The organism is Butyrivibrio sp. FCS006, from assembly GCF_000424525.1.
Lineage (GTDB): Bacteria > Bacillota > Clostridia > Lachnospirales > Lachnospiraceae > Butyrivibrio.
This window is the reverse complement of sequence record NZ_KE384203.1, coordinates 680,234-737,904: the sequence shown is the minus strand read 5'-3', so window position 1 is coordinate 737,904 and position 57,671 is coordinate 680,234. Positions and strand designations below refer to the sequence as shown.

The following is a 57,671-nucleotide window of genomic DNA, read 5'->3' as shown; positions in this document are numbered from 1 at the left end:
TAGGGGTTGAATTGGAGGCTGACATGGAAGAAATTTTTGATATAACTGATGATAACGGAGTTCCTACAGGCGAGACAGTGACCAGGTCAAAGGCTCATGAAGAAGGAATTCCTCATAGAACTGCACACATTTGGATTGTAAGAAAAGAAGGGGATTCTTATCAGGTTCTTCTCCAGAAAAGAAGCGCTGAGAAAGAGTCTTTTCCCGGTATGTACGACACTTCGTCTGCAGGCCATATCCAGGCAGGAGATGAGCCTCTTGAGTCTGCAAGGCGTGAGCTCTTTGAAGAACTTGGCATAAAGGCGGAAGACGGTGATCTGACATTTGCGGGAAGATTTCATATAAAGTACGCCATGCCATTTCACGGGAAGATTTTTAATGACAATGAAGTGGCATTTGTTTATGTCTACGAAAAGCCTGTGGATGCTGAGCGCCTGGTGCTTCAGGAAGAAGAGGTGGAAGAAGTAAAGTGGTTTGACATAGACGAAGTTGTCCGCGGGTGTGAGCACCGCGACGGTACTTTCTGTGTGCCAACGGAGGGGCTTGATATCGTGCTGGAATACCTGGGACTTAAGAGTGGGTTTAAGGTTGACAGGCAGAGAGTCAAGGAGCAGTTTGCCTCTTATACAAGAAACTACGATCCGACTGATTCCAAGATTGCGCTGAAGATTGCGCATACTTACAGAGTTGCTGACAACTGCGAACAGATCGCAAGGTCAATTGGCCTTTCTGATGAGGATGTGGAGTTTGCCTGGCTTTCGGGGATGCTTCACGATATCGGAAGATTCGAGCAGGTGAAGAGGTACAACACCTTCATTGATTCTCAGTCCGTTGATCACGCTGAGTTCGGTGCGGACCTTCTTTTTGGAGGCGATAAGCTGATTTTTAGTTATGTTGATGACAGGTCCAGAGATGGTCAGCTCGAGACCGTAATAAGACAGCACAATAAGTACAGGATTGATGAGAAAGTTTCGGGAAAGACCCTTGTCTTTTGCAATATACTCCGTGACGCGGATAAGGTCGATATCCTTCGGGTAAACGTAGAGACCCCGATGGAGGAAATCTACAACGTCACTGAGGACGAGCTTCTGACCTCCGGGGTCTCTGATATTGTCATGGAACATGTGAGAGAACATCACGCAATTCCAAGAGATATTATGGTTTCTCCTGCGGAGCACCTTATCGGACACATCGCCCTTACCTTTGAACTGGTCTACCCAAAGAGCTGGGCGCTTGCCAAAGAGCAGGGCTACCTTAACAAAATGTTCGACTTCCCAACCCGGAACGATAGCACCAAAGCCGCCCTCATTGAAACCCGCCACGAACTCGAGCACCTCAGCGTATGAGTCACCGGGGACGTTTCACTTTGTCTCATTTTGAGTCACCGGGGACGTTTCACTTTGACTCATTTTGAGTCACCGGGGACGTTTCATTTTGTCTCATTTTGAGTCAATGGGGACGGTTCTCTTTGACTCCCTGGATGGTGTTAGTACTTGAAGGAGAATTCGTAGGTCTCGTTGGTGTTAACGACTGCTCCGTCAGATACTGATGCGTAGAAGGATGCGCCAAGTGCGAAGCAGTCGATTCTTCCTTCTACTGATCCGTCATCGCTTACAAAAGAGATGTACTCTGACTCGGGGGCGTCTTCTGTTGATCCATATCCGATAAGCTCTTTTGAATTATCAAAGTGGATCTTGATAGCGTAGGAGCCACCTTCCATGCCTTCTGTGATGAGAATATAGCTATCACCTGCGTAGTCGCCGTAGTATCCACAAGGTGAGTTGTCGGGGAATGAGAAAGCAACATCTCCGGTTACATCCGCAAGAGTGCTGGCAAGGACGTAGGCTTCTCTCTTAAAGCGCATGGCTTCATTGTAGGAATACATTGTAGGATAGATGCTTCCGCCTTCGTATACATAGGTCATCTTCTCTGCCATGGAAGGCACGTATTTGAGCCAATTTTCATATTCTGAATAGATGCTGTTATAGTTCTCGCTGTCTTTTTCTTTGAGTCTGTCGAGAAGACTTGTAACTTCATCTTCCCATACCAGTGTTTCCCACTGGCAAAGGCAGTTCATCTCTGCCTGATCTGATGCGTTCGCTGTCATATCCGCATATTTGTCATAAAGTTTGTTTACGGCTACGAGTTCATCTGTAAGTGAATCTGACGCAAGAGCTGCGATCTCGGATTTGATCTGCTCGGTGTAGTCGTCGGTCTCTGCTGAAGTCTGGTTTGCGCTATCTGCGCCATCTGTGTTGCCTGCAGTGTTTGCGTCTACGTTTCCGGCTGCGTCTGCATTGGCGTTCTGGCCTGATGCGTCGCCTGCTTCCTGATTTGATCCTTCGTTCTGATCAATCTTCTCAAAAACGCTACTGCTTTCATCCGGAGCAGAAGCATCTTTTCCGCATCCGCTCATGACAAGAGTCATGGCGATAAGTGCCAGTATCAGTTTCCTTTTCATAATATTTCCTCCTCGCATAAAGCTCTTTTACAAAAAAATACTTAAAAAAGGGTAGCACGTATAATGATTTAGTGCAAATTTGGGGAGTCAATGTGGACGGTTCTGTTTGACTCCTTTTTGATCCCTGGGGACGGAGTCAAGGGCTCATTTTTTGGTCCCCGGGGACGGGGGTTAGGGACCATTTTCGGAAGAGTGGGCCGATTTTGCATCACAAGGCCCCGATCTTTTGGGCGTTGGTTGGAAACGTAATTTCGACCACCCCACAACTTCCTCCCATACAAAAAATAGTTGGAATTTGCAAAAAAGATTTTCCTGCTTTCATAAACAATTACATCACATGGCATCCGTAGGCCAAGTGTTGTGATGTAGGATGAGCGTTAGGAATCATATTATTTTGATCCATGGCTTGGAAAAGAGCTTGTAATTTCCAACTAATTTTTATATAGAGAATTCTTGTGATGCATTTCAAAAATCGATTCAAACCATGAAACCAATATTTCCTTTTTGTGATGTAGTTTGGCCGGCATTTACTATAAAGTGACCACTGGATTAGTCCCTAAGGACCGAAAAGCAAGTCAAAAGAACCGTCCCCCTGACTCAAAAGGAGTCAAAGAGAAACGTCCCCGGTGACTCAAAATGAGACAAACTGAAACGTCCCCGGTGACTCATTTGCTTAAATGGGGGAAATGAGATTAAATGGAAGTAACACTGTAAACTGTAAACAGTCAGTAGGATTACCGAATAAAAGTGGAGCGATCATGAAAAATAAGAAATTGAAATATATCATAAGTACCCTATTACTCACAACCATAATAGGGTGTGGAAGTAATACAACCGCGAATACAGAAGCAGATCCTGGACAAGAGAAACCCAATGCGGAGGCCACAACAGAGACCGAACCCGGCGCCACCCAAGATGCAGACTCCGCCCAAGACGCAGCCGTAGCCCAAGACATAGCCCCCACCAATCCCATCTCCGACGAAGACTTCTACGCAGAAATCCTGGACTTGAACTACTATGTCCTTCTTGACCAGGAGGTGTACGACAACTTTTACCTGCCGTATTCCATGCTGACCTACGCCTATTCCGTGGACGGCTACGACAAAGAAAAAGCCCTTGATTACTCAGGCTATGGCTTTGAGGACCTGGACGGCGACGGTATGAACGAGCTGATCATCGGCAACATCTCCGATGACCCCAAGCTCGATAAGATGATCTACACAATATGCACCAGGCATAACAATGTGCCCTATGGCGTGGTTGCCAGCACTGATTACACTAATTACTACCTGTGCTCCGGCAAGTTCATCGGCTATGAGCAGCACGGCTCCAAGTGGTACAACGAGGCAGGACTCTATGAGTTCACATCAGATGATCTCGGAACGACGCTGATTACCGGCGTTAAATCTGGTAGGGCTGACGATGACAGCATAACCTGGACGAAAACGGATGTCTCCGGAAATGAGTTCAAGATCACAGAGGACGAGGCACAGAAGGCCATGGAAGAGTACAGAGGCAGGAGAATTGCTCCGACGCTGACTGCTTTTTCAAATTACAAGCCACAAAACCCTGAAGATTACTACGACGGCGCAGCGCATTCCACCTTCGGAAAAGGTTACGATTCCTGGAATGAGGGCTTCCTGGCTTACCTTGAGGAGCGCATGCCTGAGGACCTCATGGATATGTCTTTTGCCCTTATATATGTCGATGACGACGATGTGCCAGAGCTCGTGATTGATTCAGGGTTTGAGGCCGGTGGCTGCCAGATCCTGTCCTTCTATGACGGAACCGTAAGAGAACTGCAGACCGCTAGGCTCTACTTTACATATATTGAAAAGAGTGGGCTCCTCAATAACTCTGAAGGCCACATGGGCTACTACTACGACTATGTCTACAAGCTTGATAAGGGGCTTTGGAAGCTGGTGCTAAGCGGCGATTACTATGAGCTTGATGAGAACGCCACCGAAGAGGATCAGATGTACAACGAAGAGACAGGCAGATTCAGGACGCTTCACTATGCCATCGACGGTGAGGAGACTGACGAGGAGACCTACATGGCACGGCTCAGGGAAGTTTATGATCTTGATAAGGCAAAAGACCCTTCGAGCTACCTCCGCATTGATGACCTGAAATCATATCTTTCCACCGGCAAGTACGTCTCCGATGGCCACAGATACGAGCTTGTGATCGAGGACTGCACCTGGGAAGAGGCAGCCAAAAAGTGCGAGGAAAAAGGCGGCTATCTCGCCTGCCTTACTACCGATGAGGAATTTGAGATAATTGACGATCTTATCAGATCAGAAGATAAGCTGAACAATGTCTTTTACATAGGTGCAAACCGTATAGACAGCTTCTCATGGCATTGGACGGAAAAGGGTCTTACCCAAAACGAGTGCGTTGGCAACGGCTATTGGAAACACTGGCTTGACGGAATGCCGAGCTATTCGGATAAGCTTCCGGACGGTACTGAGATTGACGAGGAATATGCGGAATATTTCTACAGAAAGTCCGAGGACAAGTTCTATATGAACGACATTCCAAACGACGTTATCGGAAACTACCCCAGCTACAAAGGCCGCATGGGCTACATTTGCGAGTACAACTAAACTCAAGTCAGACTTGAATTAATTATTGAAACTTAAACCCCTGCTCTATAGAATATAAGTGGAATCTGAAATACCATAAAGGCATCAAAGAAAACGGAGGATGCAAATGAGTATCGGTTCAAATATCAAGGCGTTTAGAGAGGAAAGAAAGCTTACGCAGGAACAGGTTGCGGAGGCTTTGGGAATTTCTTTTCAGGCTGTTTCTTCCTGGGAAAGAGATGAGTACAACCCGGACACGGACAAGCTGATAAGGCTCGCGGAGGTGCTTGGCGTGTCGGTTTCAGCCCTGGTGGAGGAGAAGCAGAAATTCTTCAAGACCAAGGAAACCATTTATGACTGGGAGCACATGAAGACCTACGTCAAGACCACCGCCAGAAATCTTAAGCTCCCCAATACGCTAAAGGCCGTGGACTTCGCAGTCAAGGCCCATGAGGGGCAGAACAGAAAGCGCTCAACGACGCCGTACATCTATCACCCGCTGAACCTGGCCTGTCATGCGCTGTCCATGGATATTCATGAAGATGAAATTATTGCTGCATGTCTTTTGCACGATGTTGTTGAAGACTGCAAGATCGGCGTGAATGACCTCCCGGTGAATGAGGAGACAAAAGAGCTTGTAAGGCTCCTTACCTGTGAAAAGACAAATGACGAGAACCGCCACGAGATCATCAGCAGGTACTATAAAGAGATCATGACAAACCCCAAGGCAGCTCTGATCAAGTGCATGGACAGGTGCAACAACCTGACAACCATGTCCTGGGGCCTCTCCCGCGAGAGGATCTACAGGATGATAAAAGAGACTGATGAGTTCTACCCGGGGCTTCTGCAGGTAATAAAGGATACCACCGAGTACAACAACGCAGCATGGCTCCTCAAGTACCAGATCGAGAGCATGCTGGATATATATAAGAGACTTTTGTGAAAAATCACTCATGTTTCAATCTTAAGAAAATCTTAAAGATTTCCTTTTGCTTTTGTGCTATCATCTTCTTGGAATTTGGGATATCAGGCATTGATCATCAATGCCAATCCCACACCAATTCTGAATTCTTAGGCATTTCGCCAGAAATTCATGTTGCAGGGCACAGACCCTAATTTTATAATAAAGGAGATGAAATATTGCTAGAAACAGAAAAGGGAACTATTAACAACAAACACAAGGACAGACTCTTCAACTACATTTTTGGCAGGGAAGAGAATAGAAAGTGGACACTTCAGCTATACAACGCTGTGAACGGATCCCATTATGAGGATGCTTCTGCTATAGAGTTTAATACTCTTGAAGATGTGCTATATATAGGAATGAGAAATGATACATCATTTCTTGTTTCAGATGTTATGAGCGTTTATGAGCATCAGAGCAGTTATAACCCCAATATGCCACTTAGGATGATGCAATACGTTGGAAACTTGTACTCGAAATATTTGGCACGAAACAAGCTTAATAAGTATGGATCATCTTTAATCAAATTACCAACGCCTAAATTGGTTGTGTTCTATAATGGAAGAACCGACGTTGATGATGAAGTCATTCTTAAATTAACTGATTCTTTTGATGAGAATAGTCGTGCATTATCTGACATTGAAGTAAAGGTCAGAATGCTCAATATCAACTATGGACGTAATGCAGACCTGCTTAGAGCATGTAAGCCATTGGAAGAATATTCATGGTTTATAAACAGGATTAATGAGATTCTGTTTGATCAGGATCCAAAGGATATTGTTATTGCAACTAAAACAGCAATTGATGAGATACCAATGGACTTTGAAATCAGATCTTTCCTGATTTCGCATAAAGCGGAGGTAACAGGCATGCTGGACACTGAATATAATGAGGCGGAGATAAAAGAATTATTCGTTGAGGAAGGACTCCAAAAAGGCATTATTGGATGCGTAGAACTGCTTCGCTCGTTAGGATTGGATGATGTAGTTATAGCTGAAAAAATTATCCAACAATACTCTCTTACTAAGGAAGAAGCAGCAAAATACTTGAATTAGTTAATCTCAAAGGGGAGATAGCAATAGGCTATTTCCCTATTGTTAAATATGGAGTCAAAGAAGGAACATTGATTATGAATTCAATTTTGATAAAAGACACAACCAGAGAAGAAAGAGAGCGCATCGTTGCTGAGTCCATCGGCAACATCAGCGGATCCTGCGATGGATGCATGTCCGGGCTTGCGGATATGTACCAGGACTACATTGACGGCAAAAAAGAGATCCGCGAGATCAACATGGAGTTCAGGGCGCACTATGAATCCGGTGTTGACGGCCCCGAGAAGGCAGATTGCGGATATAAATTATGAGGAGCCGGAAGCAGTGGAAAGCCGGCACAAAGAGCCTTATTCTGGAAAAGACAGGTGGACTCTGCGCACGCTGTGGCAAGCCGGTAACTCCCGATAAAGTGACAATCGATCACTTCGTCCCGAAGTACCATGGCGGAGGCGATGACGACAGAAACCTCCTTCCTTTGTGCAAGAACTGCAATAAACAAAAGGGCTCCAGAGTGGTGACGACAGAGGAGTACTACCCATACTTAAAAGACACTTACCGCCTTAAGGCCGATGAATACAAGAACGAATGGGAACGGGGGATTTAAGGGGCATGAGCATATTTGATCTGTTTAAGAAAAAGAAAATTGCCGTATCCGAAGTAAATGCGCAGGAAGAATTGTCAAAACCGGCAGCCGGAAAGTCCGGCAAGTCCAAGCGCAAGACCCTGCCCAAAGACCTTGAGGAGTACATTACGGATGACGAAGCGGTAAAAGCGGTTTTTGAAAAGTGCGACATCAATGCCTACGGTACTTATAACAAGGGAAATATTTTCTCGTATCTGATCTCTGAAGATATGATCAAATGGTGCATAGAGCAGGGGGCTGATATCAACTACATCGACCGGTTTGGGAGTACACCCTTGATGCACCATCTGAGTTACGGCAACAAAGAACATGAAAAAGAGGCGCTCCTTCTTATTGCGAATGGTGCAGACATACACTACACGGCTAAGATGCATAAGGAGAGTGCGATTTTCAAGGCGGTACAATCCAAAAGAATTGAAGCTGTTGAAACGCTGATCGCAGCAGGTGCAGATCTTTATCAGAAGAACTTGTATGATCATACTCCTCTTGAAAATGCATTTTGTAATGCAAGGCCAATAGATATACCGGAGCTGGTGCCGGTAACTGAGCTTCTGCTCGGGAAAGGCGTGCCGGTCACTGAAACTCTTAAAGCCGAATATATAAAAGCAGCCAAGGATGCAGAGTTCAGAAGGAGTAGTATAAACCCGGATTTTGTGCCGGAGCTTGATGCCGCAATGGACAGACTGTATGAACTTCTGGATGTGGAGCGCGTCCCAAGAAGGCAGCAGTACGACGGCAAGAGTGAGATACGCCCCAAATCCGACACCTGGCAGAAGCAGCACGCCGAGCTTTGGGAACTTCTTGTTCCGGGAAGCGGCCATGCATCAACTGTCCAGGGCGAAGTCATTAGGATATCGGGGAAGGTGTGCTACGAGATTCTTGATAATGGCTGCATGAACTGGGACTCAGACTATCAGAAGCTTGTAAAAGCTTTCGTCAAATATCTCGATATGGGGCAGAAGCTTTCGGACGAAGAGCGTGCAGAGATAGCCGAGATCACAAAGGGCATTAAGGACAGAGATGAAAAAGACCTGAACAGACTTACGGAGCTTGGCGTAAAATGGGTGACTTTAAACCCTATGCCGATAGCGCTTGAAAGTGTAGAATACAAGAGATAAGCAAACATGAACAGGAAGATAGTAAACGTAGTCGCAGCCGTGATTTGCGACGATTACCATAAAAAGACCAGAATATTCGCAACGCAGCGCGGATACGGAGAATACAAGGACGGATGGGAATTTCCCGGAGGCAAGATCGAGGCGGGCGAGACCCCGGAGGATGCCCTAAAAAGGGAGATAAGAGAGGAGCTGGGGGCTGAGATTGAAGTCCACGACCTCATCGACGTCATAGATTATGACTACGATACCTTTCACCTTCACATGAACTGCTACTGGGCGACCCTCGCAGGAGGCGAGCTTAAGCTCCTTGAGCACGAGGCGGCCAAATGGCTCGGCAGTGCAGATCTTGAGAGCGTTGAGTGGCTCCCGGCAGACCTTTCGCTCCTTCCAAAGCTCTCAGCCGCCATGCAGACGAGCTGACACAACCTGGCAGACGAGCTGACGCGACTTGGCAAAAGAGCTGACACAACAATCTAAACAGGAGAAGAATCATGGAATTAGTAGTTGGGAGACCAAAGAGCCCTGAAGGCAGGCTCGAGAGAGAACTCAGGGTTTACGACATGCTTGATAAGCTCGGGATCGAGTACGAGAGAGTCGATCACGAAGCAGCAATGACAATGGAAGCCTGCGAGGCCATAGATGTAGCCCTTGGAACACTTATGTGCAAGAATCTCTTTTTGTGCAATAGGCAGAAGACCGCATTTTACCTGCTTCTGATGCCCGGGAACAAGAAGTTCAAGACAAAAGAGCTATCGAACCAGATAAACTCAGCCAGACTCTCTTTTGCGGAAGCAGAAGATATGCTGAAATATCTGGACATAGAGCCCGGAGCGGTAAGCGTCATGGGGCTTATGAACGACAAGGACCACGCAGTCAGACTCCTTGTGGATGAGGACGTCAAGGCCGGCGCATTCATAGGGTGCCACCCTTGCGTAAACACTTCGAGCCTCAAGATAAAGACCTCTGATATTTTTGATAAGTTCTTGCCTGCAACAGGGCATGTAGCTGAGATTGTTCACCTGGTTGGAGAGGATTAAAACATGAGCATCGCTGATAAATTAGAGATCCTTTTAAGCAAAGCCAACGAAAACCCGGAGCTTAAGCAAAAGCTCCTTGATACCAGAAACGCCAAAGACCAGCTCTCTGAGTTCTGCAAGATCGCGCAGGAGAGCGGCGTTGACATCACGGTCATGGACATCGTCAATCAGGGCGAGGAGTTCTATGCCGAGATTAAGCGCAGCACCAACGGAGGCGGTGAGAACTCACCGGACCTTGAATTCCAGAACGACGAATACTCGATCTTCATGATGAGACTTGGTGGCTGACCATGTGCGGACGGTACTTTTTTGGCGACAGAACTGCAGATGAAGTGGAAAAAGAGCTCGGACTTCGGCCCGGGGCTATCAGTCCGCGCCCGGGTGATGCGACTCCCGGGATGATTCTGCCCGGAATCGTAAGACGCCGAAATGGCGCGCAAAACCATAACAACGAGCCTCAGGCCACAGACGTCCAAGACCTCTTCTGGGGCCTTACTTCCCGTGACAACAAGCTCATCATCAACGCCAGAGCCGAATCCGTCTGTGACAAGCCCATGTTCTCGGATAGTTTCTCAAACAGAAGATGCCTTCTCCTGGCAGCAGGCTTCTACGAATGGGACAAGGCAAAGACTAAATTCATCTTCAAAAGACCTGACGGAAAGCCCATGTATCTGGCAGGTTTCTATGATCTTAATGAAGGCAAAGACTCTTTTGTCATATTAACGACATCCCCCAACAGCTCCATGGAGCCTGTCCACGACAGGATGCCCGTGATGATCGAAGCTGCAAGCGCGCAGGACTACCTGCAGGATACGTCAGCAGCCATGGACATGTTAAAAGAGCCCATGCCTGAGCTTGAGCGCAGCACAGACTACGAGCAGCAAAGTCTTTTCTGATACTTCTGATACACCAATCCATTGCTAAAAGGGCTAAATGACTGCTATAATCGTTAGTGACTGCTAACAAAATGTCACAAGATAAGTGCGGACAAAAATCCGCCGGAGGAATTTACATGTTATCAAATGTACTGGTTATAGTGATTTTAGCTGTGGTACTCTTTATAGCTTTGCGAGGCAGTATCAAGCACCTCAAAGGAGAAGGCGGATGCTGCGGAGGCGGCGATTCTGTCAAAAAAGAGCCTGACAAAAAGCTTACAGGCCCCATAATAAAAACGACGATATTCAAGATAGACGGAATGCATTGCGAGAATTGTTCAAACAGAGTAAAGCGCACCATCAACAGATTAGACGGCGTTTCAGCCAAGGTTAATCTCAGGAAGAAAGAGGCAGTTGTCCGCTATGAGAAAGACATCGCCGATGACGTTATCACAAAAGAGATCGAGGACCTTGGTTATAAGGTGACTGAGTGTTATGGTAAAGTGTAAGAGCGTGGAGTTTACCATTCCTTCCGTAGAAGGCGATGATATAGCCAAGAATTTTGGACCCTGGGGACGGAGTCAGTGGCTCATTATCAGATAATTAACAGCTAGAAAGATAGTTTTCAGATACTGAACCACTGACTCCGTCCCCAGGGTCCAAAATTCTTTGGTATAATCAGTGTATGGTTTGTGATAATAGATGAGTAAGGCGGGGAAAACATGAAGACAAAACTTACGGTTGTAGTAGATAATATATCAAGCGAAGGCGTCACCGGTGAGTGGGGCCTTTGTTTGCTTGTGGAATTTAATGGAAAAAAGATCCTGGTGGATGCCGGGGCGTCAAAGCTCTTTCTGACAAACATGGAGAAGCTTGGGCTTGATGTTGCGGATGTCGACTACGGCGTGCTGAGCCATGCTCACTACGACCACGCAAATGGAATCCCGGCGTTTTTTGAACACAACAGCAAGGCGAAGTTCTATTTAAGGGATGGCACGGCAACGAACTGTTACCACAAGATGAAGATTTTCAAGAAATATATTGGAATTCCAAGGAGTATGCTAAGAAAGTATCCTGACAGAATAGAGATGGTTTCAGGCGACTATAAGCTCATTGAAGGGGCATATCTTATCCCCCACAAGACCGCCGGCCTTTCCGAGATCGGAAAGCGCGAGCGCATGTACAGGAAGGAAAATCACCGCTGGATCCCTGATGATTTTTCGCACGAGCAGAGCCTTGTGCTTGATACCGACAAGGGCCTTGTTATCATCAACTCCTGTTCACACGGAGGAGCAGCCAATATTATAAATGAGGTAAAAGAGTCTTTTCCTGACAAGCACGTATATGGGCTTATCGGAGGATTCCACCTGTTCAACAAATCAGGCGAAGAGATAAAAGATGTGGCCGGAAAGATAAAGGACACAGGGATAGATTATGTGTGCACCGGACACTGCACTAAAGGCCGCGCCTATGGCATCTTAAAGGAAGAGCTTGGCGATAAGATAGAGCAGATGAAGGTTGGATATCAGATGGAGTTCTAGTATTTGCCTGTTAGGGTGATCATGTCGACGTGCTTTAATATGCCGACATCCTCAAGAAGCCTGATCATTCGATAAACAGTGGCGGTACCGACGGTATTGTCTTTTGCAATCACCTTGTGGTAGATCTCTTTGCAGGATGCACCGTCGCTCCCGAGAATGATATCTATTATAAGTTTTCTTTGTTTTGTGATCCTAAAGCCCTTTTCTTTCAAAAGGGAAATGACGTATTCGTTACTCATGTCAGCCTTTCCTTAAGATGCGACGCATCTGTTTCTGGTAGTATTAACGATCATCTGTGATAAGTGTCTGCCTCCGGACAGGCACTTTTTATATACTTCAGTACACTTCTTATAACTGGAAAAGGTCTTTTCCGCCTTCTCCTTATCCCCGTAAACCTTCCAGTAACCAACGCACTTGACGCCCTTCCGGGTATCCTCCATGAAGCCTCTTACATCAACAGGAGGATAACCCAGGAAAAGACCTATCTCATGAGGGAAAGAGTTTTGACTGCTGATCTGGTTAATGAGATGGACAATGTCGCTCTCTACAGACTCGCAACTATAGCCCTTTGCAAGGAGGATCTCACGGGCTTCTTTGCAGGAAAGATCGGCCTTTAGCTTATCCGGTCTGTAAAGATAAAGAAGGACATTTTTATCGGATATTTTAAGAGGAATTGCCCGAAGCCCCTTTCCTGCAAAGCACTGATTAAGCTGCCTTAGTTCTTCATTTATATCTGTAATAAGAGATCTGTCCACTGTGAAGATGTTTCCTGTTTTGATCCCCGCCAGTGTCGGTGAACAGTTCTCGACTATGATGTTGTCAGGCATTTACATGACTCCCCGAAAAAAATATTTTCGTAACGTTAGCTATTGCTAACGAAATTATAGCGTATTATAATTCTGTTAGCAATAGGTAACTTTGTGTTATGAGGAGGAAAAATGAAAGAACAGTTTCTTGAAATCAAAGATTTAAAGAAGAGTTTCGGAACCGGAGAGGCCAGACAGGATGTCCTTCGGGGCATGAATTTCACTGTTAAAAAAGGTGAATTCTGCGTGCTTCTCGGGCCATCCGGATCCGGAAAATCAACACTTTTGAACATCATCGGCGGAATCGATACGCCGGATGAAGGGTTTGTGAGCATAGGCGGTGACAAGCTTGAAGAGATGAGCGAGAAGGAGCTTACGCTGTACAGAAGAAAGCACCTGGGATATGTTTTCCAGATGTACAACCTGATCCCGAACCTGAACGTCAAGGAGAACATCGAGGTGGGAGCATATCTCTCCGACAATCCCCTGGATGTGGAGGAGGTACTGACCACCCTTGGACTTCAGAAGCACAAGTACAAGTATCCCAACCAGTTATCCGGCGGACAGCAGCAGAGGGTTTCAATCGGCAGAGCTGTCGTTAAGAATCCCGACATTTTAATGTGCGACGAACCAACAGGCGCACTGGATTACAAGACATCAAAAGAAATACTGGCTCTCATTGAGGAATGCAACAACAAGTTTGGCAGCACCGTGATCATGGTGACTCACAATGAGGCGATCAAAAATATGGCGGATCATGTCATCAAGTTAAGGGATGGTGTGGTGCGCCATAATGATATCAACGAAAATAAGATCTCTGCGATGGATCTGGAGTGGTAGGAGGTAGATGCTATGAAAAATCCTCTTATCAGGAGAATCCCGAGAGAACTTAAAGGTGACTGGCACAAGTATTTAGTTATCATCGTTTTCATGGTGATCATGATCGGAGTTATCTCCGGAATGTACGTTGGTCACGATTCGATGCTGGCAGCAGTGTATGCAGGAAGAGATGAGCTTAACCTCGAGGACGGAAGCTTTGAACTGTCCAAGAAGGCGTCGCAGGATCTGCTTGATGATATAAGCTCAGGTAAAAAAGCTGACGTAAGAAGCTACTATATCGACAAGGGCAACAAGGAAGCCGATAAGAAGGTGGCGGAGGCTGTAGAAGATGAACTCAATGAGCAGGTGACTGCAAAGATTGAGGAAGCTGTCAGGGCCCAGTGTGCTGCATATGGTATTACAGATGAAGAGATGATCAAGGGTCAGATCGATGCGGCCATGGAAAGCTCTTTTGACAAAGCAATTGAAGAAGCAAGGGAGTCGGATGAGTTTAAGAAAGCCGTGGATGAAGCCTATGATGAAGCCCACGAAGAAGTGGTTAAAAAAGTCGATGAGGAGTGGGACGAAGTCGCAGACAGGTACAACCTTAATGATGAAATCGATCCGGTCACGGTTAAGATATATGAACACTTCTACAGAAATGAGTCCGAGGATAACAACGGCGATGGCGTAGAGGACGCCACTGTCAGGGTTTACAAGAGTGACTCGGAGATAGACAAAGCTTCTTTTAACGAAGGACGGGCACCTGAGGCGGATGATGAAATTGCCATCGACAGGATGCATGCTGACAACGTGGGCGTTGCACTGGGCAACACGATCAAAGTCGGCGGAAAAGAGTTCGAGGTGGTTGGACTTCTTTCGTATGTAAATTATCTGACGCTCCATGAGTCCAACACTGACCTGATGTTTGATGCCTTCGGGTTTGACGTTGCCATGGTGACACCTGAGGCGTTTAAAGAATTGCGGTCCAGAGTGCATTACAGCTATGCGTATAAGTATGATAAGGCGCCTGAGTCTAAGGTGGAGCAGCAGGACTATTCAGAGAATTTCATGAAGGCTTTGATCACGCAGGCTCTTGTTTACGACAACGAGATTGACGATTATCTTCCTGAGTATCTGCGCCAGGCCAGCAACTTCGCAGTGAGCGACATCGAAGGGGATTTAGTTGGCGCAAGCATTCTCTGCTACATACTTATCGGTGTTATCGCTTTTATATTTGCGATCATCATCAGCAACACCATTGAAAAAGAGGCTTCGGTCATCGGGACACTTAGGGCTTCGGGCTACAGCAGATCAGAGCTTGTGGTGCACTACATGTCCATGCCGGTCATCGTCACACTGATCGGTGCTCTGATAGGAAACGTTCTGGGATACACAGCATTTAAGAATCTGGCGGTTTACCTGTATTTCAACAGCTACAGTCTTCCAAAGTGCCATGCGGTCTGGAGTAACACGGCGCTTATTAAGACCACGATAATCCCGCTGCTTTTGATGTTCTTCATAAATCTTTTTGTCATTGTGAAGAAGCTGCAGCTAAGTCCGCTGAAGTTCCTGCGTCACGACCTGGTAAAGACAAGAAGAACCAAGGCTATGCGCCTTCCGAGATGGTCGTTCCTAAAAAGGTTCAGACTTAGGATTCTTTTCCAGAATATACCAAACTATCTGGTGCTGATATTCGGAGTAATCTTTATTGAGCTCATGATGTGCTTCGCCTTCGGGCTTCCGGATTCTCTGAATCATTACGCGAAAGCGGCGCCGGATATGATGTTTGCAGAGTATCAGTACATGCTGATGGACAGTAAGAATTCTGATGGAGATGTGATCGAGACATCCGAGGAAACTGCTGAGCGTTTTAGCATGACAAATCTCATGTATCCCAAAAAGAGCAGTTCTTTCCGCGAAGGAATGGGAAGCGGCCAGGATGAGAGCGTGACGGTTTACGGAATCAGCGAGGATAGCGATTACATCTCTTTGGGAAAAGACACTTCGAAGGATGCACTGTATATCTCCAGCGCCTTCTCCAAGAAGTTCGGGATCAAGGCTGGTGATAAGATAACGCTTCACGAGGAATATGAGAATAAGTCCTATGAATTCAGCGTTCTGGGAGTTGTGGATTACGACGGAGGAATTGCTGCGTTCCTTGATGCTAAGAGCTTTAATACAGCGTTTGAAAAAGACAGCGATGACTTCTACGGGTATTTCTCAAGAAATGAGATCACTGACATAGATGATCAGGATATTGCAACGGTCATTACTTCCGAAGATATCGTGAAGGTCACAAATCAGCTGATGCACTCCATGGGCGGCTTTATGGGAGTCTTTAAATATGCTCTTATAGTACTGTCGGCGTCGCTGATATATCTTTTGGCCAAGATCATCATTGAGAGGAATGAGCAATCTATCTCCATGGCGAAGATCCTGGGCTTTAAGAACGTAGAGATTGGGTCTCTCTACATTATTCCGACGGCTATCGTGGTCGTAGTGTTTGCAGTCGCTGCATTTGTTGTCGGATATTATCTGATGGTGTGGATATTCCACGCGTTCATGCTTCAGCTTGATGGGTACTTTGCATTCTATATGAGCCGCTCGTCCATGGTGCTGACGGTGGTCTATCTGCTGATAGGATATGCGTTTGTGTCGCTGGTTGATTTTGCGAGAATTAAGAGAATTCCACTGGATGTGGCGCTTAAGAATATAGAATAAAACTTAAACCTCTGTAAAGAGGGGGCAGCCGGGCTTTCTAAAAAAGGAAACCCGGCTGCTTTCATGATTTGTGCATATCTTTGATGATAGTTAGCTTGCTTATTAATCAGGCGATTGCATCATATCCGGAAACCATGGATGAACTGAACTCTGATGGTGTGAACATATCGACTGAAGCTCCGCTGTTTACAGCACCTGCCTTAACAGCTTCTGCCATTGACTGTGTGTTACCTGTACCGCTCCAATATACTATTGCTACTTTACTCATACTTTCCTCCTTAATTACACGTTGTTGTGTTGTGATTACATGTTGTAGTGTTATGCTTGAGTTAGCATATGCTAACAATAACTTTTTCTTGAGGTCCTAGTCAAGGCACTTCGTTGATAAAATATCTCAAAAGATTTTTTTGTGCTATAATCGAATGCGAATTTGGTAATATGTAGATTTGATTTTGGAAAGAATAAGAAATGTTTAAGAACAGTAGATTACAAGAGAATAGAACCAGCAGAGATATTCTGCTTAATATGGTCATTGCAGCTATCAGTTTGTTTGTTAATGGATTTGGAGTTTATCTTACGATTCAGGCCAATATCGGCGCCGGCCCATGGGACGTCCTCAATCTTGGACTTTCAAAGACCTTTGGAATCCTGTACGGAACAGCCTCGGTTGCAGTTTCCTATGCGATACTTGGAATTGATATAGCATTAAAAGAGCCTATTGGAATAGCGATGTTCATTGATGCCTTCGTGGTTGGTAAGGCAGTTGACCTCTTTAACAAGATTAACCTTGTACCTAAGTGCGACAGCCTCGCTACCGGAATACCCGTGATGATCCTCGGACTTATCATCATGGCTTACACCCAGTACACCTACATGAGCGCTTCACTCGGCTGTGGCCCGAGAGATACACTTCTTGTTGCTCTTGCAAAGCGCGCAGGCAAGATCCCGATAGGCGCAGTGAGCATCACACTTCTCAGCCTTGCAACCTTTATTGGCTGGCTCCTCGGAGGCCCTGTTGGCATCGGCACCCTTATCTGTGCCTTCGCCACCGGACCCATCATGCAGGCAGCCTTCACTTCCGTTAAATTCGACGCCAAGAGCGTCCACCACCAGCACCTTTTCGATTCAGTAAAAGTCTTCTCCACCCACAAAGCCGCCTAACTTTTTTGAGCCCCAGGGACGGAGTCAGTGGCTCACAAATGAGCCCTTGACTCCGTCCCTGGGGCTCAAAAATTTATGTTTTTTTAATTTTTGGGGTGCATAAAGTGATGTAACATTTTATTTGATGTTATATACGAGGAGGACGGGTTATGAAAAAGAATGGACTTAAGATTTTTACGGTACTTCTGCTTTCCGGTGCGATAGCCGCAGCGCTTATGATGGGATGTGCGGATAAGACAGCGCAGAATGCGGCGACAGGGGAGGCTACAAGCGAGAACGCGCCTGCTACTGAGGCTACAACTCAAGCAGCGGAAGCTGCTACAGAGCAGGTGGCTGAAACAACTGCTGAGATTCCTGCGCCACCGTATTTTACAAAAGGTGTATATGTTAACTACGCAAAAGAGGCTGAGAATCCATCCAAGACTTACTTCTATGTGATCAATGACGAAACCTACGGACACACAGAGGATGGTGAGCACGATGGAATCGGACTTCCATTTGCTATCACTCAGAAAGATGGCGCAGTCGATTTCTCATTCGGTGGAGCAGACGAAGATATTGATACACTGACAATTCACTCCGTAGAAAACGGCGTGATCACAGGTGCATTTAAAGACGGCCTTGAGCTTGTTTTCGAGCCGGTAGCGGATGCAGATCCTGAAACATTCAGTTCGGAGAACTTTGTAAACGGCCCTGAGAACAGCGTTTATCACGATGCAAACGGCTGGAGCGTCAAGTATGACGCAACAAAGTTTGAGATCAACCAGAGCGGACCTCAGGTGTTCATTGTTTACACAGGCGACAGCGCAGGATCAAACCTTATAACCGTCACATACACAGTGGACAACAAGGCTGAAGCTGCGATAAAAGAGCTTGGAAAGCCCTACGGCGATAAGGCAGAATATACAGAGTGGCCATTTCCGGGCGTAAGTGATGTCACGGGCTACAACGTTTCTGTTCCTGTGGACAAAGAAGGATCGGGATCTTACATGACAGCCTTTGCAAGAGATTACATGGACGGAGCTCTTATTTTTGAGACAGACGGTCATGACGGTGACGATGAAGAGATGAACACAGAGGTGCATGCAGCCCTCACAAGCGTTCTTAACTCACTGACCTTTGACTGATGACCAAGATGATTACAAGGCGCCTGAGAAATCAGGCGCCCTTTTTGTGCTAGAATATAATTGTTGCAATACATAAGAAAAAGAAAGGCACCAACATCATGTTAATCGCACAATACTTTGTTGAATTCATATTTTACAGCTTTCTGGGCTGGGTTTGGGAATCCATTTACTGCTCAGCCAACGAGAAGAAATGGGCGGACAGAGGGTTCCTCTTTGGCCCAATTTGCCCAATCTACGGCTCATGCGTAGTTGGAGTCTCGATACTGTTTTCACTGATAAAGCCGCTGTCATCTCCAACATTCCCGATATGGGGGATCTTCATCATATGCTACATAGGCAGTGCAATCGCAGAGTACGGAACATCCTGGGTCCTGGAAAAGAGATTTCACGCCAGATGGTGGGATTACAGTAAGCTTCCGCTGAATATAAACGGAAGAATCTGCGTACCGGTGAGCATAGCCTTTGGTCTTGCGGGAGTAGCGGTAGTCAAGTTCCTGATCCCAGCTGTTGAAGGAGTTCACGCCGCCGTCAGCCCGATCATATACGAGGTTCTCGCAATCGTGATCGCCATGATCTTCGGCGCAGACTTCGCCCTGACGGAAGCCAGCCTTAACGCGCTCCTAAAAGATGTAGAGAAAATGCACGAGGAGTTCAACTTAAAGGCCCAGGAGAGCTATGAGAAGGTCGCCTCAGCACCTAAAGTGATAGAGCAGAAGATCAAGGAAGAAAAAGAGCAGATTGAGGCTCACCACGACCAACTTGCCAGAGCCTATGCCGAAAAGCTCTCCCTTAACCAGAAGAGAATTCTTCTTGGTATTCAGAAATTCATGCCAAAAGCCGGAGAAGATGAGAACAGCATCGACCACGTTCCGCTGATCCGTGCTACAGACAAGCTAAGAGAGAGGGTCAGAGACCTGAGAAATAAAAAGGCTTAAAAGCTTAGAGAATATAAAAGAAGGCGCTAAATATCGCGCCTTCTTTTTAATGTCCCGGTTTGCAACACACGTGTAGACACAAGCCTCATCCATGCTGTGATTCCGCTTAAGGCCCACACGATTCCCGCTGAAACCCAGATACCTGTGGCGCCCATGCCAAGATATTTGGTAAACAGGATCGGGACGGTGAATCTGCCCACAACCTCGACAAGACCGTTGAACAAGGCAAAGAAAGCATCGCCAACGCCATTGAGAACACCCCTGACCACGTAGATTAGGCCCAGTACAGGGTAGAATACACTGGTTATCTTAAGTCCCATCGCACCCATGGCAATGATCTCAGGCTCATCAACAAACAAGGACGTGATAACGCCACCGAAGAGCTGCATTGAGACGATCATTACAGCCGCAAGGATGACCATTATCAAAAGACCTTTTCTATATCCGTCACGTACTCTGTCAATCTTCTTGGCACCGTAGTTCTGCCCGACGAAGGTAGAAATCGACGCGCTCAAAGTGGTGAAGGGCTGATGGATGAGCTGCTCGATTCTGTTGGTGGCGGTAAATGCAGCAACTACAGTTTTGCCGTAGCCGTTAACTATACGCTGTACAGCCATTCCTGAGATTGCAATAAGTCCAAACTGAAGTGAGAGAGGAATTCCGAGTCTCAAAACCTTGATGGCAAGGTCCGGGACGAAGACGATATCCTCTCTTTTTAATTTGAAATAAGGGTTCTTCATGTAAGCATAGGCTCCGCAGCAGGCAGCAGCTATAAACTGCGAGATGACTGTCGCGATGGCTGCTCCGTTTATTCCCATTCCCATCACATAAACAAAAAGAAGGTCCAGAACGACGTTGATTATCGCCGACAGGATAAGGAAATACAGCGGAGTTTTGGAATCTCCCAGAGCCCTCATCATTGAAGTTATATAGTTGTAGAGCGATACAAAGATAAGTCCCATGCACATATAGCGCACATAGGAGGTGGCATCTGCAAGGATCTCAGTAGGCGTACTCAGGATCCTGAGAATGTTATCAGCGCTGATATAGCCAATTATCGCAAAGCAAGCAGGTATGATCAGCATGATGATCCCTGTATTTACAATGCCCTTCTTGACGCGTTCGTCATCGTGGGCACCGTAAAACTGTGACACAATGATTCCGCCGCCGCTTCCGATTCCGTTGCACAGCGCAAAGAACAGAAAGGTTATGGAACCTGTGGCACCTACGGCCGCCAGGGCATCAGGCCCTACAAACCTGCCCACTATGGCAGAATCTGCAATATTATACACTTGCTGGAAGATATTTCCGATCAGAGCCGGCAGGGCAAAGAGTATCAGGTGCCTTGTAGGGCTGCCAACTGTCATATCTGTAGTATTTCTCATAAATCACAACTCCATGCATTTTTATTCGCTTCTCTAAGTATAACCTAGTTTTTGTACATAATCTTCTCATATTTGGCTTTGTATATTGTCAATTTTTGGTGGATAATTAAAAGAAGGAGCTAAATGACTATGGATACTTTTTGCTTTGGTAATCCGGATGCACAAAAGGTCCTCATCCAGCCTGTGGATGAGCACGACCTGGAGGTTTTGGAAAGCGAATTCAATATAATAAAGAGCCTGACTGACACGGACTTTTACCTCATTGCAGCCAAGGTCGGCAACTGGAACAAAGACTTATCTCCCTGGAAGGCACCTGCGGTATTTGGCAATGAAGATTTCGGCGAAGGAGCCGGGGATTTTCTGAAAGCTCTTTTACCATTGTGCTCTGACGGGCAAAAGACATATTACATAGGCGGATATTCACTGGCAGGCCTGTTCGCACTCTGGTCCGCCTATCAGACAGACACATTCAAAGGCGTGGCAGCAGCATCGCCATCCATGTGGTTTCCGGGCTTTACAGAATATATGGCCGAAAACACCATAAAGTGCGACGCTGTCTACTTAAGTCTCGGCGACAAAGAAGCAAAGGCCAGAAACCCGGTCATGGCCACAGTCGCAGACAAAATGTCCGAGGCTCAGGAAATCCTTAAGGCCAAAGGCGTTAACGTCACCTTCGAGTGGAACAGCGGAAATCATTTCAAAGAGTCAGACCTGCGAACCGCCAAAGCCTTCGCCTTTGTACTTAGCAACACATAAATGTTTTTGGAGGAATACTATGCAATATATCACCAAAGCACAGATGAAACGGCTAATGTGGGTATCTTTTTTCTGCATACTCATGACGTTCCTTACTGCGCAGTTTACGTTTTTAAGGGGCGTAGCCAATCTTAAACCCATGTATGTGCTCAACATAGGAATGGATATGGTCAGCATGATGATGGGATATATGCTGTTTGTATGTTTTGTCATCGATGTGCAAAAGAACGGATCTGACCTTCGCTTTCTGATGCTACTGCTTATAACGGCTTATATCGGGTGCTTTACCGATGCCTGTGCATGGCTTGTAGATGGAATCCCGCAGCTGAGATGGGCTAACATTTTAGACAACACGGTGTACTATCTCTGTGCTCCGCTTGAAGCGTGCTATTTCTGGCTCTATACCATGACCTACTTAAAACTTGATGACAAATACATAAGGCTCGTGGGAAGAGTTATTGTTCTCGGACTTATAGGGCCTATCAGCATGAGGATCATCAATCTTTTCACCGGAATATATTTCACAGTGGATGCATCCGGCGTTTATCAGAGAAGTCCCATGTATCTTCTCTCATTGATCTACGCATATGTTGTTATGATCCTGGCTCTCATCGGAGTTATCTATCAGAGAAAGAAACTTCAGAGATTTCAGATAGTCACTTTCTTTGCATATGCAGCAGTACCTCTGATCATAGGCGGACTTACGGCGACAATGTATGGCCTTTCGCCAAGCGCATCCGTTGCCATGCTGATAATCCTTTTGATATACGGAATCCTCAACGTCAATCAGGGCAGGGAGAAAGCTGCAGCAGACAGAGATCTGATGGTGGCATCGGCCATTCAGGAGAATATTCTTCCCAAGATCTTCCCGTATCTGCCCGATAGAAAAGAGTTTGATCTCTATGCCACAATGAATCCCGCAAGGGAGGTTGGCGGCGACTTCTACGATTTCTTTATGGTGGATGATGACAGGCTGGTGCTTGTCATGGCCGACGTATCCGGTAAAGGTATTCCGGCAGCTCTTTTCATGATGGTATCAAGGACGCTTATCAAGAACAGGGCGCTTCTGGGAGAAGATCCCGCCAAGATCCTCTACGAAGTAAACAACCAGCTCTGCGAGGGCAATAAGGCGGAACTCTTCGTTACAGTATGGCTCGCTACAGTTTCTTTATCCACAGGAGAGGGCCTTGCGGTCAATGCAGGACACGAGCATCCGGTACTCAAGCACAAGGACGGAAAGTTTGAACTTGTTCAGTACAAACACTCACCTGCGGTAGCTACCATGGAAGGCCTGAAGTTCAGACAGCACGAGTTTAAGTTAGAGCCCGGCGATACTTTCTTTGTTTACACAGACGGTGTCACAGAGGCAGCCAATGCAAACAATGTGTTCTTCGGAGAAGAGAGGATGCTGGAGGCTCTGAACAAGGACCAGGATGCAGATCCCGAAAGAATTCTTCTCAACGTTTCGCAGAGCATCAAAGAATATGTTGGAGATGCCAAGCAGTTTGATGACATCACAATGCTGGCATTTACATATAACGGAGTTAATTAGACAAAATAAAAGAACAGGAGGGGCAGCTTCCTGTTCTTTATTTTTTTGTTTGTTTTCCATATTCAGTTTTTATATTTTTTAAATCAGCCAACTAAGAACATCCTTCTTGCTGCCTTGTTTCTGATGGAAACTTTGCGGATCTGGCCGATGATGATCTGAATTGCGATGCATCCGAAGATTATTCCGCAAGCTGCTGCAAAGATAGGATAAAGAGCTGATCCTGCTGCGATAGTGATTACTTCAAATACCAGTGTTAAGATGATGATTGCCTTTGCGATAATAGTTGTCATAATTTTGTTCCTCCTTAATTTGGATTTTTCTCTCTTCTATTTTTGTGTTGCTGTGTTTGTTTTGTTTTGTTGATTGTATGTTATCAGACTGAGTGTCACAGAATTATCACACGAGCGAAAAAGCGCGTGGTTATGCTTTTTTTAGAAACTCTTAAGATTTATGGTGCAATAACAGTGCTATAATTCACTGTTGTAGGTTAAACGTTTGAGAACCATACATTTAGAAGAGGAGAGATTATGAAAAAGAAAGTTTTACTTGTAATGATGATGAGTGTCTTTGCGCTTCAGATGACTGCATGTGGAAAAGAGGCAGCTCCTGCCGAGACAGAGCCCGCTGAGACAACAGAAGCTGTAGAGACCACAGAGAATACTGAAAACACAGAGAATACAGAGCTTGCAAATCCCTGGACAGAGATCACAGAGGAGCAGGCAACAGCGAAGATTCCAAACAGCTTTAGCGCTCCCGAGGGTGCAACAAATGTAGTATGGAGAGCAATGGGTGACATGGATCCTTCTTCTTTTGAAGTTCCCGGACCTGTTGTAGAGCTTGACTTTGACCTTGACGGAATGAGCTTTACTGCAAGAGAGCAGATCACCGGAGATGATAACCAGGATATTTCAGGAATGTTCTATGACTGGACAGTTACAAATGATATAACACTTGCAAACTGGGCTGATGGCAACATGCCTGCAAAGGCTTCACGCTATGTAGGTGATAGCGAGAGCGCAGACCTTGTAACCTGGTATGATGTAGAAATCGGAATCAGCTACAGCCTTTCTACTGTTGCAAAAGACCTTGACGGCTTTGATCCTCAGGCTATCGTAGAAGCAATGTATGATCCAAACAAGCAGGCAAGCGCCGGCATTCCCGATGATGCAGACGAGCACGTTCCTATGGATATCACAGGTTGCGATACCTTCACACAGATCGTTGATAAGCTTCAGGCTGGACAGGGCTATGCAAATGTAACTATCGCTGACAAGGACGTTCTTTTAGTTGCTTCAGGAACCTACGATTATGACGGAGACGGCAAGAAGTTCGTTGCAATCGATGCTGATGTTTATGAGTATGATGCAGACGGAAAGATCCAGTATCTCGGCTATGTAGAGTGTGGTGGAACAGCTTATCCTCTTGCAGTTGACAAGGGTATCCTCTATGTCGGAAACAACCACGGCATGCAGAAAATGACAATCACAGAGTTTGATCTTCTTGCAGTTGATGAGAATGCTTACGTTGAGTATGACTCAGACGGAAACGGAACTTACTACTACACATCAGATCTCCGCACAGTAAATGAAGATCCTGATGGCAAGGTTGCAGATGATTCCAAGCTCAACGAGTTCTATGCAGATTACGAGAAAGCAGAGATGGTTGAATTTAATACAGTACAGTAATTTGCCAAATTATGTGTAAAACGGGTCGATATCAGTGCGATATCGACCTTTTTTATATGCATATACTATGATAATGTTTAAATAACAAAAACTTAAATGGGGTTCAGTTATGGAGGAAGTATAAATGTTGGAGATAAAAAACTATTCTAAGTCTTACGACGGTGGTAAAAAAGCTGCGGACAACGTGACACTTACCGTGGAGAGCGGCGATATTTACGGCTTTATCGGTCACAACGGCGCAGGAAAATCTACAACCATCCGTGCAGTGGTAGGTGTCCTTGATTTTGACGAGGGTGAGATCCTAATAGACGGCCATTCCGTAAAAGATGAGCCTATGGAATGCAAGAAGATCACTGCCTACATCCCTGACAATCCGGACCTGTACGAGAATCTGACAGGAATCCAGTACCTTAATTTCGTGGCAGATGTCTTTGACATTAGTGCCAAGGACAGAGAAGAGAAGATCAAGAAATATGCGGATCTGTTCGAGATCACCGATGCCCTTGGTGATCAGATCAGTTCTTACTCACACGGTATGAAGCAGAAGGTGGCCATCATCTCAGCGCTGATCCATGATCCAAAGCTTCTGGTTCTCGATGAGCCCTTCGTTGGTCTCGACCCCAAGGCGACTTTTACGTTAAAAGAGATAATGCATGAGATGTGCGATCGGGGAACAGCCATATTCTTCTCAACCCACGTTCTTGATGTTGCTGAAAAGCTCTGCAACAAGGTTGCCATAATCAAAAAAGGAAAGATCATAGCAGCCGGAACCATGGAGGAACTTACAGAAGGTCATTCATTAGAGGAAGCATTCCTGGAGGCAGACAATGGATAAGAAGAATCTGATTTTGTTAAAAACTCTTCTTCTTTCTACCAGCAGGGTGAACATCCTTAAGCATTCAAAAGACAAAAAGAAGAAGAATAAGATAATCGCAGCATACGTGGGACTATTTTTCCTGTATGCGATGATAATGGCTTACAGCATTCTGATGTGCGTCGGATATGGAATGATGGGAATAATCGATTCGGTCCCTGCCATGTGCGCACTCGTGATCAGCTCTCTGGCCTTTGTGTTTACTGTGTTTAAGACCAACGGATATCTTTTTAACTTCAAGGAATATGACATGCTGATGTCACTTCCTTTTGAGAGCAGCACTATAGCAGGGTGCAAGTTCCTCTACATGTACATCAAGACGCTGCCCTGGTATATGAGTGTTTCGGTTGCAATGCTTATCGGATACGCGATATTCGCAGGTGTGGGCCCTGTGATCTGGCTCTACTGGATACTGCTTTCGCTCTTTATTCCCCTGATTCCGATGCTGGCTGCATCCTTTGTGGGATTTATCATAGCCAGGATCAGCTCCGGATTTAAGAAGACGAATTTTATTAAGACAATACTTGCCTTTGTATTTATCATTTTCAGTTTCTCTCTGAGGTACATCATCGAGAATTTCTTTGAAAACGGAAGAGCAGAGCAGACTCTTGAGAACATGTCTGAGGCTACAGAAAAAGCATCAGGGATTTATCTTCCAATGGGATGGTTTTCTGACGCAGTTACAAAGGGAAGCATTATAAGCGGACTACTGCTTATAGTGGTGTCGGCAGCTCTTTTCCTGATCCTGTTCCGCATAGTGGGAAGGTCTTACAGAAATATCAATTCTGCGCTTAAGACCCACGCTGCCGGCGGCAAATTCAAGATGACCACTCAGAAAAAGAGAAGTCTCGTTACCGCCATTGCCTACAAAGAATTCAGGAGAATGCTCGGCTCAACAACTTACATCACCAATGCGGCTATGGGTGAAGTTTTGGCGGTGATTTTGGGAGTTGCGACACTGATCTTCGGATTCGATGTAATTGTGTCAAAGGTGACTTCCGGTGCACCCATTGATGCGGCGATATTACAGCCGGCGATTCCGTTTATTGCATACTTCCTGGTGGGAATGATGTCTACCACATCCTGTTCGCCATCCCTTGAGGGCAAGAACTACTGGATAGTGCAGAGCATGCCCATAGAAAAGAAGACTCTTTATCAGGGCAAGATGCTCTTTAACATGTGCCTGACAGTACCTTTCATGGTGTTTACGGTGCTGTGCTTATGCATCTCGGCAAGAGTTCCTGTGATAAATACGCTTTTGTATATCGTTTTGGGATTCGCTCTGTGTGCCTTCTCTACAGCCTGGGGCTGCGTGTGCGGAATAAAGCACATGAGGCTTGACTGGGAGAATGAAGTTGAGGTCATCAAACAGGGACCCGGCGTTGCATGGTATATGCTTCCGAATATGTTTGTGGTCATGATCCTTGTGGTGCTTATAGTATTTCTTGGAATGCGTATAGACCATAAGATATTGGCACTGATATTTACTGCGATTGCAGGAGTGCTGGCGCTTATTAGCTACAAGCGAGCCCTGGCGCTGGCAGAGAAGCGATAAGATATACGAATTAAGATATAAAGATATAAAAACAGCCGTCGGAGATTTGTGTCTCCGGCGGCTTTGTCGTGCCTAAAATCATAATACTTTCGATAAGAAGTCCTTAAGCCTCTGGCTCTGAGGATTTTCGAAGAATTCCTTGGGGGTGTTCTCCTCTAAGATATTTCCTTCATCCATAAAGAGCACCTTGGTGGCAACCTCTCTTGCAAATCCCATCTCGTGAGTTACAACCACCATGGTCATTCCGTCATCGGCGAGCTGCTTCATAACGTCCAGAACCTCGCCTACCATCTCGGGATCGAGAGCTGATGTCGGCTCATCAAAGAGCATCATCTCGGGATTCATGCACAAAGAGCGCACGATCGCGATTCTCTGTTTCTGGCCGCCTGATAAGGAAACGGGATAAACGTCTGCCTTATCGAGAAGATTGACTCTCTTAAGGAGCTCTGTTGCCTTTTCCCTTGCCTCTTTTTCGCTCATTACCTTGAGCTTGACGGGAGCGAGGATAATGTTATCCATAACGGTGAGATTGTTGAAGAGGTTGAAGTTCTGGAACACCATTCCCATGCGCTGTCTGATCTTGTTGATGTTGATCTTGGGATCGGTGATTTCCTGAGCGTCAAAGTAAATCTCGCCGGATGTAGGTCTTTCAAGAAGGTTGAGGCACCTTAGGAACGTGCTCTTTCCTGATCCTGAAGGACCGACGATAACAATCTTTTCACCCTTTCCGACTTCATATGTAATACCGTTTAAGACCTTGGTTATGGATCCGTCGGTATTTTTAAATTCTTTATAGAGATTATTAACGCTTATCACTCTTACGCATCCTCCTTTCAAGTTTGCCAAGGAGTATGGTCAGCAGTTTGATTATCACAAAGTAAACAACCGCTGCACCGATGAGAGGCATAAAAGCATCATAGGTCCTTGAAGCTACCTGGTTTGCCACACGTGTAAGGTCTGCGAGAGAAACGTAACCTACGATCGCAGTCTCTTTTATCAGAGTTATAAACTCGTTGCCCAGAGGCGGGATTACATTCTTGATGGCCTGTGGAAGGATGATGTAGCGCATGGTAGCTGCCTTGGAAAGACCAAGACTTCTGCCGGCTTCCATCTGCCCCTTGTCAACCGCAAGGATTCCGCCGCGGACAATCTCAGATACGTATGCTCCGGAGTTGATTCCAAAGGAAAGTGATGCAACCAGGATTCCGTTGTTGGAGGAAGCCATGATGATGAACCACATGATAAGGAGCTGCAGTACGCTGGGAGTTCCTCTGATGATGTCCACGTAAACTGTGGCTATGTAATTAAGGATGGTAGGCCTTCCGTCTTCGGTGGTGGAGAGTTTCATAAGGGCCACAACGGTTCCGATTATGATACCCAGGATTCCGGCAAATATGGCAACTTCGAGAGTTATGCCAAGACCTGCCAGATACTGTTTCCAGCGATCACCGGTTATGAAAGCCGCAATAAAACGTTCAGATAAAGTCATTTAAAGAATTACTCCTCAATGTATTTTTTAACGAGGCTGTCGTATGTTCCGTCTTCCTTGAGTGCCTTAAGTGCTGCGTTGATCTTCTCAGCAAGCTCTGTGTTTCCCTTAGGAAGTGCGATAGCGTAGTTCTCTGGCTCGAAGTCAAAGTTTGTTCCGGGAAGGACGTCAACCTGATCAGGGAACTGAGCGCCGAATACCTCAGCGGGGTTCTTGTCTACGATAACGCAGTCAACACGGCCGTTGTTGAGGTCGTTAACAGCATCTACTGCTTTATTATAAGCGGCTACTTCAGCGCCTTCAATCTCGTCTGCGATGAACTCGCCTGTTGTTCCGAGCTGAACACCGATCTTAAGACCCTTTAAGTCATCAGCTGTTGCGATGTTTGAACCCTTTGCAACGATTACGTCCTGAACAGCTTCGTAGTAAGAATCAGAGAAATCAACTGTCTTCTTTCTCTCTTCTGTTACAGTCATACCTGCGATAGCAACGTCGATTTTGTTTCCGATAGAAGATACAAGTGAGTCAAACTCCATATCCTGGATCTGAACTTCAAATCCTGCCTTCTCACCGATTGCCTTGATAAGAGCTACGTCAAATCCGTCAGGCTTTCCGTCATCGCCAACATACTCAAAGGGTGGGAATGCAGCGTTTGTACCAACTACAAGTGTCTCGCCGGTGCTTCCGCTAGAACCGTTTGATGCGCTTCCGCAACCAACAAGTGAGCCAAGAGCTACGACTGCAGTAAGTGCTACTGCTATAATTTTCTTTTTCATAATAATATCCTCCTGTTTTTATACATTTCCTGCATAAATATTCACAATTTATGTATAATATAACAGCGATATTAAAATATATCAAGTACTAAATTTAATTTTCGTTCAGTTGCCTGAAAAAAGAGCTCATTTTTGTTTTGAGCCCCGGGGACGGAGTCAAGGGTTCATTTTTGTTTTGAGCACCAGGGACGGAGTCAAGGGCTCATTTTTTTGAGGCTGGGGGGAGTGCATCACAATAGGCTAATATTCTGTGCGATGGTTGGAAACGTAATTTCGACCACCCCACAACTTTCCTCTATGCAAAAAATAGTTGGAAATTGCAAAAAAGATTTTCGCGTCGCAAACAAGTATTTGCAAAAAACTACATCACAACGTTCCGTGGAGCCGATGGTTGTGATGTAGCCAGTATGTTAGACATCAAATTTTACAGAAACCCGGCTTTGAATTTTCCTACCAAAAGTTCATATAAAAATTTTTGTGATGCTTTTTAAAAACAGACTCCAACCAACAAGCCCATAAAGGATGTCTTGTGATGCACTTTTGACCTGTCACCTTGCAAGCAAACAAAAAAGGAGTCAAAGAGAACCATCTCCCTTGACTCCTTTTGAATTGTCTGACAATGAGCCCCTGACTCCGTCCCCAGGGTTCATTTTTGGTTTACTCAGCAATCAGATCAACATGGTGTGTGATCAAATAGTCTCCGCTATCGAGACGTTCAAACATCATGACAAGACTACTATTGTCTTCTCCGGTATAAGAGAGCATATTATTCGCGCCGTCCTGATACTGCGTTCCGAAGAATGCTCTGTACCACTCTATGAACAGTTCTCTGCTTATCACAAGCTTAATATCCGCACTCTGCTTTTTGGAAGCAATCGCTTTTGTCAGCAGATCAATCAGGTCATTAGCATATTCAACCTTATCGGTATAAATCTTGTCTGTCGCAGCTCCAAGCTTTTTTAAATTAGGTGCAGTGTTCTCAAGACCACTGTACTTGGTACCGTTGCATGCAGGGAGATACCTTGACTGATACATTCTTGAATGCATCAGATTCTTCCTGTCAGTCACGTTAAAGAAATCGTACGTCTTAGGATCTGTGTCATCCCAGGTACAGTCCACGTTGTAGTACTCATCGTCGAGCTTTATGATGTTCCAGGCATGGAGCTCTCCGCCCCATCCGATCACAAAGTATGTAGGAACACCCAGCTGTTGCATCAGATACTGGAACGCCTTGGCATATCCGCAGCAAACCGTGTAGTCGTTGGGGATAGAGCTGAAGGCGCTCTGATCCAGCGTGTTGAACATATAGGTTATCTTGTCGACCAAAGCATCGTGGATGTATTTCTCTTTATCGTAATCCGTTTCAAGGCTCTGGGCTCCTGACAGAATCTTGTTTGCATCATCATTAAATCGCAGCTTAGCCTTCGCCACATCCGGAATCTCTGCGTAGAATTTAAGGCCGACTTTTATCACTTTTCCGCTGTAATCAGACTCATAGTACTTGGTATTGTCCATCCAGAACAGCTCCGGATGATCATAGAAAACGCAGTCCCAGGCAGCAATCCATTCCTTCGGCGTGCAGTCCTCAACCGGCCTGAACTCAGGCGTCAGCGCATTTGCGTTGGCGTATATCTGCTTATATAATTTCTGCTCTTTCTCGCCGAGCATATGATAGTAAGGGTAAAAGAGCTTGTCGAACTCGGCATCTTCACCGGTTTCGCCCAAGGGTACTGTGTCCGCAATGTTCTGCGCTTCCTGAGGGTCTGTGATCTCTGTAACCTCAGGTTCTGCCAGCTTGGCATCACTCTTTTTAACAGCCTGATTCAGATATTCATCAAGCGTCAGCAGACCTTCATCACCTTGCTCTACCAGCTGTAAATACTCGTCATTACCGGGATTATAGTCCTGAAGTGATCCATCATTCATAACGTCCGTCAGATCACGCTTATCGCTATAATCACTGTAGCTCTCTTCCTGAGGCGCGAAATCTGTTGCTTCAACAACAGTCTTTACCAGCTCATCAGCATATATGAATTTGCTTGGATCCATCGATACAGTGTATGTGGTTTCCTGAGGTGCTTCCTCGCCTGATTCACCAGCACTTGCCTGTTGTACTTCCGCTTCTTCCTCTGCCGGCGGAACATAGATAGGTCCTATGCTCTGAGCTATGCCTGCTGCAACCTGCCTAACATCAGGATTTGCAGCACAAAGAAGGATGAGCGCCACAATTAGCACGATCACCCCTAGAATTAAATGCAAAAGTTTATCTACTATTTTCATCTGTGCCTCCGTGCATCCCAAAAACAGTACATTTTTTCAATTGTATTTTATCATTAAAGTGTTAAAAAACAATAAAGACACCATTACATTATTATTATCTATTGGCTTTGCTTGACATACTACGACAGTCGGTGTATATTTACTATGACAGTCGTAGTAACGATGGTCGTAGTATAAACAAACAACAGGAATAAGGTATCAGAATATGCAGGAAATCAGCAGTGATGTGATCCGAGGCTACAATGACACCATTATCCTATTTTTCCTGATGGAGGAGCCATCCTACGGATACGAGATATCCAGGAACATCAAGGCCCTGTCGGAGAACAAATATCTGATAAAAGAGACAACGCTCTACTCCGCGTTTACAAGACTTGAAAAGAACGGTTACATCACCTCTTTCAGTCAGGAAGCGGATAACGGAAAGCGCAGGACCTACTATCAGATAACCGAGGCAGGAAGAGTCTACTACAAGGAAAAATGTGAAGAGTGGCGGCTGACCAAGGATGTAATTGAGAGATTTATTTCAGATTAAGATTTTAGGGGAGAGAAGTGATATGGAAACAATTAAGAATTATCTTGAAACAATGTTTGCAAATTTGCCTGACACAGAGGAAACACGCAGGGCTAAGAGCGAGCTCTTTTCCATGATGGAAGATAAGTACAACGAGCTCAAAGCGCAGGGCATGGCCGAGAATGCCATCGTCGGAACTATCATCACCGAGTTTGGAAATATCGATGAGCTCAAGGAATCTCTGGATCTTGGCAAAAGAGATACCATCGTTCCGGTAGTTTCAGAGCCGGTGCAGACAGTTGCAACCATCGAGAATGTAACCTATGAGAGCGAAGGCAAGCGCATGCTGACAATAGACGAGGCCAATGATTATGTCATGGACAACTCACTTAGCACCTTTATTTTCGGGCTTGGCGTATTCTTCTGCATCCTCTCACCGGCCGGACCTGTGCTTTTCAGCGTCTTTGAGGACATCTTTGGAAGCAATGCCTTCACTAATTTCTTATCAAGCTTTGGCGTGGGATTTTTGTTCCTGTCAGTTGCCATCGGCGTTGGGCTGATCCTGTTATCAGGCACCAAGAGAAAGGGCTGGGAGTTCCTTGATCAGGGCAACTGTGGCCTCGAGATCGAGACAGAAGAATTTGTGAAAAAAGAGCTTGAAGAAAACAATTCAAGTCAGCACTTCATGTTCGCGCTGGGCGTTATGTGCTGCATCTGCAGCGTGATCCCGGTGAGCGTCCTTGGTGCAATGAGGATCAAGATTCTCTCAAGTGCTGTCGGACCATCACTGATCTTTGTTCTGGTCGGCATCGGAGTTTTCTTCATACTGAATTCTTCAAGAAAAGTTTCAGCTTATGAAAAGCTCCTTTCACTGAATAAAAACCCTGAGGCATAAAATGAGCCCTGGGGACGGAGTCAGGGGCTCATTTTCAGACAATTCAAAAGGAGTCAAAAGGGACGGTTCTCTTTGACTCCTTTTTTGTTTGCTTGCAAGGTGACAGGTCAAAAGTGCATCACAAGACATCCTTTATGGGCTTGTTGGTTGGAGTCTGTTTTTAAAAAGCATCACAAAAATTTTTATATGAATTTTTGGTAGGAAATTTCAAAGCCGGGTTTCTGTAAAATTTGATGTCTAACATAGTGGCTACATCACAACCATCGGCTCCACGGAACGTTGTGATGTAGTTTTTTGCAAATACTTGTTTGCGACGCGAAAATCTTTTTTGCAATTTCCAACTATTTTTTGCATAGAGGAAAGTTGTGGGGTGGTCGAAATTACGTTTCCAACCATCGCACAGAATATTAGCCTATTGTGATGCACTCCCCCCAGCCTCAAAAAAATGAGCCCTTACCTCCGTCCCCGGGGCTCAAAACAAAAATGAGCCCTTGACTCCGTCCCCGGGGCTCAAAATAAAAAGGAGTCAAAGAGAACCGTCCCCTTTGACTCCTTTTATATTACTCGATTGTTTTCTTGAAAAGATTTGCGGAATATTCTGTGAAGTTGTCCTCAACCCAGGTGGTGAATTCTGCGGGGGTGATGACTTTGTCTGCGAAGATCTCTACGACGATATCGTCGTTAACATCCACAACTCTCTTATATAACTCAACGATCAGGTCGTTAAGAAAAACCTGGGTTCCGGTGCTTGGTAACTGATCCAGCTCGATGAGAGTGTCGGTGATTTCCTTTGAAATGTGGTGTTCGTGCTTGATTGCTTCCAGAAGTTCTTTTTCGTTCTTTACCATGACCCTTTGCCTCCCCAAAAAGTGAATGTTTTTACACTATTATTCTATCACATTTGCTATAATTTTATTTGTGAAAAAAGGAAACTAAACTTCATAGTATCAGGGGGACAACATGGCACTCATTCAAGTGAACTATCTTTCAAAATCTTTGTTCAGGACCGTTCCGGTTAACGTGATTCTTCCGGTGGACAAGCTGGATTTCGAAACTTTTTCCTACGCGTCAAAAGACGGATATAAGTTCAAGACTCTCTATCTTCTTCATGGCCTTCTTGGAAACTACACCGACTGGGTGAGCGGAACCAGGATCCAGAGATGGGCGGAGGAGAAGAACCTGGCAGTTGTAATGCCATCCGGAGATAACGCCTTTTATATCAACAGCCGCATCAGCAAGAATGATTACAGCACCTTTATAGGAAAAGAGCTTGTGGAGATAACCAGAAGGATGTTCCCGTTATCTGACAAAAGAGAAGATACCTACATCGCAGGCCTTTCCATGGGAGGGTACGGTGCGCTCAGAAACGGCATTGTATATAGCGATACTTTCAGCCATGTTATCGGGCTCTCATCCGCAGTTCATCACATGGAAGAAGGCGACACCGAGAGGTTCATGGTGGAATCTCTTTTCGACGACCTTGACGAAGCCCTTAAGACTGACGTAAATCCAAGAGTTGCCTTCGAAGATCTGTTAAAAGACAAAAGACCTGTTCCGAAGTTCTATCTCTCCTGCGGAACAGAAGACGGCCTCTACGATGCCAACGTAAGATTTAGGGAATTCCTTAAGGAAAACGGAGCAGATGTGACCTGGGATGAAGAAAAACGCGGCCACGACTGGGATTTCTGGGACAGCCAGATAAAGAAAGTCATCGACTGGCTGCCGCTTGATGAAGGCGCAAGCGGCCTTAGCAGCGGTCATGTAAAGATCGAAAACGATTTGCTATAAAACAGACTTTTGGGGGAATAAGTATGGGGAACAGCATTGATAAGAAAACCAAATGGTGTTACTGCGTAGGTGCAACGGGGCGAGATGCAGCCTATGTTCTGGTCAGTATGTTTGTGCTTACCTATGTTCAGTACACCATGAAGCTCACGGTAGCTCAGTTCTCGGTGATCTCTGCAGCCATGGTTGTCTGCATGGTCTGGGATGCGGTAAATGACCTTCTCATGAGTACCATAATCGAGAACTGCCATTTTAAATGCGGTAAGTTCAGACCCTTCATCATTGTCGGGGCAATACTGAACGCCATCGTCATCATCGCGATGTTCACCATAAGACCGACAGGCTGGGCTTTTGTCTTTTTCTTCAGTTTCATTTATCTGTGCTGGGGAATGACCTACACTATCAACGACATCGCTTACTGGGGCATGCTTCCAAGCCTCTCCAGCGACCCGAAGGAAAGAGACTCCCTGGTAACTCTTATGGGAATCTTTATCTGTGTCGGTCAGTTCCTGGTGGCAGGACTTGTTCCGATAGTCATCGCAGGTAACGCAGTCATGGCCTTCAGAGTTGTGGCCCTCATAGTTGCACTTGGCTTTGTTGCGTTCCAGACCCTGACATTTCTTGGAGTAACCGAGACCAAAAGACGTGACGACAATAACAACAAAGTCGGCTTAAAGAGCATGGCCGGAATCCTTGCAAGGAACGACCAGCTCATCACTGTGGGCATAGCTTACATCCTGTTCTGCGTGGGGCAGCAGCTCTTGTTCCTCCTTGCGCTGAACTTCTTTTACTTCCAGTTCGGATACTCAGAGAGCGGAAACCTTGTAACGATATTTACTGTGATGTACGGCCTTGGAACCATGCTGGCACAGTTTGCATACCCAATCCTCTCAGCCAGATTTTCCAGAAACAGGATCATAACCTGTACGCTGATCTGCCTTGTGATAGGGTATCTTATTCTTCCTTGGTTATGGCTACATAATCCCTGCAAACATCATACTTCTCAACATACTTGGCTTTGTGATCTTCTTTGCCCAGGCCCTTTATAACCTGGCGGTCATCGTCATGGTCAACAACACAATAGAGTACGACGAGTACAAGTACGGAGAGAGACATGACAGTATAATCTCAGCCATCAGGTCTTTTGCCGTAAAACTATCTAACGCCCTGAACCAGGCAGCAGCTTCTCTGATACTGATAGTCAGCGGAATCTACGCAGTGAGCCAGAACATCAGCGCGCTGGAGATGGAAGTCGGAGCAGGCACCATTGACAGACAGACGGCGCTCTCTCAGGCCGACAGCTTCATCGCCACAGTCCAGCCCTCCCAGACTCTGACCCTGAGAATAGGAATGGTCTTCGTTCCGCTGATCATGATGACTCTGGCATATCTGATACTGAGAGCCAGATACAAAATTGATGAGAAAGAGTACGACAGAATCGTTGCGGAGATAGCCAAAAGGCAATTATAATAAAGTCAGAAACCGGTAACTGCTTTAAATGGAGAAAAGAACATGACAGACAGAATAGAAGTTTTCACACACAGCAGCATCAGGATAAAAGATGATTCAAGAACCATTTACGTAGATCCTTACAAGATCAGGGAAGACTATAAGGACGCAGATTATATCTTCGTTACCCACGGACACTACGACCACTTTTCCGTGGAGGATATTAAGAAGGTTGCCACGAAATCCACAATACTGGTGGTTCCCGAGAGCATGGTCGATGACGCGAGGGAAGTTGAGATTTTGGTAAAAGAGATCGTGACAGTAAAGCCCGGTGACAAGAAAGAAATAGAGGGTCTGGAAGTTGAGGCTGTTCCTGCCTATAACAACATAAAGCCCTTCCACCCAAAGAGAGCAGAATGGGTTGGATATATCCTTTGCATGGGTGGCAAGCGCATTTACATCGCAGGCGACACCGGACTTACCAAGGAATCAAAGGAAGTTAAGTGCGACATCGCAATGGTGCCCATCGGCGGAACCTACACCATGGATGCCAAGAAGGCAGCAGATCTTATCAACATCATTAAGCCTTCGGTTGCAATCCCGATACACTACGGAAGCGTGGTTGGCAAGCCATCGGATGCCGAGCATTTTGCAGAGCTGGTAAAAGAGCCTGTGGAGGTAGTCACCAAGATCCAGTATTTTGACTAAAGAATTATGAGGAGTTTCCGCTAAGGAGACTCCTTTTTAGAAGATAAGTTTGGGAGGAGAGCATATGCCGGGACCGGGATTTCATGGGGGATTGGGACCAAGAGGTTTTTTGACAGACGAAGAAAAAAATAATCTGCCTCAGGTGGATTCGAAACTCCTTGTCAGGATTCTTTCGTATATGAAGCCTTACTGGCTTCAGTTTGTATTTGTCTTTGTGGCAATACTTATAAGTGCTGTGGTAGGTCTTTTGCCATCTATTATCACAGGTAAGATCGTGGATGAAGCCCTTATCAACAAGGATATGGCGCTCCTTGTCCGCCTTCTTCTCATGGCCTTTGCAACTCTTGCTGCTTCGCAGATCGTGGGAGTTTTGGAGCGCTACATAAATGCCTGGATCGCGCAGCGCATCATCTATGACATGAAGAACGAGATGTATCACCATCTGCAGTACATGCCACATTCTTTCTTTACCACAGAGAAACAGGGTGACATCATAACCCGCATGAATACTGATATCAGCGGAGTCAGCAGCGTGATTTCGGGAACGCTCTCAAGTGTTGTATCAAACGCAGCGACACTTATAACCACACTGGTTGCGCTCTTTGCCATGAGCTGGAAACTGGCAATTGTGGGCGTCATCATCATACCGCTCTTGATCCTTCCAACCAAGAGAGTCGGCAAGAACCAGTGGAAGATCCGCACGGATTCCCAGGCCAAGAACGATGAGATGAATCAGCTGATAAATGAAACCTTAAGCGTCAGCGGTTCAATGCTGGTCAAGCTCTTTACAAGAGAGGAGCGCGAGTTTGAGAAATTCAAAAAGACCAACGAGGAGCTCACGGCGCTGAACTTAAAGGAGCAGAGGAGTGGCAGCTGGTTCAGGGTTGTCATGGGAATGTTCACTCAGGTAGGACCTCTTCTTATGTACTTTGCAGGAGGTTACCTTATCATTTCAAAGCTGGATGAGAGCCTTACCGTCGGTATGATCACAGCCATGGTTGCCCTGATAAACAGGCTCTATCGCCCGGTTCAGGAGCTTTTAAACCTTCAGGTCGACTTCACAAGAAGCCTTGCGCTCTTTACCAGGATCTTTGCGTACTTCGACATGAAGAGCGATATAGTTTCACCTGAAAATGGTAAAAGACCTGATGTCCGTTGCAAGGATATCGAGTATAGCCACGTGAAGTTTGCCTATGATCCTGAGGTTCCAATCTTAAAAGACGTTAACTTTACGGTACCGGGAGGCAAGATGTATGCCATCGTAGGTCCATCCGGTTCAGGCAAATCCACTGTTGTAAACCTTATCCCAAGGCTCTACGATGTGCTTGGAGGCTCAGTTAAGATAGGCGGCGTCGACGTACGCGACTTCGACCTTTCATATCTTAGATCAAACATCGGAGTGGTAACTCAGGAGACTTATCTTTTCAACGGAACCATAAAAGAGAACCTCCTCTATGCCAAGGAAGATGCCACGGATGAAGAACTGATACAGGCTTGCAAAAACGCCAACATCCACGACTTTATCGCATCCCAGCCTGAAGGCTACAACACAATGGTGGGTAACAGAGGACTTAAGCTCTCAGGCGGTGAGAAGCAGAGACTTTCAATCGCAAGAGTAATCCTGAAAGACCCCAAGATCCTGATCCTGGACGAAGCTACAAGTGCTCTTGATTCAATATCAGAGAACGCGATCCAAGATGCCCTTGAGCTCCTTATGCAGGGCAGGACCAGCATCGTGATTGCCCACAGACTCTCGACCATCTTAAAAGCCGACGCCATACTGGTAGTTAAAGACGGCGTTATCGCCGAGCAGGGATCTCATGAATCACTTCTTGCGCTAGGCGGCATATACAAAGAACTCTATGAAACCCAGTTCCGACTTGTCCTTGATATGGAGGGCGAGGGAGACGTGCAGAAAACTGACTATTGGGGTAATATAGAAGAAGACACAATTGGCTTCTAGCCACAAAGGAGATTTATATGAACGAAACAGTTACACTTACAATCGGAAAACAGAAGAACATTGCCCTTATCGCTCACGACGGTAAGAAAGCTGAGCTTATTAAATGGTGCAAGGACAATGCAGAAATATTAAAAAGACATTTCCTCTGCGGAACAGGTACTACAGCCCGCATGATAACAGATGCAACAGACCTTCCCGTAAGAGGCTACAACTCAGGCCCTCTTGGCGGAGATCAGCAGATTGGTGCCAAGATCGTTGAAGGCAAGATTGATTTTGTAATATTCTTCTCAGACCCGTTAACAGCTGCACCTCACGATCCTGATGTAAAGGCTCTTATGAGAATTGCACAGGTTTATGACATTCCTTTTGCCAACAACAAGGCAACAGCAGATTTCCTCATTAACTCCAAATTTATGGATGAGGAGTACGACCACGAAGTTATCAATTTCAAGCAGAATATAGCAAACAGAGCAGAGACACTGCCAGCGCAGATGTAAATTATATTTCAAAGGGAGAGAGATTATGCAGAGAGTAGTAGATTTTTTGAAAGCAGCAAACACATATTATCTTGCAACGGTTGACGGAGATCAGCCAAGAGTAAGACCTTTCGGAACAGCTCATGTTTTTGAAGGCAAGCTCTACATCCAGACTGGCAAGGTAAAAGACGTATCCAAGCAGATTCATGCTAATCCCAAGGTTGAGATCTGTGCATTTATGAACGGTGAGTGGCTCAGAGTAGCAGGTGAGCTTGTTGAGGATGACAGGATCGAAGCAAGACAGTCCATGCTGGATGCTTATCCATCACTTCAGGGAATGTATAAGGCAGATGACGGAAACACAGAAGTTTTCTACTTCAAGAATGCCACAGCAACCTTCAGCTCCTTTACAAAAGCACCAGAGACTGTTACATTCTGATAGGACTAAAACTAACGTTAGGAGATTTGAATATACATGCTGTTCTTTTTGATGAACCCCATTGTTATGCACGGCGGACTGCTTGTGGCAGCAGCTGCCATACCTGCGGTATTTCTTATGATCAAGGTTTACCGCTCTGACAGACTTGAGAAGGAGAGCCCATATCTTATCAAAAAGCTTATATGGGCAGGCCTTTTCTCAGTGCTGCTGGCTCTTGTTGAAGAGACCGTGCTGTCGTTTATATTGGGGATCTTTGTACCGGTGGAATCGCCACTTTATAACATCATCATGTTCTTTGTTATTGTGGCATTTTCCGAGGAGACTTCCAAATATCTTTTCATGTACAGAAAGACCTGGAGGAATCCTGAGTTTAACTGCCAGTATGACGGAGTTGTATATGCGGTCATAACATCCCTTAGCTTTGCACTCTTTGAAAACATCACTTATGTAGTGAGCTATGGCCTTGGTACAGCGCTGATTAGAGCTGTCACAGCAATCCCGGGACATGCGAGCTTTGGTGTATTCATGGGAGTATTCTACGGAATAGCCAAGAGATGCGATTACAGAGGAAATAAGTCAGGTGCATCGTTCTTTAAATGCATGGCAATACTGGTACCGGCTCTTTTACACGGAGCATATGACTACATCGCAACCATTGAGGCAGACAGTGGCGACTGGTCCTTCCTGGTGTTCATTATCATCATGTTTATCATCAGTTATATCCTCATTGGCAAGCAGGCAAAAAAGGACAGACCTATAAACTATTAATTAAGCAAGTATAAACAAATTGTTAAAAATGTGCTAGTCAATGCTAAGAATGTCCGATTTTTTTCTGAAAACTTCCAAAATATAATGACATTATCAAGACAAGATAATGTCATTATTTTTTTAGGAAAAGGGAGGTTTTAAGAAATGAGAAGAAGTCTTTCAGTAATCGTAACAGCAGCTATGGTTCTTTCACTTGTTGGCTGTGGTGTTCAGGCTCCTGAAGCACCTGCACAGGCAGAAGCACCCGCTGCTACAGAAGCACCTGCAGCAGAAGCACCTGCAGCAGAGGCACCGGCAGCAGAAGCACCTGCAGCAGAGCCTGCAGCTGATGCAATCACACTGGTTATGGCAGAGGTTAACCCTCTTGACACAATCGTTGGTATGACAGACCAGAAGTTCAAGGAAGAGGTTGAGGCAAGATCAAATGGATCAATTCTCATCGATCTTCAGGCAAGTGGTGTTCTTGGATCAGAGAACGACGTACTTGATTCAATGCTCGGCGGCGGCGGAACAATCGATATGTCCCGTATCTCAGCTTTCGCTCTTACAAGCTACGGCGGACAGAAGTCAATGCTTCTTTCACTTCCATACATCTTCACAAGTCGTGATCACTTCTGGAAGTTCGCTACATCAGATCTTGCACAGGAATTCCTTCAGGAGTCTTCAGAGAACGGTTCAGGCGTAAGAGGTCTTTTCTATGGTGAGGAAGGTTTCCGTCATTTCTTCACATCTTATGAGATCTCAGATATCAACTCCTTCAAGGGCAAGAAGATCCGTGTTTCTAACGACCCTGTTATGAACGGTCTCGTTGAAAGTCTTGGAGCATCTCCTACAGTTGTTGCATTCGGTGAGCTTTATTCAGCTCTTCAGACCGGCGTTGTTGACGGTGCTGAGCAGCCTATCGCTAACTACAAGTCAAACGCATTCCCTGAGGTTGCACCTTACATGATCCTCGACGGACATACACTCGGTGCTATCCAGGTTGTTATCACAGACGAAGCATGGAACAAGCTCTCAGCTGAGCAGCAGCAGGTTCTCGTTGATGCAGGTAAGGCAGCATCAGAGTATAACCGCTCAATCTCAGAAGAGAAGGAGAAGGAAGTTCTCGAAGAGCTCAAGGCTGAGGGTGTTACAATCGTTGAAGTTGACGACATCACACCTTGGCAGGAAGCAGTTAAGCCTGTAATCGAAGAGAACATCAAGGGTCTTGAGGACTACTACCAGAAGATAGTTGACCTTGGCAAATAATTTAGAGGAATAGGTGCCGTATGAAATCATTTTTCGATGCGGTAGATAAGATCAAGCCTATATACGATGTTGCTTATAAAGTGGTACTTTTCATATGTAAGCTCTTGCTGGTGGCAGATATTCTGATCACCAGCATGAGCGTTCTTGGAAGATACGTGTCTTTTGTTCCGGACCCTGCATGGAGTGAGGAGATAGTCCTCACCCTCATGTCCTATATGGCCGTTTTGTCAGCAGCCCTGGCAATCAGACGCGGAGCTCACATTCGTATGACTGCGCTGGATGTTTATCTCCCCAAAAAGCTTTTAAAAATTTTAGATCTGATTGCAGATGCATTTATCATGGTACTTGCATTTGTAATGCTTATAGTTGGTTGGCAGTATGCAACTACTCTGGGTGCAAAGGCATCCTATGTATCACTGCCCAAGCTCTCCAAGTTCTGGATGTATTTCCCGATTCCGATCGCCGGATTTGCAATGATCATCTTTGAGCTTGAAGCTATCTACAACCACATCAAAGGATTTTTCATAAAGGGGGAGGATAAGTGATGGCTGTGAATACAACTGCCATTGCGATATTGCTGGTAAGCTTTATCGTAATGATATTCTTAAGATTCCATATCGCTTATGCGGTAGCACTTTCATCTATCTTCTGCCTTTTATATCAGGGACTTCCTCTGACAACAGTATGTCAGCAGATGGTTAAGGGAATCAGCTCCTTCAGTCTTATGGCTGTCCCCTTCTTTATCACCATGGGCTGCCTTATGGGCAGTGGTGGTATTTCCGAGAAGCTGATCGCCCTTGCTGACTCCTGCGTTGGATGGATGACAGGTGGAATGGCGATGGTTAACATCGTTGCTTCCTACTTCTTTGGAGGAATTTCAGGTTCTGCTGCTGCAGATACTGCATCCCTCGGAAGTATCCTTATTCCTATGATGGTTGAACAGGGATATGATGATGACTTTTCAACAGCGGTAACAATTACCTCATCCTGTGAGGGACTTCTTGTTCCGCCAAGCCATAACATGGTCATCTACGCCATGAGTGCCGGCGGTGTGTCTGTAGGAAGCTTGTTCCTCGCAGGATATCTTCCCGGAGCACTCCTTGCAGCTTCCCTTATGATCGGCTCTTACATTATTTCAAAGAGACGTCATTATCCTAAGGGAGATGCATTTAGTTTAAAGAAATTTGCAAAGCAGCTCAGTATCTCCTTCTGGGCGCTGGCAGCGATCATAATCGTTGTTGTGGGCGTTGTAGGCGGAGTTTTCACAGCTACCGAGTCAGCTGCTATTGCTGTTATCTATAGCCTTATCGTCAGTGTATTTATCTATAAGGGACTGGATTGGAAAGGCGTTTGGAAGACCCTCGAACAGTGCGTAGACACACTTTCAATCGTTATGATCCTCATCTCAACTTCCAGTATCTTCGGATATTGCCTGACAACACTTCATGTGCCTGATCTTGCAGCTAATGCAATCATCGGCCTTACAAGAAATCCGGTTCTTATAGCACTTCTCTTGAACCTGATCCTTCTTGTACTTGGATGTATCATGGATATGGCGCCGATCATCCTGATCGCAACACCTATCCTTCTTCCAATCGCAACATCAATTGGCATCAACCCTATCCAGTTTGGTATAATGATCATACTTAACTGTGGTATCGGACTCTTAACACCTCCTGTAGGTGCGGTTCTGTTCATCGGTTCTGCGGTTGGTAAAGTTAAGATGGAGAAAGTAGTTAAGGCAACACTGCCATTCTATCTGTGCATGATCGTTGTTCTTATGCTGCTTACTTTCATACCTGAGATCAGTATGTTCCTCCCGAATTTACTGACCAAATAAAGATTTCCGAAAGGTCTTTTTATGGAATACAGATTTAAATGTGATGTGAAGGCCGGGGATCTGTGGAAGATGGCAATGGCCAGGACCTACAGGTCACTGATAGGACTGGTCAATGTTATCTTCACTGTAGCGATGATCCTTTTGACAATTCGTTTTTGGCCTACAGCATCGGATCTATTCAGAGTACTTATGATTCTTGGATGCATTCTTTTTCCTGTTATCCAGCCTCTTGCAATCTACGGCAACAGCGTTAAGCAGCTGGAAGATCTGCCAAAGGATATGGAGCTTCTCTTTAACGATGGCGGAGTACGCGTCTTCGTAGGGGAAAAGAGCGAGTCCCTTGCCTGGAAGAGAATTAAGAATGCAATTAAGAGGAGCAACATGATAGTGGTAATGTCGGATGACAGCCACGGATACATGCTCACCAACAGAGTCCTGGGTGATCAAAAGGAGGAGTTTTATCAATATATCTGTAAGAAGATCAGGGGCTAGTTTTAAATAGTAATTTAAAAGGGGCAGCGCTATAATTATTGATATAACTATAACGCGGCCTCTTATTTTTTGATTATGGACAAGATACGAAATTTCTGGGAAACTCTCACCATTAAAAATAAAATAGCGGTCTTCACCATAAGCGTATTTGTGGCGCTATCTCTGTCGGTGCTCTTTGATGCATGGGTTGTTAAGCTCTTTACCAAGGACTTCAACGACATCATGGAAGATAACTCAAGAGGCGGAGAGATTGTAAATGCCATTAAACGTGAGACAGACGCCTTTGATGAGTATATACGTGGCACAGGTTCCACGGATCAGGAGGCCTGGGAAAAGAGTGTGGAGGCTACCCGCGAGGCTATCTATGCCGTTCCGCTGGACTACACACACCTTGGGGATTCCAGGTTTGCTGTACTTCAGTCGCTGCAGAGCGCATACGAGGTCTACTGCAGCAAAAGAAATCAGGTCATAACGGACTATATGTCCGAGAACATATATGTAGATAAACTCTACGACGTTTACAACATGCAAAATTACCTCTCGGTCTATGCCCAGAGATTTGTTGACGTCACCATGCAGGAGGGAAATGAGAGCTACAGGACCATGCTCCCTGTGGTTGCAAGAGTTCCGTTTATCACAGCGGCACTCAGCATTGCCCTTTTCTTTGTAATATTCCAGATCTCACAGATGCTTAACAGCAGCGTTACAAAGCCCGTACTTAAGCTGGCTAACGCTTCAAGGAGAATTGCCAACAACGACTTTTTTATCGACGACGTTGTGGTTGACAACAAGGATGAGCTTGGGCAGATGGTATCGGCCTTTAACAAGATGAAATTTGCCACCGGCGAATACATCAAGGCCATGGAGGAAAAGAGGGAAGCGCTGGACCAGCTCCACGTGCAGGAGCTTGAGAATCTCGAGATTGAGAAGCAGATGGAGACCATGAACTTAGAGCTCTTAAAGAGCCAGATCAATCCGCACTTTCTTTTCAACACCCTGAACGTAATCGCAGGAACAGCTAACCTTGAGGGGGCTCAGACCACTGAGCAGATGATAGAAGCCCTAAGTTCACTCTTTAGATATAACTTAAAGACCCAGGCAAAAGAGTCTCTCCTGGCCCAGGAGCTCAAGATTTCAAGGGACTATATGTACCTTCAGAAGATGAGATTTGGCGACAGGGTGCAGTTTGATATTGAATGTGATGTCGATGAGAACAAGGTGATCGTTCCCACCTTTACCTTCCAGCCGCTTCTTGAGAACGCCATAATCCACGGCATTTCTCCAAGAGTTGAGGGCGGTAAGGTACAGATAAAAGTAAAGCAGCAGGAAGATAAACTCCTTATTGAGGTGTCAGATACAGGCGCCGGAATGGACGAGGAGACTCTTTTAAGGATAAGAGCCGGCCTTGAAGGCGGCGAGGATACACCTCTTGATGAAGATATTGTCGGCATCGGACTTGGCAATATCAACAGGCGAATCAAAGGAATGTATGAGGGCGGAAGCCTTTCGATAAACAGCACACTGGGAGAGGGAACAACAATCCTTATGACCCTTCCCCTTCACAGAGTAGATGACTAAAGGAGCAGCGATGTACAGAATACTGGTTGCAGACGACGAGCCCATTGAGAGGCTGGTAATTGACAAGAAGATAAAAGCTTTTTTTCCTGACCAGACAGAAGTAGTGCTGGCTGAGAACGGCATTCAGGCTGTGAAGCTCTTTTTTGAAAAAGACTGCCAGATCGCAATCCTGGATATTGAGATGCCGGGAATGAACGGCCTTGATGCTGCGGCTGAGATAAAGAAGGAAAGTCCTCACAGCAGCGTTGTGTTCCTGACGGCCTTTGATGAGTTCAATTACGCCAAAAGAGCTATCGAGATAAGGGCACTTGATTACCTGCTTAAACCGGGCTCTGATGAGGATCTTGTGAACGTACTTGAGGAGGCTTTTAATATCTGCGACAGATATGGAAGCGGCGTAAATACCCTGGACAGAGAGCCTGTAGCCCAGCCTCATGATGATGATAGTGACACACCACCCAACGTTTTTGTTGGTCAGGTGCAGGAATATATTGATACGCACTACAAGGAGGATATTGCTCTCCTTGATCTGGCCGGAGTTTTCGGATATTCGGATGTCTATTTCTGCAAGCTCTTTAAGCAGAACTTTGGCAAGAACTTCATTACCTACCTCAACGAATACAGAATGGATAAGGCAAAAGAGCTTTTGGCAAACCCTGCAATAAATATCAAGGATGTCAGTGCCCTTGCCGGCTACAGGGATGCCAACTACTTCACCAGAGTATTCAAGAGAATGGTGGGTAAGACACCAAGTGAGTATAGAATAGGGGTTATGGGGATATGAACAGCAGACGCAGATATATAGCTATAACTGCATGTGTCCTTTTGCTCCTTGTTGTAGTAGCCTTTGGGATTAGTACCATCAGGGAAAAGAAAGCGGAGGAGTCGGCACCTGAGTATGTCTTTTTATACGCAGAGAACCAGATAGCTGACTATCCGACAACCCATGGAGCAAACAGGTTTGCAGAGCTTGTCTATGAGAGGACAGACGGCAGAATAAAGATACTGGTCAAGCCCGATGCGGAGCTTGGAAGTGAGATGCAGGTTATTCAGCAGATGCAGTACGGTGGCATTGCTTTTGCAAGAATATCCCTGTCACAGCTTGCGGAGTACATGCCTGAGATGAATGTGCTTCAGATGCCTTATCTTTACAGCGGATCTGAGCACATGTGGAGGGTTCTTGACGGTGAGATCGGGGATGAATTTCTTTTAAAAACAAGAGATCACGATCTGGTGGGACTGTCTTGGTATGACGCCGGTGCGAGAAACTTCTACAGCACATCGCCTATTACCTGCCTTGAGGATATAAAGGGCATGAATATAAGAGTTCAGGAGTCCGACATGATGGCGGACATGGTATCGGCCCTTGGCGCAAACCCGTCCAAGATCGTATATTCTGAAGTATATTCTGCCATTGAGCAGGGACTTGTTGACGGAGCTGAGAACAACTGGCCTTCCTACGAGGCTATGAGGCACTACATGGTTGCCAGATACTACACTATAGATGAGCACACAAGAGTTCCGGAGCTTCAGATATGCTCCAAGGCAGTTTGGGACAAACTCTCAGAGAGTGATCAGAAGATCATAGAGGAGTGCGCCAGAGAGTCGGCACTTTATGAGCGCGTGTTGTGGGAAGAGAGAGAAAAGAGTTCCAGAGAAGTTGCAGAGAAAAGTGGTATTACCGTGATCGAGCTTTCGCCTGAAGAAAAACTTCGCTTCCGTGATGCTATGCAATCAGTGTATACTAAGTATTGCAGAGATCAAATGGATATACTGCAGGCTATTATGGAGTACTGAGAAAGGAACTTTGATTTATGGAAAATGTCTGTTCCATCATTATTGCAATGATTGTGAGCTTTGTGTCTGTCACACAGGGCATGACAAGTCTGCCACAAGCTGTTGATACTAAGGATGCTGCGGCTGTGGAGAGCTCTGTGACTGCTGAGAACTCTGCACCTGCTGAGAGTGCTGCAGCGGAGGTCAAGGAGTCTTCGGGCTATAACGGATATGGAAAGATCCTCTATGTGGGAGACTCAAGGAGTGTTGACATGTTCAGCGGAGATGTCAGTGAGATTCTTGGGCAGAATATAGATGGAATGATGGTTTATTGTAAAGACGGAGCTTCATACAAGGATATGGTTCCCTGGATTGAGAGCTATGGCATCGATAATTTCGATACGCTTGTTACCTGGATGGGGTGCAATAACTTTGGTGATTTTAGCCAGTATGAGGTATATTATGACAGCCTGCTTGAAAAGGGGAAGACCATAGTGGCAGGTACAGTAGGTCCCACTGTGGATGAATGTCTTTTGATAGATGTTGATTACCTGTATTATCCTAATGCAAATCAGATAAGGTACAACGAATCTCTTGAGGCCTGGGCAAATAAAAGAGGGGTAAAAATTATACCCCTCTATAAATACATTAAAAATAGCAGTACCGTTACAGTAAGTGAAACGGATGGAATTCATTATTTTCCTCAGCCCACCACGGAGCTTTGGAACTACATTAAGGCCAGTTTACAATGATCACATAAATTCCTGAAGGACCGCGGAATACATGTTTTCGTCGGTTATTCCTTCGTCACTGCGGAGCTTGGAGGCAATTCTTATCTTAAGGGTTATGTTGTTGCCGTCAAGCTCTTTTATTTTGCCAAGCTCTGTCTGAATATTATTCTTAAGAATATCAAGCTCAGAAGGATCACATATATTCGTCAGCAGCGCAAAGTCAGACGAAAGACATTTTGCTACAGCGCCGCTTCCTTCGGAGCTTTCGACAATCGTATCTCCAATCTTTTTCAGGAGCCTGTTAGCGAAATCTTCTCCAAAGTCCTTTATTATTCGCTGATGAGTATCGTTTCTTATGATCAACAGAGTGAAATCAACACCGTTGCTTAAATAGTTTTGGGAATAGCTTTTGCTGACTTCTGCTAAGGCTGCTAAATTCATAAGGCCGGTTACGCTATCGAGTCTTCTTGCCTGATAAAGCTCATCAAGACGTTCAAGTTCCTGATCAATGTCTATAAAATAACCCATTAGCCCCACTATCTGCCCGTTGACATAGATGGGACTCTTGTTGGTCATAATGTTGTGGACAACACCGTTTACAATACACTGACCCGGGGCGTTTTTGATGTAGGCGCCCTCATTTAGAACATCGATCTCATCGTTATGGAAGTCGGCATTATTAATGTGCCAGTTCATTTCTTCATCGGTCTTACCGGTAATGTCATCGATGGTAAGTTCAAAGAACTCAAGGAACGCCTTGCTGGCACCAAGGAACCTGCGGTTTCTGTCTTTCCAGAAGAACTTGACGGAAGCGTCCGATAAAATATTCTCCCACATCTTGGTAAATAGGGACGGATCAAGGTTAGCGTTGCTGTAATGCGATATGTCGAAAACTGCGGTGTTCCTGGCAAGGACCTTTTGGGCATCATCGGCTGTTGCCTTGGTGCTTATCATAAACTCTTTTCCATGAGTGCCGGGGATCATCATGATGGCAACTTCTCGCCATGCGTAATTTCCGTCTCTTTGTCTGAGTCTGAATATATTTTCGATAAAGCCTTTTTCGGAGTGCCCGATGCGCTCGCCGAGGGTTTCAAAGTCAGCAAATTCAAGAAACTTTTCTCTGTCGGTCGCAGCCACGATATTGTCAGCCATTCTCTTTATATTTTCGGATAAAACACCGATGGTCTCGTCTGAGTCCCTGCCGGAGTATGCGAAGTTTCCAAGCAGAGGGGCGATTGTGTTTCTGCTGGGATTGATCACAAGAACAGACTCAAAGATGTGGTTTAATTCCTTGAGCTTATTGTCTACGTTATTCTGCTTCCTTAAATTGATGTCCATGGAGATGTTGCGGTTAGAAGCTTTTATTATGTGCCTTCCTCCGTGTTCAACAATCTCTTTTGCCTGAAGACACAATATGTTTCCGTTATAGGTGTAGTAGAAGGTCTCAAGGTTCTTAGTGGCCTCCAGCTTGTTTGCAAATTCGCGATATTTCTTTAAAAGAGGCGACTTGGTCTTGTAAATGAGGTTATCAAGCTCTTCCAGGGAAATAGAGGTCTTTAGCTGGATCTGCCTCTTGTACTCATCGTTCATGAAGAGAGTCCTGAAGTTCTCTCCATCATCCTCAATGATCTCTAAAGGCTCATTCGTGTATCTTGCAACAAAACCTGCTTCCTGATAATAATGCCGCCACTGCCTGGGTTCTATTGTTATGCCAAATTCTTCAATGTGTGCAAAGAATTTATCTACAGGCATAGGCTGTCCGTAGAAGTAGCCCTGAAGCATGCCACAGCCGATGCACTTTAAAAACTCCACCTGTTCAGCAGTCTCCACACCTTCTGCCAAAGTCATGATGTTGATGTCTTTGGCCATGGAGATGGCTGATGTCATGATGGATTTGGATCTGTCTGTAAAAGATTTAAGGAAGTCCATATCCATCTTGAGGGTGTCAAAGTAATAATCTTTAAGAAGGGTAAGAGAGGAGTATCCGCTGCCGAAGTCGTCCATCCATACTTCATAGCCTGCATCTCTGAAGCTGTCGATGACTCTGCGCATCAGGTCAGCATCGGATACGATCATGCTCTCTGTTATTTCCACGTGAATATAGTCCTTGGGAATGTCATATTTTGTTATGGCATCTTCGAGGACCTTAAGCATATCCGTGGCTTCGAAATCAAGGCGCGAAAAATTCACCGATACCGGAACGGCATCGAGTCCATTGTTTATGCGCTCTGAGATGTCAGAGCAGACTTTGTTCACGATAAAGCAGTCCAGTTTGTGGATCTGACGGCTTGCTTCGAGGGCACCTATGAATTTGTCGGGGGAAAGAAATCCGAGTTCGGGATCGACCCATCTGGCCAGGGATTCGGCACCACAAAGCTGCCCTGTGAGCGAACGAATAACCGGCTGATAATATACCTTTATCCAGCCGTTCTCAAGGGCAGTGTCGATATTTTTGATCACGTATTCCGCAATCTTTCTGGTATCCTGTTGGTTATGATCGCCAGATGCCATTTACGAAATCTCCATCACTAATTAGTGCTATATTGAGCATAACACATTAAGTGACAGAGATTGTAAATAAAGAATAAATTTTTTATTGTTTTCTTAAATTCTGTAATTTTGTTTTATTGATCTTGCCGTCTGCAATTGTGCTGGCAACCCAGATCTTGAGGGACTCTACTGTTGAATCGATAAGATCGAGCTGCTTCTCTATGCTTACGAAATCAGGAAGCTCATCATCTGAGATGACGCCGTCTGCTGTGATGTCGATAAGACGGTTTTTCTGGTCATCGAGAGAGTTAAGGGCTGCAAGCATTCCAAGAACAATCTCGGAGAGGCTGGCGTTCTTAACTTCCGGAACAGAGTCTTTTCCTATACGGCACTCATGTGTGCAGTAGTAGTTGCAAAGCTCGGGCTTCTTGTAGGCAAGGGCCATATCTACAACGTCTTCCGGAACGATGGCTGTCTTGCCGGTCTCAAGCTTTTCAAGACGGCTCTCGCTGATGGTTCCGATAAGCTCGCTGGCCTGGGCTCTGGTAAGGCCTGCTTCTTCCCTGGCTACGAAGTAAACATTCTTATCCTCTTTGATCGACTTTTTTCCCATTTTTTCCTCCATATATAAAAAGGGTCGGCGCTGATGCTCTCGGCGCCAACCCTGCATGATACTCAAAAATTATTTTAGCTCGCTGTAGCCAAAACTGTTAACCAGTGCATCGATTGGTGTTCCGTTTTTGCAAAGCGGACACTCAGCCGGTGAATAGGACTGGTAGTTAGGTATTTCTTCAGGGTGGAATACGGCATTTACAAGTATGCCATCAACCTCTTTTACCGCACTGAAGATTGCGCAGGCACCGGATACGTTGGCTCCGTAGTAGCGTACACCCTCCATGAGGTGCTCTAAGGTTCTTCCGGTTGTAAGTGAGCCCATAAGAAGCAGTACGTGTTTGCCTCTGATGGCCAGCTGAAGATTGTCGCGGAAGATGATCTGGCCACTTGCTGTGTACTCAGGCGCAATGACATAGACTGTTCTGTGTGCATTGTAATTGAGAACTCCGGCTCTTGTGAGCTCTTCTGCAAGGTAAGTTCCGATAACTTCAGTTCCGTCAGCACATACAATGGTATCCACAGGCGTGGAAATTGTGTAGTGCATTGCTAGAATTGCTGCTACACCATGAGCTTCGCTGCAACGAGTCTTCATGGTACCAATCTCCATATAATTGGTGATATGAGAGTGGGTGGTAGCGTAGTGGCCGGGTATTATTTTGAGGGCCACATTCGAATTCATTGATGCTGGTATCTTGGTGTACTCACTTAGCATACCCAAAAACCCCCTTTTTTTTCTTTTAGTATACCATCTTTTGCTGTATAATACACTTTAATTGCACATGATTTATCAGTTTGGAGGAGGAAATTTAATGAGTATCAGAATTGGTATCCTTGGTTACGGTAACCTTGGAAAAGGCGTAGAACTCGCAGTTGCAGCTGCTCCCGACATGGAGCTTGTAGCTGTTTTCACAAGAAGAGATCCGGCATCTCTTTCTATCAGGACTGCCGGTGTTCCTGTTGTTTCTGTCAGCGAAGCTGCTGATTGGAAAGACAAGATCGATGTAATGATCCTTTGCGGCGGAAGCGCAACCGATCTTCCTGTTCAGACTCCTGAGTATGCAAAGCTCTTTAACGTAGTAGACAGCTTTGACACTCACGCAAGGATTCCTGAGCACTTTGCAAACGTTGATGCTTCAGCTAAGGAAGCAGGCAAGGTTGCTGTTATCTCCTGCGGATGGGATCCCGGAATGTTCTCACTTGCAAGAGTATATTCAAATGCTATTCTTCCTGACGGTAACGACTATACATTCTGGGGCAAGGGCGTATCCCAGGGACACTCAGATGCCATCAGACGAGTTAAGGGTGTCAAGAATGCCAAGCAGTACACAATCCCTGTAGAAAGCGCACTTGAGGCAGTCAGAAGCGGCAAGAACCCTGAGCTCACCACAAGAGACAAGCACACAAGAGAGTGCTTCGTAGTCCTTGAGGAAGGCGCAGACGCAGCAGCTGTTGAGAAAGAAATCAAGGAGATGCCCAACTACTTTGCTGATTACGACACAACAGTTCACTTTATCAGCGAAGAGGAGCTTCTTAAGAACCACAGCGGAATGGCTCACGGCGGATTCGTATTCAGAAGCGGTAAGACCGGTGCTGACAAGGAGCACAACCACATCATCGAGTACAGCTTAAAGCTTGATTCAAACCCTGAGTTCACAACCAGCGTTCTTGTTGCTGTTGCAAGAGCAGCATACAAGCTCCAGGCCGAAGGCGCAAAGGGCTGCAAGACAATGCTCGACATTCCACCTGCATACCTTTCAAGTCAGAGCCCAGAAGAGCTCAGAGCACATCTTCTCTAAATAATAATGGAGTCAATGGGGACGGTTCTCATTGACTCCTTTTTTTGAGTCACCGGGGACGTTTCAGATTGTCTCATTTTGAGTCACTGGGGACGTTTCAGTTTGACTCATTTACTGAGTACAGTTTCAACACTTTCATCGCCGTCAGCATAAACAGACATCCGGCAGCTTACATTGTACCGCTCCCAAGCTGATACTGTACTATTCTCAGCAGTTTCTTTATATCTGTCTTTAAGCTCCTCAAAGAGCTTATCCCTGTCATAATAATCCCTGTTAGTCAGAACTACCGCAAAGTCATCTCCGCCGATCCTGAATACCTGGGAGTTCACAAATATCTGGCAAATAATCTTGGAAGCACCGACGATGTAGTCGTTTCCTTTATCGTGCCCGTATCTCTCATTTATCATGGTAACGTCTAAGAGCTTAATTATAACGATACCGAACTGAGCGGTCTTATTTTGAATATCCCAGTTCAGGGATTCGATCATCTTCTCATAAGCAGGTTTGTTCTTGACCCTGGTGAGCGGATCCTGATAGGAGGTTGCGCTGTCACTTCCGCCGCTCATAACATTCACAACCTTATTCTTGCCGCTGTGCTTGCCGGCATAGAGCTTTTCATCCGCATCTCTGATGGCGCCGTAGAGTCCATCACTTCCCCTGAAATATGACATTCCGAAGGTCATAGTAACAGCGAGCTTTTGACCCTCATAACTGAAGTCGGTCTGTTCAATTTCTTTTCTTATGTCATCAACATACTTGAAGGGATCAGTGTCTTTATCCATCTTCCTTAGGAAAAGAAATTCTTCCCCGCCCCAGCGACCTACAAGAACATCTTTCTTTCCGAATATTTCACCTATTGTTTTGAGTACGTAGTCTCCGCAGTTGTGACCGTAGTTGTCGTTTATCTTCTTAAAATTATCGATGTCTGAGATGGCTATCCAGTAGTCCGAATTCTCTTTTTCAACATTCTCAAACTGAGTGGATAGGTAGTAGCGATTGGGCAGTCCTGTGAGCTTGTCGTGGGAGAGCTGGTATTCAAGCTGGTTCTCGGAGGAGATTGCGATGTAGACCAGGAGCTGCAGGACAAACAGCATGATCACAAATACAATAACGCCCCATAAGAGGGAGAGTGCAAATTCAGTTTTTGCAGGAAGGGAGTATGGAGCCGGGTGATACTGAAGATACACGTAAGAACCAAGATAAAGAAACATGCCGAGAATGCATGCAGGCATCATTCTGATAATCTTAAGCTTAAGGGCTCTTCCTGTGTATTCCGAATAAAGGGCAAGAACGCTCATACCTATAAGCGTTATCTGAAATCCGCTGTTCCAGCCGGTAAGAATGACAGAGCAGGTCATGTGGGCTGCAACTTCCAGATATATGGCAACTGCAAAGAAGGGGAACCACTCTTTATATAGAACAAAGAGCATAAAGATGTAAAAGACAATGCTGAATGCGTTAAAGATCACCATAGGCGTAACGCCGCACTTATAAAAGACGCAGATCATCAGGATATGGATCATCAGGAAACTGATGGCCATACCCCAGCCGAGTATTTTAGTTCTTTTAAGGGTCATGAACATAAGCACAGCCGCCTTTAAGAGAAGCAAACACCTTTACATGATAATTTTACTATGGTTTTGCGTCAATGTGTCTAAAAAAAGCATAAAAAGAGTATGACCCGTGCGCTATACTTTTGAGGGCAATATTAGTATAATACTGTGAGGTAGAATCTAAAAAAGCTTTTGGAGGAATTGAAAATGAGTCAGCAGGGAATTGGAACAAGATGTGTACAGGCGGGATACACTCCCGGAAACGGAGAGCCAAGGCAGATACCGATCATTCAGTCTACTACTTTTAAGTACGACACCAGCGAGGATATGGGTAAGCTCTTTGACCTTGAGGCTTCCGGATATTTCTACACAAGACTTCAGAACCCCACCAATGATTATGTGGCTGCCAAGATCGCTGCCATGGAGGGCGGAACTGCAGCAATGCTGACATCTTCGGGACAGGCAGCAAACTTTTTTGCCCTGTTTAATATATGCGAGGCAGGAAGTCACATCGTAGCTTCTTCATCCATCTACGGCGGAACCTTCAATCTCATCGAAGTTACCATGAAGAAGATGGGCATCGATGTTACATTCGTTTCACCTACAGCTTCCGATGAGGAGCTGGATGCAGCATTTAAGGACAACACACGAGCAATGTTCGGTGAGACCATCGCAAACCCTGCGCTTACAGTTCTTGATATAGAGAGATTCGCAAACGCAGCTCACAGGCACGGAGTTCCGCTTATCGTGGACAACACCTTCCCGACACCTGTAAACTGCAGACCTATCGAGTGGGGCGCAGATATCGTTACACATTCAACCACCAAGTACATGGACGGCCACGGAGCAGCAGTTGGCGGAGTTATCGTTGATTCCGGCAAGTTCGACTGGATGGCTCATGCAGATAAATACCCGGGACTTACAACACCTGATGAGTCCTACCACGGAATTGTTTATGCCGAGAAGTTCGGAAACGCCGGCGCATTCATCACAAAGGCTACAGCACAGCTCATGCGTGACCTTGGTTGCATACAGTCACCTCAGAATGCATTTCTTTTAAACCTTGGTCTTGAGTCACTTCATGTGCGTATGCCTCGCCACGTTGAGAACGGCCTTGCTGTTGCAAAGTTCCTTCAGACAAGAGAGGAAGTAGCCAAGGTCAACTATCCCGGACTTGAGTCTGATCCATACTACGAGCTGGCTAAGAAGTACATGCCAAACGGCGGTTGCGGAGTTGTTTCCTTCGAGCTTAAGGGCGGAAGAGCAGCGGCAGAGAGCTTCATGAAGAAGCTTAAACTGGCAGCCATCGAGACCCACGTTGCAGATGCAAGGACATGCTGCCTGAATCCTGCAACATCAACACACAGACAGATGACCGATGAGCAGCTCCTTGAAGCAGGAATCCCTGCAGGACTTGTAAGAATGAGCTGCGGTCTTGAGGACAAGGAAGATCTTATCGCAGATATCGCAAACGCTCTTGGCTAATGTTATAATTGAGCCGGCGATTTCAAAGGAGATAACCTATGGATAATATAGGAATAGTTTTCGGGTGCTTTATACCGTTTCATAAGGGACATGAATCTCTTGTGAAAAGAGCTTTAGACGAGAATGACAGGATGATCATCGCTGTGTGCGGTTATCAGCAGGATAGGGGAAAAGACTTCCTCCCTTTCACGGTGCGTTATAAGCTTGTCAGAGAGATGTTCAGAGACAACCCAAGAGTTACCGTTGCCATTATTGATGACAAGAAGATTGGCCTTGACGGTACCTTCACTCACGAGAACTGGGTTGCTTGGGGAAAAGAGCTCTTTTCATCCGCAGGTATAGACCCGGATAGCGCACACTTTAACTGGTACACAGGCGAACCTTCCTATGTGGAAAAGCTTGGGCCTATCTATCCTGATCATACATTTAATCTGGTGGATCGAACCATTGTGCAGGTTAGCGGGACTGAGATCCGCGAGAACCCGATGGATCTGTCAGAGGACATAAATGTTGTATTTAGAAATTACCTGCTTAAAACAGGAAAATTAGAGGAGGATCCAATGAATCCAATTATTGACAGTTTACTTGAAACAGACCTGTACAAATTTTCAATGGGACAGGCAATCTATCACAACTTCCCCGATTACACAACAACCTGGACTTTCAGATGCCGTAACAAGGACGTGAAGTTCACAACCGAGATGGTGGACGAGATCAAGAGACAGATTTATCTCTACTGCGACTTAAATTTCACCGAGGATGAGCTCAATTACCTTGCAAGCATTAAGTGGATAAAGAAGTCTTACGTTGATTTCCTTAGACTTTGGCACCCAAGATATGAGGACTTCACCATCACAACAGATGCAGAGT

At 45.7% G+C, this 57,671-nt stretch carries 57 protein-coding genes and 2 pseudogenes (1 of these 59 cut by a window edge); 44 read left to right on the top strand and 15 right to left on the bottom strand.

The annotated features are described in order from the left end of the window. The first annotated feature begins 23 nt into the window (after positions 1-23). Complete coding sequence (locus G633_RS20400; RefSeq protein ID WP_330363349.1) at positions 24-1,346, top strand: NUDIX domain-containing protein; 1,323 nt, start codon at positions 24-26, stop codon at positions 1,344-1,346. Between the two features lie 140 nt (positions 1,347-1,486). Here G633_RS20400 and G633_RS0110525 read toward each other — a convergent pair whose 3' ends face one another. Next, positions 1,487-2,461: a hypothetical protein gene (locus tag G633_RS0110525; protein WP_026519885.1), complete on the bottom strand. Its 975-nt coding sequence runs from the start codon at positions 2,459-2,461 to the stop codon at positions 1,487-1,489. A gap of 758 nt (positions 2,462-3,219) precedes the next feature. Between G633_RS0110525 and G633_RS0110520 the strand changes: the two genes are divergently transcribed. The 12 genes from G633_RS0110520 (at position 3,220) to G633_RS0110455 (ending at position 12,276) form a co-directional block, all read left to right on the top strand. Further along, entirely contained in the window at positions 3,220-5,067 is a 1,848-nt protein-coding gene (locus G633_RS0110520) for a C-type lectin domain-containing protein (protein ID WP_026519884.1), read from the top strand. A gap of 106 nt (positions 5,068-5,173) precedes the next feature. After that, a complete protein-coding gene (locus G633_RS19340; protein ID WP_051200112.1) occupies positions 5,174-5,989 on the top strand; it encodes a helix-turn-helix domain-containing protein in 816 nt (271 codons plus the stop codon). Between the two features lie 197 nt (positions 5,990-6,186). Continuing rightward, positions 6,187-7,065, top strand: a complete 879-nt coding sequence (locus G633_RS18115; protein ID WP_035771066.1) for a hypothetical protein — start codon at positions 6,187-6,189, stop codon at positions 7,063-7,065. 74 nt (positions 7,066-7,139) lie between these two features. Further along, positions 7,140-7,373, top strand: a complete 234-nt coding sequence (locus G633_RS0110500; protein ID WP_026519883.1) for a hypothetical protein — start codon at positions 7,140-7,142, stop codon at positions 7,371-7,373. Then, the gene (locus G633_RS18110; protein WP_035771064.1) at positions 7,370-7,666 is read left to right on the top strand and encodes an HNH endonuclease; all 297 of its coding nucleotides are present in this window, start codon (positions 7,370-7,372) and stop codon (positions 7,664-7,666) included. Before G633_RS0110500 ends, G633_RS18110 begins: the two co-directional genes overlap by 4 nt. Positions 7,667-7,671: 5 nt before the next feature. Further along, on the top strand, positions 7,672-8,823 hold the full coding sequence (locus G633_RS0110490) for an ankyrin repeat domain-containing protein (protein ID WP_035771061.1): 1,152 nt from the start codon (positions 7,672-7,674) through the stop codon (positions 8,821-8,823). A 6-nt stretch (positions 8,824-8,829) separates the two neighbouring features. Next, positions 8,830-9,243: a (deoxy)nucleoside triphosphate pyrophosphohydrolase gene (locus G633_RS0110485; RefSeq protein WP_026519881.1), complete on the top strand. Its 414-nt coding sequence runs from the start codon at positions 8,830-8,832 to the stop codon at positions 9,241-9,243. A 71-nt stretch (positions 9,244-9,314) separates the two neighbouring features. After that, the gene (locus G633_RS0110480; RefSeq protein WP_026519880.1) at positions 9,315-9,860 is read left to right on the top strand and encodes a prolyl-tRNA synthetase associated domain-containing protein; all 546 of its coding nucleotides are present in this window, start codon (positions 9,315-9,317) and stop codon (positions 9,858-9,860) included. Positions 9,861-9,863: 3 nt separating this feature from the next. Further along, positions 9,864-10,148, top strand: coding sequence for a Nif11-like leader peptide family natural product precursor (locus tag G633_RS0110475; RefSeq protein WP_022770197.1), 285 nt, complete (start codon positions 9,864-9,866; stop codon positions 10,146-10,148). Between the two features lie 2 nt (positions 10,149-10,150). Further along, the gene (locus G633_RS19335) at positions 10,151-10,756 is read left to right on the top strand and encodes an SOS response-associated peptidase (RefSeq protein WP_051200110.1); all 606 of its coding nucleotides are present in this window, start codon (positions 10,151-10,153) and stop codon (positions 10,754-10,756) included. A 116-nt stretch (positions 10,757-10,872) separates the two neighbouring features. Further along, a complete protein-coding gene (locus G633_RS0110465) occupies positions 10,873-11,244 on the top strand; it encodes a heavy-metal-associated domain-containing protein (RefSeq protein WP_026519879.1) in 372 nt (123 codons plus the stop codon). Positions 11,245-11,457: 213 nt separating this feature from the next. Continuing rightward, complete coding sequence (locus G633_RS0110455) at positions 11,458-12,276, top strand: MBL fold metallo-hydrolase (protein ID WP_022770202.1); 819 nt, start codon at positions 11,458-11,460, stop codon at positions 12,274-12,276. On the opposite strand, the gene G633_RS0110450 is transcribed toward G633_RS0110455, so the two are convergent. After that, complete coding sequence (locus G633_RS0110450; protein ID WP_022770204.1) at positions 12,273-12,515, bottom strand: Fur family transcriptional regulator; 243 nt, start codon at positions 12,513-12,515, stop codon at positions 12,273-12,275. The two genes, G633_RS0110455 and G633_RS0110450, sit on opposite strands and share 4 nt — an antisense overlap. A gap of 12 nt (positions 12,516-12,527) precedes the next feature. Next, positions 12,528-13,103, bottom strand: coding sequence for a DUF3793 family protein (locus G633_RS0110445; protein ID WP_026519878.1), 576 nt, complete (start codon positions 13,101-13,103; stop codon positions 12,528-12,530). A 111-nt stretch (positions 13,104-13,214) separates the two neighbouring features. Here G633_RS0110445 and G633_RS0110440 point away from each other — a divergent pair, with 111 nt between their 5' ends. After that, entirely contained in the window at positions 13,215-13,922 is a 708-nt protein-coding gene (locus tag G633_RS0110440; protein WP_026519877.1) for an ABC transporter ATP-binding protein, read from the top strand. Positions 13,923-13,934: 12 nt separating this feature from the next. Further along, on the top strand, positions 13,935-16,625 hold the full coding sequence (locus G633_RS0110435) for an FtsX-like permease family protein (RefSeq protein ID WP_026519876.1): 2,691 nt from the start codon (positions 13,935-13,937) through the stop codon (positions 16,623-16,625). Positions 16,626-16,731: 106 nt separating this feature from the next. On the opposite strand, the gene G633_RS19940 is transcribed toward G633_RS0110435, so the two are convergent. After that, a complete protein-coding gene (locus G633_RS19940; RefSeq protein ID WP_035771257.1) occupies positions 16,732-16,893 on the bottom strand; it encodes a flavodoxin domain-containing protein in 162 nt (53 codons plus the stop codon). A gap of 200 nt (positions 16,894-17,093) precedes the next feature. On the opposite strand from G633_RS19940, the gene G633_RS0110425 reads away from it, so the two are divergent. The 3 genes from G633_RS0110425 (at position 17,094) to G633_RS0110415 (ending at position 19,848) form a co-directional block, all read left to right on the top strand. Beyond that, positions 17,094-17,786, top strand: a complete 693-nt coding sequence (locus G633_RS0110425) for a YczE/YyaS/YitT family protein (protein WP_026519875.1) — start codon at positions 17,094-17,096, stop codon at positions 17,784-17,786. Positions 17,787-17,935: 149 nt separating this feature from the next. Continuing rightward, the gene (locus G633_RS0110420) at positions 17,936-18,913 is read left to right on the top strand and encodes a hypothetical protein (RefSeq protein WP_026519874.1); all 978 of its coding nucleotides are present in this window, start codon (positions 17,936-17,938) and stop codon (positions 18,911-18,913) included. A gap of 98 nt (positions 18,914-19,011) precedes the next feature. Next, positions 19,012-19,848, top strand: a complete 837-nt coding sequence (locus G633_RS0110415) for a putative ABC transporter permease (RefSeq protein WP_026519873.1) — start codon at positions 19,012-19,014, stop codon at positions 19,846-19,848. Between the two features lie 26 nt (positions 19,849-19,874). Here the strand turns inward: G633_RS0110415 and G633_RS18095 are convergent, their stop codons facing one another. Next, on the bottom strand, positions 19,875-21,233 hold the full coding sequence (locus G633_RS18095; RefSeq protein ID WP_051200108.1) for an MATE family efflux transporter: 1,359 nt from the start codon (positions 21,231-21,233) through the stop codon (positions 19,875-19,877). Positions 21,234-21,362: 129 nt separating this feature from the next. On the opposite strand from G633_RS18095, the gene G633_RS0110405 reads away from it, so the two are divergent. Beyond that, positions 21,363-21,989 (top strand): esterase, encoded by a 627-nt coding sequence (locus G633_RS0110405; RefSeq protein ID WP_026519872.1) that lies wholly within the window; start codon positions 21,363-21,365, stop codon positions 21,987-21,989. Between the two features lie 43 nt (positions 21,990-22,032). Then, on the top strand, positions 22,033-23,541 hold the full coding sequence (locus G633_RS19330) for a PP2C family protein-serine/threonine phosphatase (protein ID WP_207638106.1): 1,509 nt from the start codon (positions 22,033-22,035) through the stop codon (positions 23,539-23,541). 83 nt (positions 23,542-23,624) lie between these two features. Here G633_RS19330 and G633_RS0110395 read toward each other — a convergent pair whose 3' ends face one another. Then, positions 23,625-23,831 carry a hypothetical protein gene (locus G633_RS0110395; protein WP_022770218.1) on the bottom strand — a complete coding sequence of 69 codons (207 nt, stop codon included), beginning with the start codon at positions 23,829-23,831 and terminating at the stop codon, positions 23,625-23,627. 237 nt (positions 23,832-24,068) lie between these two features. On the opposite strand from G633_RS0110395, the gene G633_RS0110390 reads away from it, so the two are divergent. From G633_RS0110390 to G633_RS0110380, 3 genes are all read left to right on the top strand, one after another. Next, the gene (locus G633_RS0110390; RefSeq protein ID WP_026519871.1) at positions 24,069-25,226 is read left to right on the top strand and encodes a hypothetical protein; all 1,158 of its coding nucleotides are present in this window, start codon (positions 24,069-24,071) and stop codon (positions 25,224-25,226) included. Positions 25,227-25,350: 124 nt separating this feature from the next. Then, positions 25,351-26,061 carry an ABC transporter ATP-binding protein gene (locus G633_RS0110385; protein WP_022770221.1) on the top strand — a complete coding sequence of 237 codons (711 nt, stop codon included), beginning with the start codon at positions 25,351-25,353 and terminating at the stop codon, positions 26,059-26,061. Next, complete coding sequence (locus G633_RS0110380; protein WP_026519870.1) at positions 26,054-27,655, top strand: putative ABC transporter permease subunit; 1,602 nt, start codon at positions 26,054-26,056, stop codon at positions 27,653-27,655. The genes G633_RS0110385 and G633_RS0110380 overlap by 8 nt, the downstream gene beginning before the upstream one ends. Before the next feature lie 78 nt (positions 27,656-27,733). Here G633_RS0110380 and G633_RS0110375 read toward each other — a convergent pair whose 3' ends face one another. The 4 genes from G633_RS0110375 to G633_RS0110360 form a co-directional block, all read right to left on the bottom strand. After that, on the bottom strand, positions 27,734-28,471 hold the full coding sequence (locus G633_RS0110375; protein WP_026519869.1) for an amino acid ABC transporter ATP-binding protein: 738 nt from the start codon (positions 28,469-28,471) through the stop codon (positions 27,734-27,736). Next, on the bottom strand, positions 28,458-29,144 hold the full coding sequence (locus G633_RS0110370; protein WP_022770225.1) for an amino acid ABC transporter permease: 687 nt from the start codon (positions 29,142-29,144) through the stop codon (positions 28,458-28,460). Before G633_RS0110370 ends, G633_RS0110375 begins: the two co-directional genes overlap by 14 nt. A gap of 8 nt (positions 29,145-29,152) precedes the next feature. Beyond that, a complete protein-coding gene (locus G633_RS0110365; RefSeq protein WP_026519868.1) occupies positions 29,153-29,920 on the bottom strand; it encodes a basic amino acid ABC transporter substrate-binding protein in 768 nt (255 codons plus the stop codon). Between the two features lie 657 nt (positions 29,921-30,577). Beyond that, complete coding sequence (locus G633_RS0110360; protein WP_026519867.1) at positions 30,578-32,200, bottom strand: transglutaminase domain-containing protein; 1,623 nt, start codon at positions 32,198-32,200, stop codon at positions 30,578-30,580. Positions 32,201-32,405: 205 nt separating this feature from the next. Between G633_RS0110360 and G633_RS0110355 the strand changes: the two genes are divergently transcribed. Further along, positions 32,406-32,735, top strand: a complete 330-nt coding sequence (locus G633_RS0110355; RefSeq protein ID WP_026512618.1) for a PadR family transcriptional regulator — start codon at positions 32,406-32,408, stop codon at positions 32,733-32,735. Between the two features lie 22 nt (positions 32,736-32,757). Next, a complete protein-coding gene (locus tag G633_RS0110350; protein ID WP_026519866.1) occupies positions 32,758-33,609 on the top strand; it encodes a permease prefix domain 1-containing protein in 852 nt (283 codons plus the stop codon). Between the two features lie 560 nt (positions 33,610-34,169). Here G633_RS0110350 and G633_RS0110345 read toward each other — a convergent pair. Next, complete coding sequence (locus tag G633_RS0110345; protein WP_022770231.1) at positions 34,170-34,457, bottom strand: hypothetical protein; 288 nt, start codon at positions 34,455-34,457, stop codon at positions 34,170-34,172. A 112-nt stretch (positions 34,458-34,569) separates the two neighbouring features. Here G633_RS0110345 and G633_RS0110340 point away from each other — a divergent pair, with 112 nt between their 5' ends. The 15 genes and pseudogenes from G633_RS0110340 to G633_RS0110265 all read left to right on the top strand — a co-directional run bounded on the left by G633_RS0110340 (position 34,570) and on the right by G633_RS0110265 (position 48,883). After that, positions 34,570-35,397: an alpha/beta hydrolase gene (locus G633_RS0110340; RefSeq protein ID WP_026519865.1), complete on the top strand. Its 828-nt coding sequence runs from the start codon at positions 34,570-34,572 to the stop codon at positions 35,395-35,397. Between the two features lie 23 nt (positions 35,398-35,420). Then, positions 35,421-36,864: pseudogene (locus tag G633_RS0110335) on the top strand (MFS transporter). A 42-nt stretch (positions 36,865-36,906) separates the two neighbouring features. Next, on the top strand, positions 36,907-37,551 hold the full coding sequence (locus G633_RS0110325) for an MBL fold metallo-hydrolase (protein ID WP_026519862.1): 645 nt from the start codon (positions 36,907-36,909) through the stop codon (positions 37,549-37,551). 109 nt (positions 37,552-37,660) lie between these two features. Further along, the gene (locus tag G633_RS18085; protein ID WP_330363347.1) at positions 37,661-39,514 is read left to right on the top strand and encodes an ABC transporter ATP-binding protein; all 1,854 of its coding nucleotides are present in this window, start codon (positions 37,661-37,663) and stop codon (positions 39,512-39,514) included. A 17-nt stretch (positions 39,515-39,531) separates the two neighbouring features. Continuing rightward, positions 39,532-40,011 (top strand): methylglyoxal synthase, encoded by a 480-nt coding sequence (locus G633_RS0110315; RefSeq protein ID WP_026519861.1) that lies wholly within the window; start codon positions 39,532-39,534, stop codon positions 40,009-40,011. 25 nt (positions 40,012-40,036) lie between these two features. After that, positions 40,037-40,429, top strand: a complete 393-nt coding sequence (locus G633_RS0110310; RefSeq protein WP_022770239.1) for a pyridoxamine 5'-phosphate oxidase family protein — start codon at positions 40,037-40,039, stop codon at positions 40,427-40,429. A gap of 36 nt (positions 40,430-40,465) precedes the next feature. Beyond that, a complete protein-coding gene (locus G633_RS0110305) occupies positions 40,466-41,197 on the top strand; it encodes a PrsW family intramembrane metalloprotease (RefSeq protein ID WP_026519860.1) in 732 nt (243 codons plus the stop codon). A 144-nt stretch (positions 41,198-41,341) separates the two neighbouring features. Continuing rightward, positions 41,342-42,445 carry a TRAP transporter substrate-binding protein gene (locus G633_RS0110300; RefSeq protein ID WP_035771056.1) on the top strand — a complete coding sequence of 368 codons (1,104 nt, stop codon included), beginning with the start codon at positions 41,342-41,344 and terminating at the stop codon, positions 42,443-42,445. 20 nt (positions 42,446-42,465) lie between these two features. Further along, positions 42,466-42,990 carry a TRAP transporter small permease gene (locus tag G633_RS0110295; protein ID WP_026519858.1) on the top strand — a complete coding sequence of 175 codons (525 nt, stop codon included), beginning with the start codon at positions 42,466-42,468 and terminating at the stop codon, positions 42,988-42,990. Beyond that, positions 42,990-44,285 (top strand): TRAP transporter large permease, encoded by a 1,296-nt coding sequence (locus tag G633_RS0110290; RefSeq protein WP_026519857.1) that lies wholly within the window; start codon positions 42,990-42,992, stop codon positions 44,283-44,285. Before G633_RS0110295 ends, G633_RS0110290 begins: the two co-directional genes overlap by 1 nt. Before the next feature lie 21 nt (positions 44,286-44,306). Further along, positions 44,307-44,777 (top strand): YcxB family protein, encoded by a 471-nt coding sequence (locus G633_RS0110285; protein ID WP_022770245.1) that lies wholly within the window; start codon positions 44,307-44,309, stop codon positions 44,775-44,777. Between the two features lie 75 nt (positions 44,778-44,852). Continuing rightward, positions 44,853-46,355, top strand: coding sequence for a sensor histidine kinase (locus G633_RS0110280; RefSeq protein WP_022770247.1), 1,503 nt, complete (start codon positions 44,853-44,855; stop codon positions 46,353-46,355). Beyond that, on the top strand, positions 46,348-47,139 hold the full coding sequence (locus G633_RS0110275) for a response regulator transcription factor (protein WP_242838858.1): 792 nt from the start codon (positions 46,348-46,350) through the stop codon (positions 47,137-47,139). Before G633_RS0110280 ends, G633_RS0110275 begins: the two co-directional genes overlap by 8 nt. After that, positions 47,136-48,152: a TRAP transporter substrate-binding protein gene (locus G633_RS0110270; RefSeq protein ID WP_035771053.1), complete on the top strand. Its 1,017-nt coding sequence runs from the start codon at positions 47,136-47,138 to the stop codon at positions 48,150-48,152. The genes G633_RS0110275 and G633_RS0110270 overlap by 4 nt, the downstream gene beginning before the upstream one ends. Before the next feature lie 17 nt (positions 48,153-48,169). Next, the gene (locus tag G633_RS0110265; protein WP_022770249.1) at positions 48,170-48,883 is read left to right on the top strand and encodes a hypothetical protein; all 714 of its coding nucleotides are present in this window, start codon (positions 48,170-48,172) and stop codon (positions 48,881-48,883) included. Here G633_RS0110265 and G633_RS19325 read toward each other — a convergent pair whose 3' ends face one another. The 3 genes from G633_RS19325 to G633_RS0110250 all read right to left on the bottom strand — a co-directional run bounded on the left by G633_RS19325 (position 48,884) and on the right by G633_RS0110250 (position 52,679). Continuing rightward, positions 48,884-51,373, bottom strand: a complete 2,490-nt coding sequence (locus G633_RS19325; protein WP_026519855.1) for an EAL domain-containing protein — start codon at positions 51,371-51,373, stop codon at positions 48,884-48,886. An 82-nt stretch (positions 51,374-51,455) separates the two neighbouring features. After that, positions 51,456-51,965 (bottom strand): helix-turn-helix domain-containing protein, encoded by a 510-nt coding sequence (locus G633_RS0110255; protein ID WP_022770252.1) that lies wholly within the window; start codon positions 51,963-51,965, stop codon positions 51,456-51,458. A 69-nt stretch (positions 51,966-52,034) separates the two neighbouring features. After that, the gene (locus G633_RS0110250) at positions 52,035-52,679 is read right to left on the bottom strand and encodes a phosphoribosyltransferase (RefSeq protein ID WP_022770253.1); all 645 of its coding nucleotides are present in this window, start codon (positions 52,677-52,679) and stop codon (positions 52,035-52,037) included. A gap of 97 nt (positions 52,680-52,776) precedes the next feature. Between G633_RS0110250 and G633_RS0110245 the strand changes: the two genes are divergently transcribed. Further along, on the top strand, positions 52,777-53,763 hold the full coding sequence (locus G633_RS0110245; RefSeq protein WP_022770255.1) for a diaminopimelate dehydrogenase: 987 nt from the start codon (positions 52,777-52,779) through the stop codon (positions 53,761-53,763). A gap of 107 nt (positions 53,764-53,870) precedes the next feature. Here the strand turns inward: G633_RS0110245 and G633_RS19320 are convergent, their stop codons facing one another. Beyond that, positions 53,871-55,346, bottom strand: coding sequence for a diguanylate cyclase (locus G633_RS19320; protein ID WP_051200103.1), 1,476 nt, complete (start codon positions 55,344-55,346; stop codon positions 53,871-53,873). A 177-nt stretch (positions 55,347-55,523) separates the two neighbouring features. On the opposite strand from G633_RS19320, the gene G633_RS0110235 reads away from it, so the two are divergent. From G633_RS0110235 to pncB, 3 genes and pseudogenes are all read left to right on the top strand, one after another. Next, positions 55,524-56,801 (top strand): O-acetylhomoserine aminocarboxypropyltransferase/cysteine synthase family protein, encoded by a 1,278-nt coding sequence (locus tag G633_RS0110235; protein ID WP_026519854.1) that lies wholly within the window; start codon positions 55,524-55,526, stop codon positions 56,799-56,801. A 38-nt stretch (positions 56,802-56,839) separates the two neighbouring features. After that, positions 56,840-57,049 (top strand): annotated as a pseudogene (locus G633_RS20435) (adenylyltransferase/cytidyltransferase family protein); the annotation flags it as partial. Positions 57,050-57,361: 312 nt separating this feature from the next. Next, on the top strand, positions 57,362-57,671 hold the 5' portion of the coding sequence (pncB, locus tag G633_RS0110225; RefSeq protein WP_026519983.1) for a nicotinate phosphoribosyltransferase. 902 nt of this gene lie beyond the right edge of the window; only the first 310 of its 1,212 coding nucleotides appear in the window; the start codon lies at positions 57,362-57,364; its stop codon lies beyond the right edge, outside the window.

Bases quoted from the DNA above. Each gene is read 5' to 3' on its own strand.
- G633_RS20400 (WP_330363349.1), top strand. From the start codon at position 24: ATGGAAGAAATTTTTGATATAACTGATGATAACGGAGTTCCTACAGGC.
- G633_RS0110475 (WP_022770197.1), top strand. From the start codon at position 9,864: ATGAGCATCGCTGATAAATTAGAGATCCTTTTAAGCAAAGCCAACGAA.
- G633_RS0110525 (WP_026519885.1), bottom strand. From the start codon at position 2,461: ATGAAAAGGAAACTGATACTGGCACTTATCGCCATGACTCTTGTCATG.
- G633_RS0110340 (WP_026519865.1), top strand. From the start codon at position 34,570: ATGGCACTCATTCAAGTGAACTATCTTTCAAAATCTTTGTTCAGGACC.
- G633_RS0110500 (WP_026519883.1), top strand. From the start codon at position 7,140: ATGAATTCAATTTTGATAAAAGACACAACCAGAGAAGAAAGAGAGCGC.
- G633_RS0110350 (WP_026519866.1), top strand. From the start codon at position 32,758: ATGGAAACAATTAAGAATTATCTTGAAACAATGTTTGCAAATTTGCCT.
- G633_RS0110325 (WP_026519862.1), top strand. From the start codon at position 36,907: ATGACAGACAGAATAGAAGTTTTCACACACAGCAGCATCAGGATAAAA.
- G633_RS0110490 (WP_035771061.1), top strand. From the start codon at position 7,672: ATGAGCATATTTGATCTGTTTAAGAAAAAGAAAATTGCCGTATCCGAA.
- G633_RS0110385 (WP_022770221.1), top strand. From the start codon at position 25,351: ATGTTGGAGATAAAAAACTATTCTAAGTCTTACGACGGTGGTAAAAAA.
- G633_RS19330 (WP_207638106.1), top strand. From the start codon at position 22,033: ATGAAACGGCTAATGTGGGTATCTTTTTTCTGCATACTCATGACGTTC.
- G633_RS0110280 (WP_022770247.1), top strand. From the start codon at position 44,853: ATGGACAAGATACGAAATTTCTGGGAAACTCTCACCATTAAAAATAAA.
- G633_RS0110465 (WP_026519879.1), top strand. From the start codon at position 10,873: ATGTTATCAAATGTACTGGTTATAGTGATTTTAGCTGTGGTACTCTTT.
- G633_RS0110270 (WP_035771053.1), top strand. From the start codon at position 47,136: ATGAACAGCAGACGCAGATATATAGCTATAACTGCATGTGTCCTTTTG.
- G633_RS0110300 (WP_035771056.1), top strand. From the start codon at position 41,342: ATGAGAAGAAGTCTTTCAGTAATCGTAACAGCAGCTATGGTTCTTTCA.
- G633_RS19320 (WP_051200103.1), bottom strand. From the start codon at position 55,346: ATGTTCATGACCCTTAAAAGAACTAAAATACTCGGCTGGGGTATGGCC.
- G633_RS0110485 (WP_026519881.1), top strand. From the start codon at position 8,830: ATGAACAGGAAGATAGTAAACGTAGTCGCAGCCGTGATTTGCGACGAT.
- G633_RS0110295 (WP_026519858.1), top strand. From the start codon at position 42,466: ATGAAATCATTTTTCGATGCGGTAGATAAGATCAAGCCTATATACGAT.
- G633_RS0110360 (WP_026519867.1), bottom strand. From the start codon at position 32,200: ATGAAAATAGTAGATAAACTTTTGCATTTAATTCTAGGGGTGATCGTG.
- G633_RS0110435 (WP_026519876.1), top strand. From the start codon at position 13,935: ATGAAAAATCCTCTTATCAGGAGAATCCCGAGAGAACTTAAAGGTGAC.
- G633_RS19335 (WP_051200110.1), top strand. From the start codon at position 10,151: ATGTGCGGACGGTACTTTTTTGGCGACAGAACTGCAGATGAAGTGGAA.
- G633_RS19325 (WP_026519855.1), bottom strand. From the start codon at position 51,373: ATGGCATCTGGCGATCATAACCAACAGGATACCAGAAAGATTGCGGAA.
- G633_RS0110520 (WP_026519884.1), top strand. From the start codon at position 3,220: ATGAAAAATAAGAAATTGAAATATATCATAAGTACCCTATTACTCACA.
- G633_RS0110255 (WP_022770252.1), bottom strand. From the start codon at position 51,965: ATGGGAAAAAAGTCGATCAAAGAGGATAAGAATGTTTACTTCGTAGCC.
- G633_RS0110345 (WP_022770231.1), bottom strand. From the start codon at position 34,457: ATGGTAAAGAACGAAAAAGAACTTCTGGAAGCAATCAAGCACGAACAC.
- G633_RS18110 (WP_035771064.1), top strand. From the start codon at position 7,370: ATGAGGAGCCGGAAGCAGTGGAAAGCCGGCACAAAGAGCCTTATTCTG.
- G633_RS0110370 (WP_022770225.1), bottom strand. From the start codon at position 29,144: ATGACTTTATCTGAACGTTTTATTGCGGCTTTCATAACCGGTGATCGC.
- G633_RS18095 (WP_051200108.1), bottom strand. From the start codon at position 21,233: ATGAGAAATACTACAGATATGACAGTTGGCAGCCCTACAAGGCACCTG.
- G633_RS0110285 (WP_022770245.1), top strand. From the start codon at position 44,307: ATGGAATACAGATTTAAATGTGATGTGAAGGCCGGGGATCTGTGGAAG.
- G633_RS0110480 (WP_026519880.1), top strand. From the start codon at position 9,315: ATGGAATTAGTAGTTGGGAGACCAAAGAGCCCTGAAGGCAGGCTCGAG.
- G633_RS0110415 (WP_026519873.1), top strand. From the start codon at position 19,012: ATGTTAATCGCACAATACTTTGTTGAATTCATATTTTACAGCTTTCTG.
- G633_RS0110245 (WP_022770255.1), top strand. From the start codon at position 52,777: ATGAGTATCAGAATTGGTATCCTTGGTTACGGTAACCTTGGAAAAGGC.
- G633_RS0110275 (WP_242838858.1), top strand. From the start codon at position 46,348: ATGACTAAAGGAGCAGCGATGTACAGAATACTGGTTGCAGACGACGAG.
- G633_RS0110445 (WP_026519878.1), bottom strand. From the start codon at position 13,103: ATGCCTGACAACATCATAGTCGAGAACTGTTCACCGACACTGGCGGGG.
- G633_RS0110365 (WP_026519868.1), bottom strand. From the start codon at position 29,920: ATGAAAAAGAAAATTATAGCAGTAGCACTTACTGCAGTCGTAGCTCTT.
- G633_RS19940 (WP_035771257.1), bottom strand. From the start codon at position 16,893: ATGAGTAAAGTAGCAATAGTATATTGGAGCGGTACAGGTAACACACAG.
- G633_RS0110390 (WP_026519871.1), top strand. From the start codon at position 24,069: ATGAAAAAGAAAGTTTTACTTGTAATGATGATGAGTGTCTTTGCGCTT.
- G633_RS0110420 (WP_026519874.1), top strand. From the start codon at position 17,936: ATGAAAAAGAATGGACTTAAGATTTTTACGGTACTTCTGCTTTCCGGT.
- G633_RS0110250 (WP_022770253.1), bottom strand. From the start codon at position 52,679: ATGCTAAGTGAGTACACCAAGATACCAGCATCAATGAATTCGAATGTG.
- G633_RS19340 (WP_051200112.1), top strand. From the start codon at position 5,174: ATGAGTATCGGTTCAAATATCAAGGCGTTTAGAGAGGAAAGAAAGCTT.
- G633_RS0110380 (WP_026519870.1), top strand. From the start codon at position 26,054: ATGGATAAGAAGAATCTGATTTTGTTAAAAACTCTTCTTCTTTCTACC.
- G633_RS0110425 (WP_026519875.1), top strand. From the start codon at position 17,094: ATGTTTAAGAACAGTAGATTACAAGAGAATAGAACCAGCAGAGATATT.
- G633_RS0110405 (WP_026519872.1), top strand. From the start codon at position 21,363: ATGGATACTTTTTGCTTTGGTAATCCGGATGCACAAAAGGTCCTCATC.
- G633_RS0110265 (WP_022770249.1), top strand. From the start codon at position 48,170: ATGGAAAATGTCTGTTCCATCATTATTGCAATGATTGTGAGCTTTGTG.
- G633_RS0110290 (WP_026519857.1), top strand. From the start codon at position 42,990: ATGGCTGTGAATACAACTGCCATTGCGATATTGCTGGTAAGCTTTATC.
- G633_RS0110355 (WP_026512618.1), top strand. From the start codon at position 32,406: ATGCAGGAAATCAGCAGTGATGTGATCCGAGGCTACAATGACACCATT.
- G633_RS0110310 (WP_022770239.1), top strand. From the start codon at position 40,037: ATGCAGAGAGTAGTAGATTTTTTGAAAGCAGCAAACACATATTATCTT.
- G633_RS0110315 (WP_026519861.1), top strand. From the start codon at position 39,532: ATGAACGAAACAGTTACACTTACAATCGGAAAACAGAAGAACATTGCC.
- G633_RS0110395 (WP_022770218.1), bottom strand. From the start codon at position 23,831: ATGACAACTATTATCGCAAAGGCAATCATCATCTTAACACTGGTATTT.
- G633_RS0110450 (WP_022770204.1), bottom strand. From the start codon at position 12,515: ATGAGTAACGAATACGTCATTTCCCTTTTGAAAGAAAAGGGCTTTAGG.
- G633_RS0110305 (WP_026519860.1), top strand. From the start codon at position 40,466: ATGCTGTTCTTTTTGATGAACCCCATTGTTATGCACGGCGGACTGCTT.
- G633_RS0110455 (WP_022770202.1), top strand. From the start codon at position 11,458: ATGAAGACAAAACTTACGGTTGTAGTAGATAATATATCAAGCGAAGGC.
- G633_RS0110235 (WP_026519854.1), top strand. From the start codon at position 55,524: ATGAGTCAGCAGGGAATTGGAACAAGATGTGTACAGGCGGGATACACT.
- G633_RS0110440 (WP_026519877.1), top strand. From the start codon at position 13,215: ATGAAAGAACAGTTTCTTGAAATCAAAGATTTAAAGAAGAGTTTCGGA.